Genomic DNA, 54,775 nt, shown 5'->3' on the forward strand with positions numbered 1-54,775 from the left:
ATGAATCCATCCTGCGTGGGCTGATGCTCACGATTTTCCTCACGATTGCCAGCATGGCCCTGGGAACGCTCCTGGGCCTGGGGCTGGCGATCATGAGGTCCTCGAGCATCAAACCGGTCGCCGCCACCGCGAATGCCTACATCACCCTGTTCCGCGGCACCCCGGTGCTGGTGCAGTTGATTTTCTGGTTCAACGTCGCGGCGCTGTACCCGAACCTGACCATCGGGATTCCGTTCACGAACATCGGCACCGCGATCGATGTGAACGCCTTGATGGCGCCGATCACCGCGGCCCTGGTGGGCCTGACGCTGAACGAGGCCGCCTACATGGCTGAGATCATCCGCGGCGGGTTCTCCTCGGTGGGCAAGGGCCAGATCGAGGCCGCCGACTCCCTGGGCATGAGCAGCTCCATGAAGATGCGCAAGGTCATCATCCCGCAGGCGATGCCCTCGATTATCCCGGCGACCGGTAACCAGGTCATCGGCATGTTCAAGGGAACATCCCTGGTCAGTGTGCTGGGCGTCGCCGAGCTGCTCCAAAGCGCCCAGCTCATCTTCGCCCGCACCTACGAGACCATCCCGCTGCTGATCGTCGCCAGCCTGTGGTACCTCGTGATGACCCTGCTGCTGAGCTACCCGCAGTCCAAGCTCGAGCAAAAATACTCCCGCACAACTTCCCGGCTCCCCCGGAAAGCGAAAAAAGTTGTGCTGACCGAACCGGAAGGTACCCTGCGATGAGCAACGACGGCACCATTCACGCCCGCGGAATCCGTAAGTCCTTCGGCCCCAAGACGGTCCTGAAGGACATCAACCTGGACATCGCCAGCGGAGAGATCTGCTGCATCATCGGCCCCAGCGGCTCCGGAAAGTCCACCGTCCTGCGGTGCATCAACGGCCTGGAGACCGTCGACACCGGCGTCCTGAAGGTCAATGGCGAGGACTTTGGCTACTACGAGACTGCGCACGCCTACCACGCGCACAGCCCCAAGAAGCTCGCTGAGCAGCGCACCAGGGTGGGCATGGTGTTCCAGCAGTTCAATCTGTTTCCGAACATGACCGCGCTGGAAAACGTCATGTCCGGGCCGGTGCTGGTCAAGGGCGCTGACAAGAAAGAGTCCGCCAAGCGGGCCCAGGAACTGCTGGCCAGCGTCGGCCTGGCCGGGTTCGGGGACTACTACCCCGCCCAGCTCTCCGGCGGACAGCAGCAGCGCGTCGCGATCGCCCGGTCCCTGGCCATGGACCCGGAGATCATCCTGTTTGATGAACCGACGTCGGCGCTGGACCCCGAAAAGGTCGGCGAGGTCCTGGCCGTCATGAAGGATTTGGCGAAGAAGGGCATGACCATGGTGGTGGTCACCCACGAAATGGGTTTCGCCCGCGAAGTGGCCGACTTGCTGATCTTCATGGATGACGGCTACGTGGTTGAACGCGGCGACGCCCGGGAAATCCTGTCCAACCCGAAGGAACCCCGGACGCAGGCCTTCCTGGAAATGGTGCTCTGAGCATGGACGGAAAACTCGCAGTCATTGGCCTGGGCAGCATCGGCAGCATGGCGTTGTGGCAGGCCTCCCGTTTGTCCGATTCAGTGGTCGGGTTCGAAGCCCAGGTTCCCGCCCACGGCCGCAGTGCCGTGGGCGGGGACACCCGGCTGTTCCGCATGATCTACCGCGGCAACCCGGACCTCTACCCCATCCTGGAACGCTCCCGCAGCCTTTGGGCCGAACTCGAAGCCGAAACCGGGCAGAACATCCTGACCCGCTGCGGCGGGCTCTCGATTGGCACCAAAGACGGCGCCTACCTCTCGGCCCTGCTGGTAACCACCCGGACCAACGGCGCCGAGCACGAAATCCTCAGCCGCGAGGCGATGGCCGAACGCTACCCGCAGCACAACCTCCGGCAAGACGACATCGCCGTCTATGACCCCAACGCCGGTGCCCTGCGCACCGACCGCGCCGTCACGGCGGCGGTCGCAGCAGCCCAGGCCAACGGGGCGACCATCCACACGAACACCCCCATCGATGGCATCACCGAAACCGCCGACGGCGTCGTCATCACCTCCGGGGAGAAGTCCTGGACGTTCGAGAACGTCATCGTCTCCTCCGGCGGCTGGTCCCAACGGCTCATGCCCGACTACCTGAAGGCGGCAACGCAGACGAAGCGGCTCTTCCTGACCTGGTTCGTCGCGAAAGACGCATCAGAGTTCTCGCCCGAGAGGTTCCCCGTCTTCAGCCGGATGTACGAGGACCGCTCCATGTATGGTGCACCCGCCGTTGACGGGGTGACCGTCAAGGCAACCCTGGACGGGCGCGGCGGACCAACACCGGACCCGAACGCCGTGCCCAGGGAACTGACCCCCGCCGAAATCGCGGAGACCACCGAAACAGTCACCGAGTTCCTCCCCGGACTGTTCCCCAACATCGTCCGCTCCGACACCTTCCCCGACCTCTACACCAAAGACGGCAACCCCCTCCTTGGCCGGTTCAGCGAGAACAGCAGGATCTACTGCGCCACCGGATTCTCCGGCGGCGGCTTCAAAAACGCCACCGGATATGGACAGATCGCGGCCCACGAGGCCCTCGGCAAGCAAACCTACGAGGGCCTGGGCTTCATACGCCCGGAGCGGTTCAAGACGAGCTAAACCCCTTCTGTCAGCAATAGAACAAGGTATGAAGCCATCGTTTCCACCACTACTGAAAGCGTGACATGAGCACTTCATTTGACCCCAGCACTCTTCACACCGACCTGTTCATCGACGGTGCCTGGCAAAAGGCCGCCAATGGCGCCACGTTCCCCGTTGAGAACCCGGCCACAAATGAAATGATTGCCCACGTCGCCGACGGCGGGCCCGAAGATGCAGCCCGGGCCATCGAGACCGCCGGGCGCGCGCAGGCGCAGTGGGCGAAGTCCACGCCGCGGGAGCGGGCCGACATCCTGCGCCGGGCCTTTGAGCTGGTCATTGCCAACACCGACCGGCTGGCCGCGATCATGACCGCGGAGATGGGCAAGCCGCTGGCCGAGGCCAAGGGCGAGGTGGCCTACGGCGCCGAAATGCTCCGCTGGTTCTCCGAAGAAGCGGTCCGCATCGGCGGGGACCAGACCACCTCCCTTGACGGCAACACCCAGATCATGATCACCAGGGAACCCGTCGGTCCCTGCGTGCTGGTCACGCCGTGGAACTTCCCGCTGGCGATGGGCGCCCGCAAGATCGCCCCGGCCGTGGCCGCGGGCTGCACCATGGTCTTCAAGCCCGCAGCACTGACACCGCTGACCTCCCTGGCCCTGGTGGACATCTTCCGGCAGGCCGGCCTTCCCGACGGCGTCCTGAACGTCGTCACCACCTCCAAGGCCGCCGGAGTGGTGGATCCATGGATGAGCAGTGGCATCGCGCGCAAGATCAGCTTCACCGGCTCCACCGGGGTCGGGAAGATCCTGCTGCGCCAGGCGGCCGAGAACGTCATGCGTTCCTCGATGGAGCTGGGCGGCAACGCCCCGTTCATCGTTCTGGCCGACGCGGACATCGAAAAGGCCGTCGACGGTGCCCTGAAGGCTAAGATGCGCAACATGGGCGAGGCCTGCACCGCCGCGAACCGCTTCTTCGTCCACCGTTCCGTCCTGGCCGAGTTCAGCGAGAAGTTCGCCAAGAAGATCTCTGAACTGCGGGTCGGCAACGGCGCCGTGGAAGGAACCGACGTCGGGCCCCTGATCGAGCAAAAGGGCCTGGACAAGGTCGAGGCCCTGGTCGCCGATGCGGTGTCCAAGGGCGCACGCGTCCTGACCGGCGGCAGCCGCCCCGAGGGCCCGGGCTACTTCTACACCCCCACCGTGCTCACCGACGTGCCCCTGACCGCCGACTTGATGAACACCGAGATCTTCGGACCCGTCGCGGCGATCACGGCGTTCGACAGCGAGGACGAGGTGCTCCGCCTGGCCAATGACACCGAATGGGGTCTGGTGGGCTACGTCTTCACCGAAAGCATGAACAAAGCCCTCCACTTCTCCGCAGAACTCGAAGTTGGCATGCTCGGGATCAACACCGGCATCGTTTCCAACCCGGCAGCACCCTTTGGCGGGGTCAAGCAGTCCGGGCTGGGACGCGAAGGCGGCAAGGTCGGCATCGAGGAATTCCTCGAGATCAAGTACACGGCAATAGCCGTCTAGTGAATATGTAGTCGGCGATGAGTGAAAAGAGGGGGATGTCAATGGCCCCGAAAGACCTGTTCACCCTGGAAGGAAGGCCCACCGCGCAGCTGATCGCCGATCAGCTGCGCGAACAGATAGTCCAGGGGACCTTCCGCCCGGGACAGCAGATCAACGAATCTGCCGTGGCCAGCCAGCTGAACCTCCTGTCCAGAGGCCCACTCAGGGAAGCAATGCAGCGCTTATGCCAGGAAGGGATCCTCATCAGCCGGCGTAACCGCGGAGTCTTCGTCCTGGAACTTAAAGCAGAGGACATCAGGGAGATTTACGCGGTCCGCGAAGCTGCGGAAATATCCGCGGCCAACAGCCTGCTGGATGGCAGGCCGGAGCAGCTCAAAGACACCTGTGAAGTGCTGAAGGTAGTCGTCCGCGATATGACGAAACAACTGGGCGTCACCGACTGGCAGGTCTTCGCACGGCTGGATATGCAGTTCCACACCTCCTTCATTGCTGGGACCGGAAATTCCCGTCTTGTAAGGATGTACGAGACCCTGGCAACCGAATCACGAATGTGCATCCCCAACCTGGCGGCTTCCTACCGAAGCGTTGACCTCCTGGTTCAGGAACACCAAAACATCCTGGATCTGCTGGAGGCAGGCGATAGGAAAGGGCTCCACGAGGCCATTAAGAGACACATGCAACACGCCGTTGAGGCCTTCACCGGAACACGACAGGACACCGCATGAGGAGTTCTCGGTACAGCCCGCGGCTTTAGAAATCCTGTATAATCGACAATCGACAACAGGAGGCGACCGCATGGAACCGAAGTTCGAGTGGCAAGCGCAGCGGACGACGACACCGGACGGCGTCTACAGCGTGCTGCGGACCGCCATTCTGGACGGAACTGTGCCGCCCGGCGGACAGCTGCGGGAAATGCATATCGCTGCAGATCTCGGGATCAGCCGGTCACCGCTGCGCGAGGCAATGACGAGGCTGGAGGAGGAAGGGCTGATCGTAAAGGTCCCCTTCCGCGGGTCCTTCGTGGTGGAGGTAAGCGCTCGGGAGGTGGCCGATATCGCATCCGTCCGACTGCTGGTCGAACCGTACGCTGCCCAGCTCTCTGCCGAAGCGCTGTGCGGACCCCAGCGGCCGCAGTTGGTGCAAACCATCGAGGAGCTCAACCGGGCAACGGAGAATAACGACATCCCGGCCAGCATCGACGCGCACCTTCGCTTCCACAGGCTCTTTTACGACTTTTCAGGGAATGGCGCGCTGCAAAACCTGTGGAATGGTTGGGAGAGCAAGCTGCGCCTCTACCTCGCTGTCGACCATCGCTCGTACCACGATCTGCACGACATTGCCGTAGAGCACGAGAGATTGGCTGCTTTTGCCCTGGATGGCGACACTGATGGGTTCCGGCAGGAGCTGGCCAACCACTTCCAGTCGGCGCTCCGCGGCTAACTGTTTTCCTCCATTAGTCGAGCGACGGCGCCATCAGCGCCAAACGATGACCCGATCCGCACGATGCCGCGTGGCTTCAATGAGCCGCGCGTTCGCTTCGTCGGATCCGTTCGCCCAGGCTTCAGCCGCAGGCCGGTCCATTCCAAAGAGCATATGCCGCTCCACAAGACGGGAGAGCCGCAGTTCCGCGGGAGTATCGATGAACCACACCTCGTCCAGCTGTGACCGCACCCGCTGCCACGCGGGGTCCTCGGCCAGCAGGTAGTTCCCTTCCGTGATGATGAGGGGTACCGAGGCCGGCACGGCTATGGAGGCAGCCACAGGCTCGTCGAGGGACCTCCGGAAGTCCGGTGCGTAAACAACGTCCTCGTCCCGCAGCGCCAGCCGCTGCAACAGCGAGAAATAACCGCCGACGTCGAACGTGTCCGGGGCGCCCTTGCGCCGCTTCAGCGGCGTACCGTCGATGATGGCGTTGCCCAGGTGGAAACCGTCCATGGGAACCACCAGCGCCGCCTGAGGGCCGAAGAAATCGGCGAGGAAGGCGGAGAATGTGGACTTTCCGGAGCCGGGGGCACCCGCTACGCCAAGGAGAATGCGGGAACCGTCGGAGATCCGGAGGCGCAGCTCTTCGACGGCCTGCCGGATGTCCGGGGAATCGAAGGCCCGGGACGCAGACGGATGGGCGGTGGGCTTAGTCATGCAATGAATCCTAGGCCAGGCCCGGCGGCGCGTCAGTCCAATGGAATGGTGACGGTCACTTCGGTGCCTGTTCCGGGTTCCGACGAGATGGCGACCGTTCCGCCGGCTTCCTGCACCTCTGTGGACATTGTCCGAAGTCCGTGGCGGCCGCCGTCGGCAGCCTCCGGAAACGAGCTGTTGCCGGAGCCGGTGTGGCCCGCTGAACGCTTGCCGAATCCCTTGCCGTTGTCGGCAACCGTCAGACGGATCCCGTGGAAGACGGCCGTGAGCCGGACCGTCACGTCAGTGGCATGGGCGTGCCTGAACGCGTTGTCGAGGGCTTCCTGCGCAGACCGGTACAGCAGAGTGGCGCAGCCCGCCGGGATCTCCAGGCCGTGGTGCGGTGTCTCCCAGTGGACGCAGGTGCCCTGGCGGCGCAGCGGGACTGTCAGGCGGTCGATGCAGCCAGCGAGTCCGAGCCTGTGAAAATCCGCAGACACAGGAGCCGCAGCCGTAGCCGCTGCTTCAGCCACACCGTCGAGAGTTGCTGAGCTTTTCATGCCGGCCCCGTCTCCTTGAATCCTAAATGCCTGAGTTCCGGGGATCTTTTCCCCGGGCTGTTGCATCTAAGGGTGGCGCGGGAGCATCAGGCTTAGCGCGGCATATCCTCAGGATCGGATCAGGATTTTTGCTGGAGAATCCCAAAGCCAGGATTACTGGGCGAACGTCCAGGGCTGGATCGCCTGCTGCGGATACGTGACCGCGTCCGCCGCATCGAGCACTTCGAGTGCTGTCATATGGGCCGCCGCGGCCACTTCGCGTATAGGTTTGCCGTGCGTCACGGCGGCTGCAACCGCAGTCTGGAGACTCACTGCGGCGGGCTCGTGCTCGGCGCTGGTGGTTTCCAGCGTGGCAACGGCCTCCTCCACTGCCCGGATGTCTTCATCGTCCATCAGTGCACTCCTACTCTCTGCTCCATTGCAGTAACTCCCGCGGCATCTCCGGGACGGGGTTCCGGTGAAGCGGCGTCATGCTGATAGAACAATAAGACAGACAGGTCTGTCTCGGCCAGTCCCGCGGTAGAGTATTTCCTTAATGAACGCACCTGAAGCAAGCGAGGGCACTTTGCTGCCCCAAGGGGTTCGTGCCGGCGAGAACGAACCCCTGCACCGGATAATGTCCGCTGCCTACGAGCTCTTCTCCCGCCGCGGGATCCGCGACGTCGGCATTAACGAGCTGATCGAGCGCTCCGGCGTGGCGAAATCCACGTTCTATCGGCACTTCCCGTCGAAGGATGCGCTGGTTCTTGCCTTCCTCGCCCTCCGCGACCAGGTGTGGACCGTGGACCTTATCGTTGCCGAAGCCCGGCGCAGGGGAGATACGCCTGAGGGGCGCCTCCTGGCCATCTTCGATGTGTTCGGCGACTGGTTCCAGCGTGACGACTTCGAGGCCTGCACGTTCATCAACGTCCTCCTTGAAATGGGCCCCGAGCATCCCCTGGGCGAAGCCAGCATCGGCTACCTGGCCCGAATCCGGGGCCACCTCCAGGCGTTGGCCGAAGAGGCCGGCTTGCGCGACACCGAGGAATTCGCCCGCTCTTGGCACATCCTGATGAAGGGCTCGATCATATCGGCCACGGAGGGGGACTTCCTTGCTTCCAAGCGTGCCCAGCAGATGGCCGGCTGGCTGATCGCGCACCACCGGAGCTGAGGCCGAGTTTCTGCTCACCCCTCCTTGCCCTTTCCTTTGCCTGGCCCATTATCTGAGCCCTTGCCACCGTCTTCGTCGCCAGGCGCAGGCGGCGACGGCAGGGGCGCCACGGTGAGCGGCGATGGGTGGACGGCGATGTTTTGAGCCGCAGCCGCAGCCGCGGCCGCTTCCGCGGTTTCGGCCGCCGCCTTCCCGGCCGCGGCCTGGGATGCGGCCTGGGCCGCTGCCGCCTTCTCTGCCGCAGCTTTGGACGCCGCCGCCTTTGCGGCAATCGCGGCGCGGAGATCTGCCCGGACCGGACCGCTTCAATCGCTTTCATGATGCTTTGATGGCGCTTGAAGGAGACCTTCCCGTCCGCTGCGGCGCGGGTGACCTGATCCACGAGTTCATCAAGGGTCCGCAGGCCGGTTGCGGGATCTGCGCTGGCGGCTGCAGTGCTGACGGCCAAGACCCGTGTCTGTAGTTCCTTGCCGGTCTGCGGGTCCAAATCGGGTGAAGCTGGACTGCAGCCTAGAAGAGCAGCAACCATGAAGCAGGCGGCCAGCGGCTTGGCGGCGCCGCCCAGCCTCCGGCCCTTGCGGTCCAGCGAATCCTTCAAAGTTCCCAACCCTTGTGCGACGGTGTCCGGCTGAGGATCTGCCGCAGCCGATACGGCGCCGTCCGGTAACGGCAGCCGAATAGATCATAAGCCTACTTAGCTTCAGTCGCAGACTCCACGGAAGACGAGGGGGCGGCGCGAGTTCTCGTCCAGGTGGCACAACAGCGCCTGCTCGGGGCAGCCGGGGTGGGCGGCGAGATGACGCAAAAGCCTTAGCCGGACCTCCGACTGGGGATCTGTGGCTGAAATGATGTCCAGGATGAGGTCAATGACCTGCTGGCGCAGCACAGTCCGGCCCCACGGGTCGGCTGGCCCGATGCAGGGCGGATAGAGGCTGACCGCTGGTTGGCAATTCCGAAGCCCCAGTCCTGGTTGCGGCTCGCTGTCCGGCACTTCGCGCTTCTGCCGGTCCGGGACGCTAGCGGTCATCACGGGCCCCCATGTCGCCGGCGCCGGCCGCTGCAGGAAGGCCTGGGAGTAACAGCTTCTTCATCGGGGCTCTCCTTCACGGGGCTTCGCTGCCGGACACCGCCCAGTATCCCGCCGCGCTCCTGTGAAAATCTCGGCGCGCAATCCCCGAACCTCAGGCATGGGGGCAGGAATGGGGGGTGCGGGAAGCAGGATAGTCCCCGCCCGGGGGAGCGCCAAAGTTTCCGTCAGGTAATCCCTGGCTTTTCCCAAGGAAGCAGCAGGAAGTGGCGGGATGTCGCCCGGACGTAGCCTTAACATGCGGTTGCCTCCGGCGTAATTTATTGATGTCGGATGCATCCCGGCCCGTCCGCTGCATGTAAAAACAGGGTCGGTCACAGACAGGAGGTAACAGCGATGGCTAACATTCTCCGCCGAGCCGGTGTTGAGTTCCCGGAGCCGTTCCGCCGGTTCCTGGAAGGAGATCTGGACTCCTGGCTCCGCGTGGAGGAATACCGTGAGGGCGGTAACTTGGTGGTCAAGGCCGAGGTCCCGGGAATCGACCCGGATAAGGACGTCGACATCACCTTGACGGGTAATCAGTTGGAGATCTCGGTTCGGCACGAGGAAAAAGCCGAGCACAGGGATAAAGACGGTTACCGTTCCGAATTCCGCTACGGCACCTTTGCCCGCACGGTGAGCCTGCCCGCTCCCGTAAGCCAGGAAGACGTCAGCGCCTCGTACACTGACGGGATCCTTGAAGTCCGCATCCCCATGCCCGAAGAACCCGCGGCCAGTGCCCGGAAGATCCGGGTCTCACGTGGTGGCGCGACGGCGCCCGCGCCCGGTTCCGCCGGCCCTGAGTAAACCTTTAGCGTAAACCCTCCAGCGAATCACTGCGTTATCGCGGAGCCCTCCGGCCCCGCGTTGGATAGAGCCGACCTGCACACGGCCGCCCGGCCGGCCGTGTGCATCCCGGTCGGCGAAAGGGACGCAGTGTTTCGGATCGGACACACGTTCGTGACGCGTATGGCGGGGTTGCTCGCCGTCATGACCCTTGCCGGCGGGCTGGCTGGCTGCGCTGTCTCTATGCCCAGAGACCCGGACGGCACCTTGGAACGGGTCTCTGGGGGAAACCTGCGGGTTGGTGTCACGGCCAACGGCAAGTGGGCCAGCCTCCGTGACGGACAGGAACCCCAAGGCGTCGAACCAGCCTTGGTGCGCTCCTTTGCCTCCTCCATCAGCGCCACGCCCGGATGGGTCACGGGAAGCGAACAGGAGCTTACCAAGGCGCTCAAGGAGGGTGAGCTGGACCTGGTGATCGGGGGTTTTGCCGCTGACACACCGTGGGTCACACACGCGGGAACCACGCGCCCGTATACCGAATCGAAGGACGCCTTTGGCAAAACCGTGAAGCATGTGTTCCTTGTGCCGCTGGGCGAGAACGCCTTTCTGTTGGCCCTTGACCGCTTTCTCCTGCAACAGAACGTGCTGGGGTGAGCCGCACGGAAACCGCCGCCAAGTTCGGCAACACGGAGCTGCCCCGGGAGCAAAAAGAAGCCCTGCAAAAGGCGATCAGGTTCGAGTGGATCACCCTTGCTTTTCTGACTGTTTCCACCGCTCTCGTCTTCTTGGTTCTGGGCAATTCCCAGGCCATGAAGGCCGCCTGGATCGAAGACCTCCTCTCGTTCCTGCCGCCTCTGGCCTTCCTGCTGGCCGCCCGGCTGATTCGTCGGCCCCCGACGCAGAAACATCCGTACGGCTATCACCGCTCGGTGGGGATTGCCCACCTTGTTGCCGCTGTGGCGCTGGTAGCCATGGGATCCTTCCTGGTCGTTGACTCCGGCGCCGGCCTGCTCAGCGCGGAGCACCCGACCATCGGCGGCATCGAGGTGTTCGGCCAGACCATCTGGCTGGGCTGGCTGATGATCGCGGCGATGTTGCTGACCGCGGCTCCTCCGGTGTATTTGGGGCGGGTCAAAATCAAGCTGGCCGAAAATCTCCACGACAAAGTGCTCTACGCTGACGCCGATATGAACAAGGCCGACTGGATGACCGCGGGCGCCGCGGCTATAGGTGTTTTCGGCATCGGCGTTGGCCTTTGGTGGGCTGACTCGTGGTGCCGGCCGGGGGAGCCGCGCCGTCCCTGGAAACCATGGAGGAAACACGCAAAGCCTGCGCCGGGCTCGACTGGAAGGTGCAGGACCTCTTCATCATTCCGGTTGCGGAGCTGCCGAAGGAATTCCTGCCCGGACTGCGGTCCCCGGGTGCGGAGTACTGAGCCTAGCCCTCGTAGTGGGTCTTTGCCGGCCCCTTCCCTAGTGAGTCGACGATCGCCGTCGCCACACTGTGGAGCTTGATGTTCCGCGTGCTGGAGGCGGCCTTCAGCAGCTGAAATGCCTCCTCCTGGCTGCACCGGTTCTGGGCCATGATGACCCCGACGGCGACGTCAATCACCGTTCGGGACTCCAGTGTTGCCTTGAGATTTGCGGCCGCCTCGCTGTAGTGGGCAAACCGCACGGCGAGGCGCAGTGCCATGGATGTCTGGGTGACAAAGTCCTCGGCGAGGTCCAGGACGCGTCCCTCGAACCTGCCGGGACGGTGGGAGTAGAGATTCAGGGCGGCGCGCGTCTCGCCCTCAAGCTGGAAGGGGATGGCCAGGATGGAACGTACGCCTTGGGCCAGCACCTTGCGGGAGTACTGGGGCCACAGCCCGTGCTCTTCAAGATCCGGGATATGGACAGTCTCCTGCTCGCGCGAGGCAGTCATGCATGGCCCGTCACCGAAGTCGTATTGGATCTCGTCCATGGCCTGGGCCTCGGGCGTGCTGCTTGCCACCGTGGCGGCTTTGCGGTGCCGCAGCAGTGTGATTCCGCACAGGACTTCGTCGCCGGGCTCGGAAAGGCTCCGGGCCGATACCCGGGCAAGCTCATGGAGGAATGCCTCCACATCCGAGCTTGCGAGCACCATCTCATTCAGGTGCTCCGTGATTGATGTTTCAGATTTTGCGGTCGACTCGCGGGCCACGATTCCCAGTACCGTTTCGCTCAGGTCAAGACGAGCCGGCGGGCGCAGCGCATACCACGGAAGGGGAGCGGGTAGCGGCAGCAAAGAGCCGGATCGAACAACTATCCAACGGCCTTCTGCTAAACCGTACCGAGAAATTATATACACCAGTTCGCAGGGCATTATGACTGCGCCGGCGCATCCTCCCGCCTAGGCTGGGGAAGAACGAACCCGAGGAGACCACCATGAGAATTGCTGTGACAGGCGGAAGCGGAAAACTGGGGCGCAGCGTTGTCCGCAGGCTGACGGAGGACGGCCATGCGGTCCTGAACCTGGACCGGACGGGCGAGAGAAGTCCGGCCCTGGCCATCGTGGACTTGCGGAACTATGGCCAGGTCCTGGATGTTGTCCTTGGCCTGGATGACCGGCACCAGGGCTTCGACGCGATCGTCCACCTTGCTGCCATTCCTGCGCCCGGACTTGTGCCGGATGCCGCCACGTTCGAAAACAACATGCTCTCCACATACAACGTGTTCCAGGCGGCCCGCCGGGCCGGCATCAAAAAGGTGGTGTACGCCTCCAGTGAGACGGTGCTGGGACTGCCGTTCGACGTCGATCCTCCCTACATCCCGGTGGACGAGGAGTACCCGGCACGGCCGGAAAGCACCTACTCGCTGGTGAAGCACCTGGAGGAGCAGATGGCCATCGAAATGACGCGGTGGGACCCGGAGCTCAGCATCACCGGCTTGCGCTTTTCCAACGTCATGGACCCCGAGGACTACGAGGATTTCCCCTCCTTCGATTCCGATGCCACGCTGCGTAAGTGGAACCTCTGGGGCTACATCGACGGCCGCGATGGTGCGCAGGCTGTGGCGCGCGCACTGGAGAACGGCAAGCCCGGGTTCGAGGCGTTCATCATCGCCAACGAGGACACGGTGATGAGCCGCTCCAGCGCCAGCCTTGCCGCGGAAGTGTTCCCCGGTGTTCGCGTGACCAAGGAGCTGGGGGAGCACGAGAGCATGCTCTCCATCGACAAGGCCAAGCGGCTCCTCGGATTCGCGCCGGAGCACAGCTGGCGCAACTACCACTCCAACCGCACCACGCCCACGGAAGACTGACGGAACGCGGAACAGAATCCAGACTGGTGACCCCTGGGCGCAACACGCCAGCAGCTCGCGCGCTTCCGAGACTTCAGAAGCGCGCGAGCTACTGCGTAGTTGGGTGGGGTCGCCCGGTCAGTGGTTCTCGGCCTGCGCCGGGTGGGAGACCGAGGCTACAGGCACGGATGCCTTGCTGGAAGACTTGGGCTCCTGGGCTTTCTCGACGGCGGCGGGCGGGGTTGTCTTCCACTTGAACCGCTTGCCGATGGTAGATCCGCTGCCGCCGCTGCGGTTCTTGTTGAAGATGTCGAAGCCGACTGCGAGCAGGAGCACCAGGCCCTTGATGAGCTGCTGGTAGTCGGTTCCAAGGCCGAGGATGGACATGCCGTTGTTGAGGACGCCCATGATCAGGCCGCCCACCATGGCTCCTGCCACAGTGCCGATGCCGCCCTGGACCGCTGCCCCGCCGATGAAGGCCGCGGCGATGGAGTCCAGCTCGAAGCCCGTGCCGCCGGCGGGCTGGGCAGAGTTCAGGCGTGCCGTGAAGACCAGGCCGGCCAGCGCGGCGAGGACGCCCATGTTCACGAAGAGCCGGAACGTCACGGCCTTGGTCTTGATGCCGGAGAGTTCGGCTGCGTGCAGGTTCCCGCCGATGGCGTAGGTGTGCCGGCCGAAGATGCTGTTGCTCATCAGGGCGGAGTAGGCGATGACCAGGACTGCGAGGACGATGAGGACGATCGGGGTACCGCGGTAGCTCGCCAGCAGGAACGTGATGCTGAGCATCAGCAAGGCGATGAATGCTGTCTTGATGGCGAACCAGGCCATGGGTTCGTTTTCGAGGTTGAACCTGCGGCGGACCCGGCGCTCCTTGATGGCCTGGAAGAGGATGGCTGCGGTACCTCCCACGCCGAGGATCACGGTGAGCCACTCGAGCATGGAGGTGCCGCCCGAAATGTCGGGGAGGAAGCCGCCGCCCAGGGCGCGCAGCTCGTCAGGGAACGGCGTGATCTGTTGGTTCTTCAGGGTGATGAGGGTCAGCCCGCGGAAGATGAGCATCCCGGCGAGGGTGACGATGAACGCGGGTATCCCGACATAGGCGATCCAGTACCCCTGCCAGGCGCCCACGAGTGCGCCGACGAGCAGGCAAGCGGGGATCGCGATCCACCAGGCCCATCCCCAGTGGACGATCATCACACCCGACACAGCGCCGATGAAGCCCGCGATGGAGCCGACGGACAGGTCGATGTGCCCGGCGATGATGACCATGACCATGCCGATTGCCAGGATCAGGATGTAGCTGTTCTGGACCACGAGGTTGGTGACGTTCTGGGGCTGCAGCAGGATGCCGTCGGTGAGGACCTGGAACAGGATGACAATGAGGATCAGGGCGACGAAGATGCCGACCTGGCGGAGGCGGCTTGCCAGGAAGCCGAGGGATTCTCGTAGGGCGGACATGTCCGTTATTCCTTCTCTTGGGTCATGTAGTGCATGAGTGTTTCCTGGGAGGCCTCTGCGATGGGGACCTCGCCGGTGACGTGGCCTGCGGACAGGGTGTAGATCCGGTCGCAGATGCCCAGGAGCTCCGGGAGCTCGGACGAGATCACGATAACGGCTTTCCCTTGGGCGGCCAGTTCGGCGATGATCGTGTAGATCTCAAACTTGGCGCCGACATCGCTGCCGCGGGTGGGCTCGTCGAGGATCAGCACATCGGGGTCCGAGAACATCCATTTGCTCAGGACCACCTTTTGCTGGTTGCCGCCGGAGAGTTTTCCGGTGATGGCCGCGACCGAGGGTGCCTTGATGTTCATGCTCTTCCGGTAGCGGTTAGCCACCGTGGTTTCTTCGTTCTTGTCCACCCAGCCGCGTTTGGCGAGCTTCCCGAGGGCGGCCATGGAGATGTTCCGCTGGATGTCCTCGATGAGGTTCAGGCCGTAGTGCTTGCGGTCTTCGGTGGCGTAGGCGATGCCGTGCCTGATGGCTTCGGGCACGGTGGAGGTGTTGATCTCCCGGCCGTACTTGAAGACCTTGCCTGAGACGGCGTGTCCGTATGTCCGGCCGAACACGCTCATGGCCAGTTCGGTGCGCCCGGCGCCCATGAGCCCGGCCAGTCCTACGACTTCACCCTTGCGGACGTTGAGGCTGGCGTTGTGGACCACAGTGCGGGTGTGGTCCTGCGGGTGCTGGACGGTCCAGTCTTCGATGCGGAGGACTTCCTCGCCGATCGATGGGGTGCGTTCGGGGTACAGGCTGTCGAGGTCCCGGCCCACCATGCCGCGGATGATCCGCTCCTGAGTGATCTGGCCCTGGTCAACGCGCAGGGTCTCGATGGATTTGCCGTCGCGGATGATGGTGACGGCGTCGGCCACCTTGCGGATTTCGTTGAGCTTGTGGCTGATGATGATGCTCGTCACGCCTTGGCCCTTCAAATGCAGGATGAGATCCAGGAGGTGGTCGGAGTCCTCATCGTTCAGCGCCGCGGTCGGCTCGTCCAGGATGAGCAGCTTGACTTCCTTCGAGAGGGCCTTGGCGATCTCCACCAGCTGCTGCTTGCCGACGCTGATGTGCTGGATCGGCGTCACAGGGTTTTCGCTGAGTCCCACCCGGGCAAGCAGCTTGGCCGCCTCAAGGTTGGTCTGGCGCCAGTTCACCCAGCCGCGGGAGGCCAGTTCGTTGCCCAGGAAGATGTTCTCCGCGATCGACAGGTACGGGCTCAGGGCCAGCTCCTGATGGATGATCACGATCCCGCGCTTCTCGCTGTCGGTGATGCTGGAGAACTCGCACGGTTCGTTCTCGAAGAGGATGTCCCCCTCGAAGGTGTTGTGGGCGTACACGCCGGAGAGCACTTTCATCAGGGTGGATTTGCCGGCTCCGTTTTCGCCGCAGATCGCATGGACCTCGCCGCGGTTCACGTCCAGGGTGACGTCCTGGAGGGCCTTGACGCCGGGGAAGGTCTTGGTGATTCCCCGCATTTGAAGGATGGGTACGTTCATGGTGCTTTCCCGCTGGCTGGTGGGGTGCCGGGACCTGCGGGTGCAGGGCCCGGGGACGGCGCGGCCCGGCCGGATGCCGGGCCGCGCCCTTCACGGCGCCTACTTGATGTCGGCGTCTGTGTAGTAGCCGGAGTCGATGAGTTCCTGCTTGTAGTTGTCCTTGGTGATGATCACGGACTCAAGCAGGTAGGCCGGGACTACCTTGACCTTGTTGTTGTAGGTCTTGGTGTCATTGGTTTCGGGCTGCTGGCCCTTCAGGACTGCATCGACCATCTTCACTGCCTGCTCGCCGAGCTTGCGGGTGTCCTTGAAGATCGTGGAGTACTGTTCCCCGGCGATGATGGACTTCACCGAGCCCTTCTCTGCATCCTGGCCCGTCACGATCGGAAGGCTGCCCTTGGAGTAGCCGCCGGTGCTGGTCAGCGCGGAGATGATGCCGATGGACAGGCCATCGTAAGGCGACAGCACGCCGTCGAGCTTCTTGCCGGAACTGTAGGCGGAGGTGAGGATGTCCTCCATGCGCTTCTGCGCCACCGGTGCCTGCCAGCGGAGGATGGCGGCCTGCTCGAACTTGGTCTGGCCGCTGGGCACCTTTAGGGTGCCGGCGTCCATGAACGGCTTCAGCGTGTCCATGGCTCCGGTCCAGAAAAAGTTCGCGTTGTTGTCGTCCGGGCTGCCTGCGAACAGTTCCACGTTAAACGGGCCCTTGCCGTCCACCTTCTTTCCGCCCGCATCCAGAAGACCCAGGCCCGTCAGAAGGGAGGTGGCCTGCTGGACGCCCACGGTGTAGTTGTCAAAGGTCGTGTAGAAGTCCACGTTAGGCGTGCCGTTGATCAGCCGGTCGTAGGCGATGACCTTGACGTTCTGCTCCTTGGCCTTGGCCAGGACATCGGTCAGCGTGGTGCCGTCGATCGCGGCGATAATCAGGGCCTTGGCGCCCTTGGTGAGCATGTTCTCAATCTGGGACACCTGCGTGGGGATGTCGTCGTTGGCGAACTGCAGATCCGTCTTGTATCCGAGTTCCTTCAGAGACTTTTCGACATTGCCGCCGTCGGCAATCCACCGCTCGGACGTCTGTGTCGGCATCGAAATGCCCACGAGGGAGCCGGCAGCATCGGTGCTGGCGGCAGGTGCCGTGGAGCCGGGCCGGCTGCCGCAGCCGGTGGCCCCGACCGTCACGGCCAGGACCACGGCGAGGGCTCCCAGGAGTTTTTTGAAACGCACGATCTTCTCCTTCCGCGGCTGACTCGGGCCGCGAATTGCTGCTGAGCCGGGAGGCATCTGCGCCTTCCGACGGGACCGGCATTGGGCTCCGGTCGGCTGCGCGATCCTGAGGCCCGTACACCAGTGGGCTTTGCGGTCGGGGCGGCGTCTGTGCCGCCCCTTTCAATTCCTTGAAGCTGCTGCTCAATTTCTTGAGCCTGTTGTCACTCTTGTGAGCGCTAACAATTACGAGAATAGCTCACACGTTATTGTGGGTCAACTCACATGTTTACCAGAGTGTGCGGGGGTTTTGCCTCTTCGGTGTGGCGGGCGAAACCGCCGGGCAGTGTTGCTGCCCGGCGGCGGAGTGAGGGGTTGGCGCCCGCGGGGCCCTAGCCGCGCCGCTGCAGTCCCGGAACGCCGTCCTCGATGCCGAAGGTTGCCTTCGTGCTGACCGGCGAACCCGCTGCGGTTACGTACTCCAGCACCCGGTAGTCAGCAGTCAGGGAGTCCTTGGTAATCCTGGTCCGGACGTATCCCCGCTGGTCGTTGTAGAACTTCAGATGCGGATTCCACGCCATGGTCGGATCCTTGACTGATCCGGTTCCGTTCCCGTTGGACGTGATGGAGGTGCATACCAGTTCCGAACCCACCACTGGCGCGTCCGGATCCTTGAAGTCCACCTTGACGTCGCTGGCCCAGTTACGGTGGACGTCGCCGGTAAGTACGACGGCGTTGCGCACCTTGGCGTCCACCCAGCCTTGCGTGATCCGGCGGCGTGAGGCGGCATAGCCGTCCCAGCCGTCCATTGACATGTCATCGATGTCCGCCGCCTTGTTGCGGTCGCGCTCGGCGAAGAAGACCTGCTGGCCCAGGATGTCCCAGCGTGCCGTGGACTTCCGGAACCCGTCCAGCAGCCACTGCTCCTGCGCGGCGCCCGTGATGGTCCTGTTCTCCGCCAGGCGCCCGCCGACGTTTTTCCGCCAGCCGTCCCCAGCCAGCTGGTCATCGCGGTACTGGCGGGTGTCCATCATGTGGAAGTTTGCCAGCTGGCCCCACTGGACCGAGCGGTAGATTTTCATGTCGGGGCCCGACGGAACAGACGGTGCACGCAGCGGCATGTTCTCGTAGTAGGCCTTGAAGGCGGCGGCCCTACGGGTGCGGAAGTTGGCGGCCGAGTCGTTAAGCTGTGCGGGGTCCGCATTCTCCGGCACCTCGTCCGCCCAGTTGTTGTCCACTTCATGGTCATCCCAGACCACCAGCCAGGGTGCCGCGGCGTGGGCCGCCTGGAGGTCGGCGTCGGCCTTGTACTGCGCGTGGCGCTGGCGGTAGTTCTCCAGTGTCACAGTCTCCGGGCCCTCATGGTCGCGGACGTTTCCGCCGCCCGCCACGTAGGAGTCTTTCTTGTATTCGTACTGGTAGTCGCCCAGGTGGAGGACCAGATCCGGCTGGTCTTCCGCGAGGCGGCGGTAGGCGGTGAAAAAGCCGTGCTCGTATTGCGCGCAGCTGGCGAAGGACATGGCCAGCGCCGCCGGCGTCTCATACCAGGCCGGGCTGGTCAGTGTGCGGCCAACAGGGCTGATGTGGCGGCCCGCGCGGAAGCGGTAGAAATACTCGCGGCCCGGCTTCAACCCGCGCAGTTCGACGTGCACCGAGTGGGCACTCTCAGGAACCGCCCGCTCCACGCCACGCTGGACCACCCATTTCATGGCGGGGTCCTCGGCGACTTCCCATGCCACGCCAACGGTGCGCGACGGCATGCCGCCAAGGCCGTCCTCTGCCAGCGGGCTCAGGGCGAGGCGGGTCCAGATGACAAAGCCGTCAGGCCACGGGTCGCCGGAGGCGATGCCAAGGGTGAACGGATCGCCCGGGAGGCTTGCCTCCGAGTTCCGCTGGTCGGCGACGGCAGTACCCGGCAGGGCGATGACCAGGCTGGCACCCAGGCCGGCGGTGATGAGAGATCTGCGCGAAATGTCCATGGCACGAACGTAGCCACTCCGTTTTGACAGCCGACGTCACGCGCGTGAACCCCACGTGAACGCGCGTGACCCTGGCTACTGGGAAGGCTGCGGAACCTCGCAGGCCATCTTGGGGTTGACCCCCATATAATTCAGCGGCCCCGCGGCGATGGTGATCGCCACAGTCCCGGCCTCGGTGCACGAGTCCGGCGAACCGCCGAAATATCCTCGCTGGAATGCGGCGAAGACGCCGATGATGAGCCAGATGATCACTAGCGTTCCGACGATCCTCATGGAATCCTCCGTAGCCCCGTTGCCACTCCAGTGTGTGTCCAATTATCCACCGCGGGGGCCTTCCGGGACAGGGCTCCCGGACGCGTCCGGGCTGCGTCGGAGTCAGCTGGGCTCTGTTGTTTCCACCGGGGTTTCTTCGACGTCAGGAGTGTCCTCGGCCGTGGCAACCGACGTTTCTCCGCGCGCCGAATTGTCCTTGGCCTCGGTCCCCTCCTCCGGCTCAAACGTGTTGGGCTCGCCGGCGCCGAGCCCAACGCCGTTTTCCGAACCTGGAACGGTGCCGCCGGTTTCAGTGTTTTCGGTGCTCATGTCGTCTCCTGATCCTCGTGTGGCTGGAAAAACCACGGTAACAGCGGCAGGCCGGCTTCGTAAGGGCCTAGGCACGCCCCGGTGTCCGGTCACGCAGGAGATAATCTTCAACACAGAAATCGCTTCATTCCATCGGCGCACAGGCGGGATTCCACGTGGCAGACGAATCAGCAGGCAAGGCGGGGTGGTGGCGGGTATTCCATGACAAGTTCGTGGTCGAGGAACGCTACGTGGACGCGGGAGCGCGCAAGGCGCTGTATGTCACCGCAGTTGTCCTCGCCGCAGCGGGTGCCCTCGTCTTCTTCCTGACGCTGACGGATGTGCTTCAGCAGGACGGCCTGGCCGCCGCCGATGAGTCTGCCCGTAGATGGCTGCTCACCACGCGCTCGGAAGCGCTGACGGTTGGCATGATCATCCTGGCGGTTGTCTTCGGTCCCGTAGCGCTGCCGATCATTGTGCTGGTGGTCACTCTGGTATGGGGAATCCTGGCCAAACACGCCTGGCGGCCTGTCCTGCTTGCGGCAGCAATGGTGACGGGCGTTGTACTCGCCCAACTCATCGGGCATGCCGTCGAACGCGCCCGTCCACCCGTCGATCTCATGCTGTTCGGAGCCGACCATACATTCTCCTTTCCGTCCGGGCACGTGCTCGGCGCCTCGGACTTCCTGCTCGTAACCGCTTTCCTGGTCTTTTCCCGCCACCGGCGCCCGGCAGTCACCGTCGTCGGTTTTGTCTTCGCGGTCATTGGTGTGATCTTGGCTGCCCTCAGCAGGCTCTACCTGGGCTACCACTGGGTGAGCGACGCTGTGGCCTCGGTGTCCCTGTCCCTCGTGGTGCTCGGGGCCGTGATTGCCGTGGACACGTGGCGGACCGCCAGGGTGCCCGGCGAAGCGGTGACAGGTGAATTATCCAAGGCTGATTCCCCGGCGGACTAAGGCCGGCTTCACCAGCGCCGGCGATTGCGGAGGCCGCCGGCCGGTGCCAGAGTGGGGCATGGCCACTGAAGACGATGTCCGCCGGATCTGCCTCACCCTGCCGGGAGTCACTGAGCGCAGCAGCTGGAACCAGCCCGCCTGGTTCGCAAAATCACTGATGGCCCGTATGTGGGACGAGGGCGTGCTGACGGTCAAGACCGGGGAACGCGAGGCATTGGCCGGCACCGATCCAGATACCTATTTCTGGACGCCGCACCATGAGCGGTCGCCACAGTTGGTCCTGGTCCGGCTTTCACGGCTCGACGGCGGCGAACTCGCCGAACTGCTGGAAGAATCCTTCCTGTTGGCCGGTGGGCGGATGTGAGGCCGGGGCGTCGCAGCGGGGACTAGCCTTCCGGCTGCCGGGAGTTGCGTGCACGGGCGCGTTCAAGCTGCCGGCGGAGCCTGGCGTTGTCCACCTCGAGTTCCAGTACTTTCGCCACTCCTGCCAGGTTGAGCCCTTCATCCAAGAGCTCACCGATCCGACGGAGTACCGCCAGGTCTGAGTCGCTGTATTGCCGCGTTCCCCCGGAGGTCCGTCCCGGCGTCAGCAATCCGCGCCGCTCGTACAGCCGGATGTTTTGTTGCCCCGTTCCGAGCAGATCGGCCACCACGGAAATTGCGTAAAGGCCCCTGCCCTCGTCTTGATCTGCCACGGTGTTTCCTCGGTTGAGAATAATTTGGACTTCCTCTTGCACCAGTTTGACACCAGTGCTATAAAAAATCTATATCCACCACCATAGATGAAGGTGGGTTACCGTGACATTACATATGTGCTTAAGGAGTGGGAAATGATGCTCATCCGTACCGACCCGTTCCGTGAGCTGGACAGGCTCACCCAACAGGTCTTCGGAACCGCGGCCCGCCCGGCCGCTATGCCGATGGATGCCTGGCAGGAGGACGGGGAGTTCGTGGTGGCCTTTGATCTTCCAGGCGTACTGCCCGAGAAGGTGGACCTCAACGTGGAGCGGAACGTCCTTACCGTCAGGGCAGAACGCCAGGACCCCACGCAGCCCAATGTGGAGCTGGTGGTGGCCGAGCGGCCACGCGGAGTTTTCAGCCGCCAACTGATCCTCGCAGACACTCTCGACACGGAGAACATCAAGGCGAGCTACGACGCCGGCGTGCTGACGCTTCGAATCCCCGTGGCGGAACAGGCCAAGCCTCGCAAGATTGAAATCGAGCGCAAGGGCGAACTCCACGAGATCGGAACCTAGGTCGGACGGCGCTTGGCAAGGCAATCACGTCGCTTGGCAGGCAATCACGTGATGCTGCCGGGGAGGCTTCCGGCTTCAAGGGTGCCGGCTCCATGCGGCCGGCACCAGGCCGGAGGCCGTTCCTGGTCCTTGACGGGCCAGCTGGTCCGCCGCTGAGCCAGCGCCTCCTGCGGATTCACCAGGGGAGGGACAATGCCGGGCAATTTTCCCGATCACTACGCGGCCCTGCATGTGCCGCGGACGGCGACACAGCGGGAAATAGCGCGCGCCTACCGGTCCCTTCTGCGAACGCACCACCCGGACTTGGCCAATCCCACAGCAGCACCCGCCGAACTGCAGCTCATCATGCAGGCCTTCGCGGTGCTCCGTGACCCGAAACAGCGCCGCGCATACGACCGCGCGGTTCTGAGGAACGAGCGCGACGTTCTGAGGAACGAACGCGACATTGTCAGGAACGAACAAGGGGCTGCTGCGGCCGGTCCCCGGGACGGCCAGTCCAAAGACCATTCCCGCGAGGTTCCCGTGCGGCACATCCGCCATGAGGATCCACCCCTGCGCGCAACGCCCGTCAGGTGGGAAAGCGGGCCCTGGGCCACCATCCGTTTCGACCCCGGAGGAAAGCGAAGACGATGAGCGATTGGCGCCGATACGACTCCCACCTGATCCCTGCCTTTCATGAGCGGTTTGAAGAACGCTGGGGCAAGAACACCGCGCCCTTCCTGGATCCGGAGGCACATGAAGAGCCGCTTCCGCGCGCGCAGTGGATCAACCCGGCCACCGGGGCTGCGCTCGCCGTGGTGCCCATCTGGGCCGATGACGACCGCCAGCACCGATCGTTCGGGGTCTTCTACCTGCCGCCGGGAGGGGATATCTGGGTGCTCCGCCCGGGCTTCACGGGCTACCTGGAACCGGGTGAGGACAGTTCCGAACATCTGCTGGCCCTGAGGAACGACGCCTTCAAGAAGGCCGTCGCCCACGCGAAGGATTTCCTGTTCGGCCCAGCGGTGATGCACTAGGCGCCTGGGCGTGCGCACTATCCGGTGCACGCCGCCGTCGTGCTGCCCGTGTCATCCTGCTCTCGCCAGGTGGCTCGGCCTGTGACATTCTGGAAGGCATCGCAAGTGCCGACGGAAGAGAGGGCCATGTTCTCGCCAAGGGGTTCGTTTTACAGCTTCAGCGTCAGCGATGCGGCGCGGGCAGTGATCCAAGGGGAGGGCCTGCTGTCCTGAGCGTTTCAGGCAAACTGTTCTTCTGCCCATTCCGAACAAAACAGAGGTCCGACCATGCATGCCTCCGCCAAAGAGTTGGCCGCGAAGATTCCGCCGGGCTTCACCCTTGGAGTAGCCACCGCCGCATTCCAGATTGAGGGCGCCGTTGACGTGGACGGCCGGGGGAAGGCAGGCTGGGACGTCTTCGCAGCCAAGCCCGGCGCCATTGTGGACGGCCACAGCCCGGCCGTGGCGTGCGACCACTATCACCGGATGCCGCAGGACGTGGCGCTCATGAAGGAGCTGGGCGTCGACTCGTACCGGTTTTCGCTCTCCTGGCCCCGGATCCAGCCAGGAGGCAGCGGACCCGTGAACAGGGCCGGCCTGGACTTCTACGACCGGCTGCTCGACGAACTCCTGGCGAACGGCATATCTCCCATGGTGACCCTGTACCACTGGGACACGCCGCTGCAGCTGGACGAGGCGGGCGGATGGCTCAACAGGGACACTGCCTACCGCTTGGCAGAATTCGCCGCCATTGCCGCAGCAGCCTATGGGGATCGCGTGGCCCGCTGGGTTACCATCAACGAACCCGCCACGGTCACCACGAACGGTTATGCGTTGGGCCTGCACTCACCGGGGAAGGCAGACTTCGCGAACGGGCTGCCCTCGGTCCACCACCAGCTGCTTGGTCACGGTCTGGCGGTCCAAGCGCTGCGGGCGGCCAAAGTGCCGGGGGAGATCGGCATGTCGAATGTGTACTCCCCAATGGTGCCGAACTCCGCCAACCCACTGGACAGGCTGAGCGCCGGCGCCATGGACGTGGCCCAGAACCGCCTCTACGCCGACCCCGTCCTTGCCGGGAAGTATCCCGACCTTGTCCGCCTCGGGAAGTTCTTTTCGTCCTTTGAGCATCCCGACGAGGACATGGCCATCATTTCGCAGCCACTGGATTTCTATGGGCTCAACTACTACATGCCCACAAGAGTGGCGGCCGGCGGGGGCGACAGTCCTGTGCCGGCGGCCATGGCGGAAGCCATCGGGGACGATCTCAGCGCCACCACACCGGGCGCGCCGCTGCATATCGAACCTTGGCCGGACACCGAGACCACGGCCTACGGGTGGCCCGTCAAGCCTGCCTACATGGCCGTCGCCCTCAAGGAGATGGCCGAGCGGTATCCGAACCTTCCGCCGGTCATCATCACCGAGGGCGGGGCCAGCTTCGAGGACATCATCGTCCGTGACAAGTCCACGAACCGCAGCTTCATCCCTGACGAACGCCGCCTGCGGTACCTGTCGGACCACCTCGGCACCGCGCTCCGTGCCACGGCCCCCGGCGGTGAGGCCGAGTCGGTGGATCTTCGCGGCTACTATGTGTGGTCCCTGCTGGACAATTTTGAGTGGTCCGGCGGCTACAACCAGCCGTTCGGGCTGGTGCACGTGAACTTCGAGACGCTCGAGCGGACGCCCAAGGCGTCCTACTACTGGTTCCAGGAACTCCTGGAGGAACGGACGTTGGTCGCTGCCGCAGGAGTCGCCGTCGCCGCTGCCGTTGAAGGCGCCGTTCCCGAGGGCGCCGTCGGGGAGGGCGGTGTCCCGGAGGGCGTCGTTCCCGACGGCGCGGAACGCGCAGTGTCCGACGGCGAGGCGTCGCCTTTGGGGAGCTGACCTTCCGGTTCAGCTCAGATCAGTTCTAGTTCCTTGAGCTTCCGTGCAATGCCGGCGCCGTCGGGCGAGTAGATCCAAGGTACGGAGGAGGCGCTGTGGTCTCCGTTTTCCGAATGCCCGCCGGCAAGGACCGACTCGCTGACGGAGAGCTGCCGGATGGCGATTGCGGCCACCTTGTCCGAATGTTCCCGGGTAAAGGCGGAGTAGATCTGCTCGTCATGCTGGCCGTTGTCCCCGATGAGCAGCCAGCGCATGTTCGGGAATTCAGCGGCGAGGCGCTCCAGGTTTTGGCGCTTGTGGTCCTGGCCGCTGCGGAACCACCGGTCCTGGGTGAGTCCCCAGTCCGTGAGCACGAGCGCGCCAGAGGGATACATGTTGCGCGAGAGGAACCTGCCAAGGGTCGGGGCGGCGTTCCATGGCCCGGTGGACAGGTAAATCACTGGGGCATCGGGGTGTTCCACCGTCAGCCGGTCCAGCAGCACCGCCATACCCGGAGTGGCCATCCGTGCCCGCTCACTCAACACGAACGTGTTCCACAGGGCAAGGAAGGGCCTTGGCAGAGCCGTGACCATGACTGTGTCGTCAATGTCAGAGACGATGCCGAACGTTGTCTCCGGACCGATGACGAAAATGCTGGCCTCTGCCGGTTCGGTGCCTTCGGACCGCAGCACAGCCGTGTGCCAGCCCGGGGAAAGGGAGACCTGGACATCAATGTCGATGAGCCCGCCCCGGTCCGCCCGGACCTTCGTCACGGTGCCGCCGATCTCAATTTCCACCTCGGACCCCGGGACGGGAACGCTGGTGAACGCGCGCCAGCCCCGGATGTTCTGGGTCCCGTTTTTTGCCGCGTGGTCGGCCCGGCTGCCGGGGGCGGGCTTGCTGGCCAGCACCACCCTGCCCAGGATCCGGACCCACTCGGTGGAACCGTAGCCCTGGTAAGCGATGGTTTTAGGTTCGAACTTCCAACGCCTGGCCAGCTTCAGCCGGGCGTTGTTGATCGCGTTGGAGAGCCGGTGGGCCAGGCGGAAAACCTGAGTACCGGACAAAGAAGATTCCTGTGACGCCATGTCCATGCCTTCACTCTGCCACAGGCCACGGTCCCGCGGGCCGTTACCTGCCTCTGTTACCTGGCCCGGCCGGTTTCGCCCTTCCAGCGGCAGTCAGCCGTCCCCCAGCAGCCACCGCAAAGTGTCGGCGTTCCGCACCGCGTTGCCGCCGCCGTCGTTATTGAAATAGGCGTATACATCCTTGCCCGCGCCGCGCCACTCACGGATCCGGTCCGCCCACCACCGCAGGTCCTCGTCGGAGTACGAGCCGCCGTACAGGTGCTCGTGGTCCGGACCGTGCAGCCTGACATAGACGAAGGGAGCCGTGGCTCTCAGGATGCACGGCAGGTTGGCCCCGCTCATCACGCAGTAGGCCGCGGCGTGGCGCTCCAGCAGGCGGTAGACGTCCGGGTGGTCCCAACTTGGGTGGCGGAACTCGACGCTCACCCGGATCCAGGTGGGCAGGGCAGCGAGGAAGTAATCCAGCCGGCCGTCGTCGCGCGCCAGGTCCGGCGGGAGCTGGACCAGCAGGACGGCGCGCTTGTCGCCAAGTTCGTGCCAGCACCGGGAAATCCTCTCGATCCAGACTTCCGGGCCGTAGAGTTTCTTGCCGTGAGTGAGGCCGCGCGGGGCCTTGACGGACAGGGCGAAACCGTCGGGAAGCCGCCGCCGCCAGCTCGCAAAGGACGTGTCCCGCGGCCAGCGGTAGAAGCTGGCGTTCAGCTCCACCGTGCTGAATCTCGCGACATAATGCTGCAGCCTGTCGCGTGCGGGAAGCCCCGGAGGGTAGATCACGTTTTCCCAGTGGTCGTAACTCCACCCCGAGGTGCCGATATGCACGGACATGTGATTACTCGAAGTGCGTGCTCAGGCGTCCTCCGCCGGCCGACTCCACGATCGCGGCAGCCACATCGCGGAGTTTCGTGTTGCGGCTGCTGGAGGCGGACTTGATCAGCCCGATGGCCTCTTCCTGGCTGCAGCGGTTCTGCGCGATGATGATGCCCACCGCGGTATCGATGATGGTGCGTGACTCCATCGCCGCTTTCAGGTTCGAGGCCGCGTCGCTGTGCTGGGCTATCCGGATGGCGAGGCGCAGGCCCTTCGAGGCCTGGCGGACGTAGCTGACGGCGCGCTCCACGGCATCCTCGTCGAAGGCATTGGGCATGTCGGAATACAGGTTGAGACCGGCACGGGCGCTGCCCTTGGGCAGGTCGAACGGCACAGCAAGAACGGAGCGGATGCCGGCTTTGAGGACAGTTTGGTTGTATTCGGGAAATGTGGTGTCCAGTTCAAAATCAGGAACGTGGACCATGATGCCTTCCCGGCACGACCGGAGGCAGGGCCCGTCCTTGAATTGGTACTGGATTTCGTCAACCGCGCGCGCCTCGTCGCTGCTGCTGGCCACCGTGCCGGCACTGCGGTTTCGCAGGAGCGTGATGCCGCAATACAGCTGGCCGTGGCCTCCAGACAATTGTTCGGCCGAGTAGCGGGCCAGCTCGTTGAGGAAATCTTCGACGTCTTGGGTGTCCAGCAGGAGGTCCTGGACGTATCCCGTCACGTCAGTCTCGTTCAGACGACTATCCAAAGGAGGCTCCTGTTCTGCCCTGTCCACCGGTGTGGCTGGCCGGATGGACATGTCCAAAAGTCATGGTTCGTGGCAGTTGCACCGCCCACACTTCAGGCTACACCCGGGTTGCTCTCGTGCGGACGTTCCAGCTGTGGCACTGTAAGGGCATGGTACGCATCGAGGATTATGCGGTAGTGGGTGACCTGCACACAGCGGCCCTGATCAGCACTGAAGGTTCCATTGATTGGCTGTGCCTGCCGCGCTTCGATTCGCCGGCCTGCTTTAATGCCTTGCTGGACACGCCCGAGTCCGGACGCTGGAGGCTTGCTCCGGCGGGCGCGGCGGAGTGCACCAGCCGGCGCTACCGCAGACATACCCTGATCCTGGAAACGGAATGGGAGACGGACGATGGGGCCGTCCGGGTGATCGACTTCATGCCTCCCCGTGACCAAGTGGCGGACATCGTACGGATTGTCGTTGGCCTTCACGGCCAAGTCAGGATGCGGGGCGAGCTGGCCCTGCGTTTCGACTATGGCCACATCATGCCCTGGGTGCGCCGCGACAGCCGCGGACTGCACGCGATCGCCGGGCCGGATTCCGCCTACCTGGCGACGAACGCGCCGCTCCGGGGGGAACACATGCACACGGTCAGTGACTTCACTGTGAAGGCCGGTGAACGCGTGCCCTTTGTACTGACGTGGGCGCCCAGCCATGTCCGCCGGCCGCGGTCCGTGGACGCCGAAGTTGTCCTGGAGTCCACCGAGAAGTTTTGGCTGGACTGGTCCGGGCAGGGCAAGGTAACAGGGCCGTACAAGGACGCGGTGGAGCGCTCGCTCATCACGCTCAAGGCCCTCACGTATGCCCCCACCGGCGGCATCGTGGCCGCCGTGACCACGTCCCTGCCCGAACAGCTGGGTGGACCGCGGAACTGGGACTACCGTTACTGCTGGCTCCGTGACGCCACCCTGACGCTGCAGTCGCTGCTGGCCGTCGGTTATACCGCGGAGGCCGCCGCGTGGCGGGACTGGCTGCTGCGGGCCGTCGCGGGCGATCCCGCGGACCTGCAAATCATGTACGGCATCCACGGCGAGCGCCGGCTGCCCGAGATGGAGCTCCCGTGGCTGGCGGGCTACGAGGACTCGTCCCCGGTGCGGATCGGCAACGGCGCGGCCGGACAGCTGCAACTGGACGTCTGGGGCGAGGTGCTGGATTGCCTGTCGCTTACCCGTAATTCCCTGCTCACCCATCCGGACGAGGCCTGGGACGTCCAGGTTGCGCTGATGGAGTACCTGGAAGGTGTCTGGAACCGGCCGGACAACGGGCTCTGGGAAATGCGCGGACCGAGGCGCCATTTCACGCACTCGAAGGTCATGGCCTGGGTTGCTGCGGACCGGATGGTCAAGGGCGTACGGGATTCCGGGTTGCCGGGGCCCGCGGCCCGTTGGGAGGCGCTGCGGGACACGATCCGGAAGGAAGTCATGACCCAGGGCTTTGACGCTGACCGCAACACCTTCACCCAGTCCTATGGCCGCCCCGAACTGGATGCCAGCCTGCTTCTCATCCCGCGTGTGGGGTTCCTGCCGCCTGACGATCCGCGCGTGATCGGCACCATCGACGCCATTCAGCGCGAGCTGACAGAGGACGGTTTTCTGCTCCGGTACCGGCCTGAAATCAGTGACGACGGCCTCCCCGGTGGCGAGGGCGTCTTCCTGGCCTGCTCCTTCTGGCTGGTGGAAGCGCTCCTCGGCGCAGGCCGCCACCGGCCGGCGACCGAACTGTTTGAGCGCCTCCTGGCGCTGCGCAACGACGTGGGCCTGCTGAGCGAGGAGTGGGGAGTCCAGAGTGGCCGGCACCTGGGAAACACGCCGCAGGCCTTCAGCCATTTCGCCCTGGTGACCAGCGCCCTGGAACTGCAACAGCACGGGACAGGGCGCAGCAACAAGCCTCTCCGGGCAGGAACTGCGTCGTAGCTACCGCTACTTGCCCGAGGTCTCTTCATTCGCCAGAGCAGTAAGTATACTTACTAAGACCTGTCCGACTGGTGAAGGAGGAGGAGTGCTGGGATGTCTGGATACTTCGAGCTGGTGGATGCCCCTGACGGGGGTTACCGGATCCGGCTGCTGGACGGCGCTGGCGCGCTGATGGCAGTGTCTGTCACCTTCCCCACCAAGCGGGCGGCCGTGGCCGGCGTTGCCCGTGCCCGGGAAATTGCCGGGATGGGGCTGATCCGCGACAACAGCCGGGATGCTGTGGAGCGGTCGGCACTTCTTTCCCCTGAATCCTCCGAGGCGGAACGCTGAGGCCGGGGGTGCTGAACCGCCGTGCCGCAGGCTCGCGCCGGAAGGGAGTCCTGTTTGACGTCGACGGGACCCTGGTCGACTCCGCCTACCTCCATACGCTCGCCTGGTGGCAGGCGTTCCGCCAGTCCGGCTTCGACGTGCCGATGGCCCGGATACACCGCTGTGTGGGGATGGGCGGCGCGCGGCTGGTGGACCACCTGCTGCCGGAAGGGCGTGACAAGTCAGTCGATGAGGATGTCCTCGCTGCCCACTCGGGAATATTCGGCACCTACTGGCCGGCCCTGAGGCCGTTGGAAGGTGCGCGGGATCTGTTGGTGCAGTGCCGTGAAAGCGGGTTGGCGGTGGCACTTGCTTCCTCGGCCAGGGAGCAGGATCTCAAAGCCCTCCGCGCGAGCCTGGCCGCCGATTCCTTCATCGATGCGGCGACGAGCGCCGCGGATGCCAAGGAGAGCAAGCCTGAGCCGGATATACTCGTCGCGGCATTGCGTGCCGTTGGTATCGAAGCCCCGGACTCCGTCTATGTGGGTGATGCCGTGTGGGATGTCTATGCCGCGGCCAGGCTCGGCATCCCCACCATCGGGGTGACCTGCGGCGGCACGAGTGAGGCGGAACTGCTGGAGGCGGGGGCCGTCGAGGTGTACTCCGGGCCCCGCGAACTGCTGGATGGCCTGAGGGACAGTGCCATCGGGAAGCTTCTTGCCGGCTAAGGCAGCCTCACAAGGCGGTTGATCCGGCGGCGGCCTCCCCGGATGCCGGGCGTTCTGATGCCGGCTCATCGGCATAGTCGCCCTTGTTCCACGTCACCGTCACAGCAACCGATCCGTCGTCGTTCCTGGTAACTTGCGTAACCACCTCCGGAACCTTGGCTCCCATGGCGAGGATCCTCGCGCGGTATGTGGTGACCAGCTCCTCAAGGCTGGACTCGGTCCACTCGCCGGGACGCATCCGGGTAGAAATCTCCACGGGTTCGGGCTGGTACAGCGTCATCATGATGCCTTTCCTTGGGGGCGCGGACAGTTCCTACGCTAGGAGCCTTCGCTGGCTGAAACAAGGGAAAAGCGAAGCGGGCTTACCTTTTACCCTGGGGTGCCGGAATGCTACCTTGGCTGTGCGGCACAATTGATAAGCATGCTGATCTTCGCTGCGGGCAGGATGGCCCCTGCTGTTCGGAAGTACTCGTTTTGCGGCTGAAGGAAGGGACCCATGAAGGCACTGACCTGGCAAGGCAAACGCTCGGTGAGCGTGAAAGAAGTTCCTGATCCCGTGATCCAGGAGCCCACGGACGCCATCATCAGGATCACGTCCACCGCAATCTGCGGTTCGGATCTCCACCTCTATGAGGTGCTGGGACCCTACATGCACAAGGGCGACGTTCTGGGCCATGAGCCCATGGGCATCGTGGAGGAGGTGGGCGGCGCCGTCACCTCACTCACCAAGGGCGACCGCGTGGTGGTTCCGTTCAACATCGCATGCGGGCGCTGCTACATGTGCAGCCAGGGGCTGCAGTCACAGTGTGAGACGACCCAGGTAAAGGAAAAGGGTACAGGGGCCGCGTTGTTCGGCTATTCGGAACTGTACGGCTCTGTACCGGGGGGCCAGGCGGAATACCTGCGGGTCCCGTTTGCGGACTATGGCCCGGTCAAAGTCGGCCAGGAGCTCCCGGATGACCGCTACCTGTTTCTGTCCGACATCCTTCCCACCGCCTGGCAGGCCGTGAAGTACGCGGATGCTCCGGACGGCGGGACCCTCGCCGTTTTCGGGCTCGGGCCAGTCGGACAGTTCTCGGCGAGGGTCGGGAACCATCTGGGCCTGCGGGTCATTGGGGTGGATCCTGTGCCGGAGCGCCGCGAGATGGCAGCCCGCCATGGCATTGACGTTCTGGACTACTCCAAGGGCATCGCCGATGAACTGCGGGAACGGACCGGTGGCCGCGGGCCTGATGCAGTGGTGGATGCCGTCGGCATGGAAGCCCACGGTTCTCCCGTGACAGGGTTCGCGCACCAGGCGTTGGGTCTCCTGCCGGACAAGTTGGCGCAGAAGGCCATGGAAACCGCCGGTGTGGACCGGCTCGCGGCCCTGCACGCCGCGATCGACGCCGTCCGCCGTGGCGGAACCGTGTCCCTGAGCGGCGTGTACGGAGGCATGGCCAGCCCCATGCCGCTGCTCACCATGTTCGACAAGCAGATCCAGCTTCGGATGGGTCAGTGCAACGTCCGCCGCTGGACGCATGAGCTGCTTCCGCTGGTGGAGGACGACGCCGATCCGCTGGGTGTCATGGATCTGGTCACCCACCGTGCGGGGCTGGCCGAGGCGCCCGCGCTGTATGAGAAGTTCCAGAAGAAAGAGGACGGCTGTATCAAGGTCGTCCTGCAGCCTTAGGGCACCGGAAGTCTCCGGGCTTCAGCAGAGGGGTCCGGAATTGCGGCTGGCGGGGGACTAGTTCTCCCGCCAGTCGTTGCTTGTGATGTGGGAGCCTGCCTGCGGGCCCATCTGGAGCATCCCGCCGTCGACAGCCCACGATGCCCCCGTCACGTAGCTCGACGCCGGGGACGCGAGAAACGCGATCACGGCGGCGACCTCCCGGGCGTCGCCCGGCCGCCCCAGCGGAACACCGGGCCGGTCCTTGGTGGCGGGGTCCTCATCGGTCTGGCCCGTCATGGGAGTGGCAATTTCGCCCGGCGCCACGGAATTGGCGGTGATGCCGAATTCCGCAAGCTCCAGTGCAATGGTCTTGATCAGGCCGCCGAGGCCGTGCTTGGAGGCGTCATAGGCCGAGGAGCCCACCCGCGGCTGTGTCTCGTGGACGCTGGTGACGGCCACGATGCGGCCGCCCCGTCCGGCGTCGACCATCCGCCTGGCGGCCGCCTGGATGCAGAGGAAGGCGCCGTTCAGGTTGGTGTCCATGGTGTTCGACCAGGTCTCGTAGTTCAGCTCGAGGAATTTTTTGCCGTCACCGGTACCGGAATTGTTGACGAATACGTCCACGCCGCCCAGCTCCCCGGCAAGCCCGTCGATGACGCCGGCGCAGCCCAGCAGGTCAGTGGTGTCCAGCTGCCTGACCACGGCATTGCGGCCGGCGGCGCGGACCTCGTCCGCGGTTTTTTCGGCGCCGTCCTGGTCCGAGTGCCAGGTAATGCCGACGTCGAGTCCGGCTTTCGCGAGGGCCACTGCCGTGGCCCGGCCAATTCCAGAATCGCTGCCCGTGACAATGGCGGTGCGCGGGGAGAACTCCATGGTGTCTGTCCCTTCCTTCTCGGCTGCCCTTCGTGGCAGGCCTTGTTGGCGGCTATATTGGTGGCGGCTAATTGGCTGGCGGCTATATGGAGGCGCGGGTCAGGCGGCGGCGTCGACGACGCAGAAACGGTTCCCGTCAGGGTCTTCCAGGACGATGAAATCGGGGTCCTCCGGATAGAGATCCCAGTCCACCTGCGATGCCCCCAGTCCCAGGAGCCGCTCCACCTCGCCCGCCTGGTTGTCGGCATAGAGGTCCAGATGGATGCGCGGGTGTTGCTGCACGGGCGTTTCGCTGAGCATGAGGGCGAGCCTGGCGCCTTCGCCTTTCTGCGGTATCAGGACCACCCAGGTTTCATCGCCCTCCTCCCGGGGGACATAGCCGAGGGCATCACACCAGAAGGCGGTGGCACGGGCGACGTCGTTGACTCCGAGGACAGTTGTTCCGATCGTCAGCATGGTCTCATGCTTGCGTGAGGCTGTTCGTGACGCAAGGGGCGCGGTCAGCACAAGCTGTTCAATGTCTGTTCGGCGACGTCCATCATTTCCAGGACCAGTGGGTTGCTTCCCTCCAGGAAGGGCGCCGGCGGATAGGTGAGGGCCACGGTCACCTGCCGGGTTCCGTCCGCGCTGGTCATCGAGACGGTGCCGTAGCCCAGGAGGTCTCCCGGATGGCCGTAGGCGAAGCCGTTGGTGCAGGTGTCGTTCCAGATCCACAGGCCGAGACCATAGAAGCCGGCGGTGTTTGATGTCTGCATCTCTTTCAGCGTGGCGGGCTTCAGGAGCTTTCCCTGCATGAGGGCTGCATAAAACGTGTTCATGTCCTGCACCGTGGATACCATGCCCGCGGACGGGGATTCTATGAGAATTGCCGGGGACGTCACGTCCACGCGTTGGTCCTCAATGACCAGATAGCCGTGGGCCATGGCTTCCGGCACGGTTCTGGCGCCGATCATGTAAGTCCCGGTCATCCCCAGCGGGACGGTGATCTGCTCAGTGATGACGTCACCGATCGGCTGTCTCCTGAGCCTCTCCACCAGCAGCGCCAACGCCACGTAATCCGATGCCGAATAAGCGAACCCCTGGGCGAGCCTTTTCTCCCACGTCGTCCTCCCGGCCCATGCAAGCCGCTGGGCCAGGCTGAGCCTGGTGTTGATCACTTCCTTCAACGGCTTGGACTGGATCAATGTCGCCGCATAATCCGGCATCCCGGACGAATGGCTGAGCAGATCCCGCACGGTGACGGGAAATGGCGGATTCACCGTGCGGGCAAGGTCCGGCAGGTGATCACTGACAGTGTCGTCGAGGCGAAGCCTGCCCTCCTCCACCAGCTTCAGGACGGTGACGGCCACCATGGACTTCGTCACGCTGGCGACCTGAACGGGATCGGAGAGCTGCACCGGCTCCTTGGTCTTGAGGCTCCTGACACCGATCGCGCGGGACCATTCTTCGCCCTTGTTCTTCACGTGCATCAGAACGGCCGGCGCCCCATCGTCGATCATCGTCCGGCCGAACAGTTCAAGGTCCCGGAAAGCGCCGGCGGAAGTTGATGGCTTCTCAGGCGGATCCGGCGCGGCAGTGCAGCCGCCGAGGGAGGCGGCCAGTGCGGCAGCGGACATGGCCGCAACGCACCGCAGGATGGAGACCGGAAGCCTGAACCCTGGCATGCCATCAGTTCCTTCAGCAGGTGCCGGCGCTGGACTCATCACAGGGAGGCCAGCCTGCCGGCACCACACATGTTCCTCGCGAGCCCTGAGAAGGTCAAGGGCCGGCTGCCGGTGCCTGCGTGGCCGGAAAGGCTCGAGATCCGGGTGGGGCAGGGGCGCGGCCGGCTAGGTCAGGCGGATCTGGCGGTTGACGTCCTTGTAGAGCAGGTAGCGGAAGTTCCCGGGGCCACCGGCGTAGCAGGCCTGCGGGCAGAACGCGCGCAGCCACATGAAGTCCCCGGCTTCCACCTCCACCCAGTCGTCGTTCAGGCGGTACACCGCCTTGCCCTCGAGGACGAAGAGCCCGTGCTCCATGACGTGGGTTTCTGCGAACGGAATGGACGCACCCGGCTTGAACGTCACGATGTTGACGTGCATGTCGTGTGCGAGGTCGTCCGGGTCCACGAAACGGGTGGTGGCCCACGCGCCCTCGGTGCCGGGCATGGGCCGCGGCTCGACGTCCTGGTCGCGGGTCACAAAGGACTTGGCCGTGTAGCCTTCCAGCGGTTCGTAGGCCTTGCGGACCCACTGGAAGCTGGCGATGCCGTCGGAGGAGTTGCTGACGGACCAGTCGGCGCCGGCCGCGAGGTAGGCGTAGCCGCCCTCCTCAAGGTGGTGGATTTCGCCGTCAAGGTTCAGGTCCAGCTTGCCTTTGGTGAGGAAGATGACGCCTTCGACGCCGGCCTCCGCCTCGGGCTTTTGGGATCCGCCGCCGGGAGCCACCTCAACGATGAGCTGGGAGAACGTGGTGGCGAAGCCGGCGATGGGCCGGGCGATGATCCAGGCGCGGGTATTGGTCCAGCCGGGGAGGTTGGAGGTGACGATGTCCCGCAGCACGCCCTTGGGAATGACGGTGTAGGCCTCCTTGACCACGGCCCGGTCGGTCAGGAGCTGGGTCTGCGGCGGCAGGCCGCCCTCAGGGAAGAAGTAGTTGCTCATGAGTGTGCTCCTTGCGGTGTAGACGAGAGGGGGGAGGTATGTGCGGCGAGCCGCGGATGGGCCAGGCCAGGAAGTTGGGGCAGTCCGACGCCGGCAAGCGCCAGGACTTCTTCGGCACCTACCGCTCCACATTGGACGCCGCGCAGCACGAACGCCGCCAGTGCACGGGCCGTGGCGGGCTCGTCCATGACCCCGCCCGCGGTCTGCTCGACGTAGTTGCGGAGGCGTGCCGCTGCCGCCGGAAGCCCCTGGCGGTAGAACGCATATGTTGCCGCGAACCGGCTGGGCAGCTGGGCCGGGTGCAGGTCCCAGCCCTGGTAGTAGCCGCGCTCGAGGGACCGCCGCACCAGCCGGCCGTGCAGCCGCCAGGCGTTTTCCACGTTGTCGCCAACGGGAATGATGTTGGTGGAGCCGTCCGAGAGCCGGATGCCGGTCCCTGCCACGGCCAGCTGCATGACCTCCTTGGCGAAGTCCGCCACCGGGTGCTCCATGGACTGGTACTCGGCCGAAATTTGCAGCGAGGCCGAATAGTCGTAGGTGCCGTAGTGCAGCCCGCTGATCCTGCCGGGAACAGCGGAGGGAAGCTGGGCGACGGGCGCGGTGCCGTCCGGGCCGAGGATGAGCTGGGGCGTCTCCACCTGCACCTCGAACCGGAGCCGGCCGGCGGGGAGCGAGTGGACTTCCTCCAGCCGGGAGACCGCATAGTCCATCGCCTGGACCTGGGCCACGGTGGTGACCTTGGGCAGGGTGAGGACCAGCCCCTCGGGCAGCTCGCCCGCCGCAGCCAGGCCGGACACGAAGAGGTCCAATGTGCGCAGGCCGCGGGCGCGGGTGGGTGCCTCGAAGCATTTGAAACGAATCCCGATGAAGGGCGGCGCCGACCCGGCCGCAACTGCGGCGGCCACAGCGGAAGCCGCAGCAACAGCGGCGGCGTCCTCGGCGTCGTCGCCCCTGTCCCCAAAGCCGTCCTCGAAGTCGAGGCGCAGATCCTCGATCGGTTCGCTGCCGAGTTTGGCCTCCACCCGCGACGCCACGGCCTCGGCAAGCTCCGCGTCCTGGCCCAACAGCGCGCCCAGGTGCGGGAGCCCGCCGTGGGCGGCCGCCGTCGACAGCGCCTGGGCGCCCCAGTCGGCCGCGAACGACGGCGTGAACCGGTCCGCCGGGATGTACACCGTGTGAACGGGCTGGCGGGAGCCGTCGTCGCCCGGGTAGTTCTGCTCCAGCAACCGGTCGGTGGCCGCCAGCTGGGAGTCGATCCGGGCGAGGTCGGCCGCGCCTAGTGATGGTTCGGGTACTGCCATGCCTCAGCCCACCAGTTCGTAGGCCGGCGTGGTGAGGAAGTCCGTGTAGTCCTCTGAAAGGCAGATGTCCGCGATCAGGCTGCTGGCGGGCTGGTAGTAGCGCTCGAAGGCCTCCTCGCCCACCTCGCCGCGCAGCTTCTCGGTCTCCTCGGCCAGGATCTTCGTGACCAGCTCGCGCGTGACCGTGTTGCCGGTGTCGGCCAGGACCACCTTGTTGCGGATCTGCTGCCACACCTGTGAGCGGGAGATCTCCGCTGTCGCAGCATCCTCCATGAGGTTGTGGATGGCCACCGCGCCGTTGCCCGAAATCCACACCGCCGTGTAGGCGACGGCGACATAGAGGTTCAGGCGCAGCCCGGCCTCCGTGACCTGGCCGTCGGCCGAGGCGATGTCCAGCAGCTGGCCGGCGGTCACGGAGACGTCCGGGCGCTGCTTGTCCAGCTGGTTCGGGCGCTCGCCGAGGACGGCGTCAAACACCTCACGGCAGATGGGAACGAGGTCCGGGTGGGCCACCCAGGAGCCGTCGAAGCCGTCGTTCGCCTCGCGGGTCTTGTCCGCGCGGACCTTCTCGAAGGCCTGCGCCGTGACTTCGGGTTCGCGGCGGTTGGGGATGACGGCCGCCATGCCGCCCATCGCGAAGGCCCCGCGGTGGTGGCAGGTCTTGACCAGGAGCTCCGTGTACGCGCGCATGAAAGGCGCCGTCATGGCCACAGTGGCACGGTCCGGCAGGACGAAGCTGGCACCGGCGTCGCGGAAGTACTTGATGATGCTGAACAGGTAGTCCCAGCGGCCGGCGTTCAGGCCGGAGGCGTGGTCGCGGAGTTCGTAGAGGATCTCGTCCATTTCGAACGCAGCCGGGATGGTCTCGATCAGCACGGTTGCGCGGATGGTCCCCTGGTTGAGGCCGAGGAAGTCCTGCGCGAAGACGAACACGTCGTTCCACAGGCGGGCCTCGAGGTGGCTCTCCATCTTGGGCAGGTAGTAGTACGGGCCGTGGCCGTTGAGCACCAGCTGCTTGGCGATGTGGAAGAAGTGCAGGCCGAAGTCCACGAGGGCACCGACGGCGGGTTCGCCGTCGATCAGCAGGTGCCGTTCCTCCATGTGCCACCCGCGCGGGCGGGCCACGACGACGGCGAGCGGGGCATCGGTGCGGAGCCGGTACTCCTTGCCTTCCGGGGAGGTGTAGCTCAGGGTCCCGGTGGCAGCATCACGCAGGTTCAGGATGGCGTCGATGACGTTGGCCCACGTGGGGGTGCTGGCGTCCTCGAGGTCGGCAAGCCATACCTTCGCACCGGAGTTCAGCGCGTTGATGGCCATCTTGGCGGGCGAGGCGGGGCCCGTCATCTCGACCCGGCGGTCCTGCAAGGCGGCCGGTGCCGGCGCAACCTTCCAGTCGCCGTCGCGCACGTCCTGGGTGTCCGGCAGGAAATCGAGGCTGCCGGTCCGGGCCACGTGCTCGCGCTTGGCGGCCCGGGCCTCGAGGAGGTCGGCGCGGGTGCCGGCGAAGCGCTTGTGGAGCTCTTCGACGAACGCCAGGGCCTTCGGGGTGAGAATCTCCTCTGCCCGCTCGATCGGCCGGGGGTCTGTGACTGTGATAGCCATTGTTGGTCCTTTCCAGGGCTGCTAATCAGGCGTCGGCGAAGGCTGCTGTGGGGGCGGCAGCAGGTGCTGCTGCTTCCATTGTGTCCTCGATTGCCGCCGGTGAGGTGTGGACACCGGCTGCTGCGTGGGCCGCGGCGGCCACTGCGGCCGCGACGTCTCCGGCCACGTGGGGGTCGAACACGCTGGGGATGATGTAGCTGGCGTTGAGCTCATCGTCGGCAACGCGGTTGGCGATGGCATCGGCGGCGGCCACCAGCATCTCGGGGGTGATGTCGGAGGCACCGGCGTCCAGCAGCCCGCGGAAGAAGCCGGGGAAGGCCAGCACGTTGTTGATCTGGTTGGGAAAGTCGCTGCGCCCCGTGGCGACGACGGCGGCATGGCGGGAGGCGACGGCGGGGTCGATTTCCGGCGTCGGGTTGGCCATGGCGAAGACAATCGCGTCCTTGGCCATCGAGGCAACCTGCTCCTCGCCGATCACGTGCGGTGCGCTGACGCCGATAAACACATCGGCGTCGCGGAGGGCCTCGTGCAGGGTGCCGGAGAATCCCTCCTCGTTGGTATTGGCGGCGATCCAACTGCGGTGCTCGTCGTTGTATTGCTCGCCTGAGTGGATGGCACCGGAACGGCCGGCGGCCACGATGTGCCTCGCGCCCTGGGCCTTGAGCAGCTGGATGATTGCCGAGCCGGCGGCGCCCACGCCGGAGACGACGATCCGCACCTCGTCGAGCTTCTTACCGACGACGCGCAGCGCATTGGCGAGGGCGGCGAGCGTGACGATGGCCGTGCCGTGCTGGTCGTCGTGGAAGACCGGGATGTCGAGTTCGTCGCGGAGCCGGTTTTCGATCTCGAAGCAGCGGGGGGCCGCGATGTCCTCGAGGTTGACGCCGCCGTAGACCGGGGCGAGGGCCTTGACGATCCTGATGATCTCTTCGGTGTCCTGCGTGTCCAGGCAGACCGGCCAGGCGTCGACGTTGGCGAACTGCTTGAACAGCGCAGCCTTGCCTTCCATCACGGGAAGCGCGGCGGCCGGGCCGATGTTGCCCAGGCCAAGAACGGCCGAACCGTCAGTGACCACGGCGATCGTGTTCCGCTTGACGGTGAGGTTCCGGGCGGCGTCGGGGTTTTCCGCAATGGCGAGGCAGACGCGGGCGACGCCGGGGGTGTAAGCGCGGGAGAGGTCGTCGCGGTTACGCAGGGCCACCTTGGGAACCACTTCGAGCTTGCCGCCCAGGTGCATCAGGAAGGTGCGGTCCGAGACGTTCCGGACCTTGACGCCGTCGAGGGCGTTAAGGGCGTCCTTGACCCGGTTGGCGTGGTCGTCGTCGGTGGTGTTGCAGGTGACGTCCACAACCAGGGTCTCGTGGTGGGACTCGGTGACGTCCAGGGCCGTGATGGCCGCACCGGCGGCGCCCACGGCCGCCGCGAGTTCGCTGGTGGCGGTGAAGCTGGACGGCGCCTCGACGCGCAGGGTGATCGAATTTCCGGGGCTCGGGTTCGCCATTGAGTGTCCTCCTGGTTGGGCCCATCGCTGGGCTTGGCTGTCGCCACTGAATGTTTTCGTATTATGGATATTATTATCTACTTTATGGAAATACAAGCCCCTTTGGTCTCTGTTCGGTGCATCGGTTGCCTGCATCGACGCGGACCCGGCCGTACTGTATGTTGGGATTTCTAAGCAGTTCTTTTCACAATGCGGATAAGAGTTGTCGCAATCTACACCTGCAGGAGACGACGGAATGGCCGAGAAAGCCGCGGGAGGCGTGCAGTCCGTTGAGCGCGTCTTCGAACTTTTGGAACTCATCACGGAAGCCGGGGGAGACGTCACGCTCAGCGAGCTCTCGTCCTCCACTGACCTGCCCCTGCCCACCATTCATCGCCTCCTCCGCACGTTGGTCACCTTGGGCTACGTCCGCCAGTTGCCGAACCGCCGCTATGCCCTGGGACCCCGGCTGATCCGCCTCGGCGAGGGCGCCAACAAGCAGCTTGGGGCCCTCGCGCGGCCACAGCTCAAGTCCCTCGTGGACCGGCTCGGTGAGACATCCAACATGGCCGTGCTCGATTCGGACATGGTCATCTACGTTGCCCAGGTCCCTTCGCTCCACTCGATGCGCATGTTCACCGAGGTGGGCCGCCGCGCGCATACCCACGACACCGGCGTGGGCAAGGCCATCCTCGCGCAGCTTGACGACGAGGCCGTCCGCGGGATTGTGTCCCGGACCGGCATGCCGACGCCCACGCCCAAGAGCATTGGCGACATCGACGCCCTGCTGGCGGACCTGAAGCTCATCCGCGAGCGCGGGTACTCCATCGACGAGGAGGAGCAGGAACTCGGTGTCCGCTGCTTCGCCATGGCAGTGCCGAACGCGCCCACCCCAACGGCCATTTCCGTGTCCGGGCCGGTGTCGCGGGTGGACAAGTCCTTTGCCGATCGCGCCGTGCCGCTGCTCCGCGAAGCGGCCCAGGCGATCTCGAACGAGTTCAACCAAAACTGACCCCCGCCGTCGTTCTTCCACTACAACCTCCCACTGCAGCGCGAACCAGCAGGTAATGCCCCCAAATCTCGGATTTGAGGGCATTACCTGCTGGTTCGCGCTTTGGTGGGTCAGTGCTCGGACGCGGAGGAGGCCTGGATGGGGACTTCCTTGCCGTCGCAGTCAATCAGCTTGCCGCCCTCGAAGCGGTCGCCGTCGGCCAGGCACTGCAGGTCCTCCTCCCGGACCACGCGCCCGGTGCCGGCAACAAAGACCGACTGATTCTCCGAGTTGCCTGCCTTGAGGTGGTTGAAGAGCAGGTTCAGCAGGATGGCCATGACAGCCGCCGAGCTGATGCCCGAGTGGAAGATGGTGCCGAACCAGGACGGGAACTGGTCGTAGAACGCCGGGGCGGCAATCGGGATCATGCCGAACCCGATGGACGCCGCCACGATGATCAGGTTCATGTTGTTCTTGTACTCCACTTTGGCCAGTGTCCGGATGCCGCTGGCGGCAACGGTTCCAAAGAGTACGACGCCGGCACCGCCCAGGACGGGGGTCGGCACCGCTGCAACCACACGGCCAAGCACCGGCAGCAGGCCCAGAATGACCAGGATGAGGCCGCCGGCGCTCACCACGAAGCGGCTCTTGACGCCGGTGATGGCCACCAGGCCCACGTTCTGGGCGAAGGCGCTCTGCGTGAAGGAGTTGAACAGCGGGGAGACGGCGCTGGAGAGCATGTCCGCCCGCAGGCCGTCGCCGATGCGCTTGGAGTCCACCTTGGTGCCCACGATCTCGCCCACGGCAATGATGTCCGCTGACGTTTCGGTGAGGGTCACGAGGATGACGATCAGCATGGAGATGATGGCGGCGACCTCGAACGTGGGTGCGCCAAAGGCGAACGGGGTGGGAAAGGCGACGATTTCGCCCTGGCCCACCTTGGAAAAATCAGCCATGCCGAAGATGAAGGCGATGACCGTGCCCAGAACCATGGCCAGCAGGATGGAGAGGCGGGAGATTGCTGCGCTGCCCACCTTGCTGAGCAGGAGGACGATTGCCATGGTGGCGGCGGCCAGGCCGATGTTGGCCATGCTGCCGTAGTTGGGTGCCTTGCTGTTGCCGCCCATGGCCCAGTTGGCCGCAACCGGCATCAGCGTCAGGCCGATGGTGGTGATGACCGTTCCGGTGACCACCGGCGGGAAGAACCGGATGATCTTGGAAAACAGCGGCGTGATCAGCAGGCCGATCAGCGAGGCCGCAATCACCGAGCCGAAGACCGCCTGGATGCCGCCGCCGCCATGGACGATCGCAACCATCGTGGAGACGCCCGCGAAGGAGACGCCCTGGACCAGCGGGAGCTGGGACCCGAAGAACCGGATGCCGACGGTCTGAAGGATGGTGGCCAGGCCGCCGACGAAGAGGCAGGCGGCGATCAGCAGGCCGATGTCCTGTGATGACATGCCGGCGGCCGCACCAATGATCAGCGGCGGGGCAATGATGCCTCCGTACATGGTGAGGACGTGCTGGAACCCGTAGGCAAACGTGGCCCCAAGGGACAGTCTCTGGTCTTCGGGGCGGGCTGCCGCTGTGCGGGCTTTTTTCTTGGTGTTCATGGCAGACTTTCTTGGTTCATGGCAGACGCCTTCGTCTGGCTAACAATGTCTGGCTAACAGGGTGTTCTGATTGCTGGGCCGGTGCGGAGCCTGGACCGGCAGGGTGCCCGCGCCGGGAGCCATCCCTGAGGGGATGGAAACTCCCGGCGCGGATGTGTAAGAGGGTGCGGCGTCTAGCAGAAGCCGGCGATGCCGGACCAGGCGATCTCCGCCGGGGCAGCGTCTTCGCGCTGGACCGTGGCCTCGATCAGGCCGTAGGGCCGGTCGGCAGCGAAGAAGACCTCATTGGGGTTGTCCAGACCGAAGGGCGAAAGGTCCACCAGGAAGTGGTGCTTGTTGGGCATCGAGAACTTGATCTCATCGATCTCGTTGTGCGCCTCAAGGACCTTGGCCCCCATGTCGAACAGGGTCTGCTGCAGGGCGTGGGAGTACTTCTCCGTGAATCCTTCGAGCAGCAGGCCCTTGATGTCCTCATAGCTCTTGTTGAAATCAAACGTGCTGAAGTCCGTGCCCGCTTTGAACCGCCAGCGTGCGGAGACGTCGGTGGCGAGGATGCGGTCGGTGGTCTCCGGCAGGGTGGTGTATTTGTCCTTCGGGTACCCCACGAAGCCGGATTGCGTTGACTTCAGGACGGTCAGGTCCTTGAGCCCGGAAATGAGGTGGGTCTGCGTCCCGTCCTTTACAAGAACGGCGGTGCGCACCTCCTGGCCGTTACGGACAAAGGAGTGGTCGTGCCCCGCGCCGTGGGCCTGGATGCGGTCCCAGCTGTAGGATTCGGCTTCCCAGCGCCCGCCGGTGACCCAATCGAAGCTTGAAGTGAAGTGCTCGCCAAGGCGCAGCAGGAACGTCTCCGGTGAGCCAATGCCATTCTTGGCGAAGGCGTAGATGGTGTTCTTCTGGGTGTCCGTGGCCACGACGTGGCTGTTGTCACCCTCGAGGTGGGCGGCGGCGAAGTCGCCACGGAGCTGTGAGGTGACATTCAGGTCTTCAATTTCGTGGCGGTCAGTGTCCCGGGTGATTTTGACGACGCGGACTTCAGCCTTGCCGTACTGGTTCTGGCCGAGGATGATCTTGCTGCTCATTGGTCTGTTCCCAACTTCCGTGAGGTGGAACCGAGGTTCCATCATTGAAATTAAGCGCGCGTTTCAGGCGCGTTTCCGATGGCGCCGACCCAACAAAAAAGAGCCGGCATCCAGTGATGCCAGCTCATTACGACCCTGCCTGCTGCTCCCAGGTTACGTGACCCACGCCACGAATTGCTTACAAGCGTAGCCCAGCCACTCCGGTGGCGTACATCACTTTCTGAAATTTTTGATTGTGACCGTCCGTCCGCAAGGCCTCTTGACGGTCAGCTGCCGTCGTCCTAGACTTTTCGTATAGCAAAAGAATTATTCCGAAATGCGGAAAAGCTCATTCGGAAGCAGCTTAGGAAAAGGAGGATCAGATGTCCCCGCAGGACCAGTACCCGGCCACCCCGTCCATTGCACCGGCCCAGCCAGCCGCGCCTTCAGTCCAGGAGTTCTACCTCCCCCGAGGCGGCGGAGCGGATCCGGATTTCTATCTTCCCGCGGACCGTACACACGCGCCGGGCCGGATCTCCCGCTGGATCCATCGGCTTCCGGTCTTCGGCAGGCGGCCGTAAGCAGGCGCTAGGCGCCACCCGAACCGCCGCACGACGCGCAAAGGGTCTGGCGACACCGGTATTCAGGTGTCGCCAGACCCTTTGCGCGTCGCCAGACCATTTGCGCGTCAGGCCCCTGGGTGCCCCGGCCACTCCTTGCCCGCCCATGGGTCGTAGTCGGCGATGAGCTCCTCCTGCGGCGGACGCTCCGCCTCGGGGACGTGCTGCAGGTTCACCCGCACCCTGTACCAGAGCGAGCTCGACCCGCGCATACCGTCGATCAGAACATCGGCGGGGTGCAGGGCAGGGACCACGTCCGCATGCCGGGACTTCCACTCGTCGAGGGCCGTGAGTGCCTCGGGCTTGGTCTTGGTGCGCGCCACCTCGATGAGCGGCATCACTGACTGCCGGCGGCCGGAGCTGTCGCCACTGCGCGGCGGCTTGTCGGCGGGACCGAGGTCAGCAGCCAAGGCGAGAAGCCCGTCAAGCGTGCCGACCGCGTCGTTGATGCCGGCATGAGGATCTCCCAGATCTGTGAAGCGCTCCGGCACTGTCCGCACCGTGAACTGTTCCGGCCGGGCGGAGCGGACTTCGTGCCATGCGAGCGGGGTCGAGACCCTGGCATCGGGCAGGGGCCGGACCGAGTATGCCGATGCCACGGTGCGGTCCTTCGCATTCTGGTTAAAGTCAACGAACACACTCTCGCCGCGCTCCTCCTTCCACCACCGCGCGGTGGCCAGGCCGGGAGCGCGGTTTTCGACTTCCCGGGCAAGGGTCTCGGCAGCGAGCCGCACGTCACGGTACGACCACTGCGGCGCGATGCGAACGAGAATATGCAGTCCCCGTGACCCGCTCGTCTTTGGCCACCCCACGAGTCCCACGTCGTCGAGGACCTCCTGAGCGACGTACGCGACGTCGACGATCTGGGACCAGTCGACCCCCGGCATTGGATCGAGGTCGACCCGGAGCTCGTCGGGGTGCTCGAGGTCCTCGGCGCGCACCGGATGCGGGTTAAGATCGAGGCAGCCAAGATTCACCACCCATGCCAGGCCCGCGGCGTCGCGGATGACGGCTTCCTCCGCCGACGTCCCGGACGCGTAGTGCAGCGTGGCCGTGTCGATAAAGTCGGGGTGGTTTTCGGGCACGCGCTTCTGGAAGAACGGCTCAGAGTCGATGCCCTTCGGAAAGCGCTTGAGCACCATTGGCCTGCCGCCCGCCCCACGCAGAGCGCCATCCGCGACGGCCAGGTAGTAGCGCACCAGGTCGAGCTTCGTCAGCCCGGGCTCGGGGAACACCACCTTGTCCGGGCTCGAGATGCGCACCTCGGTGCCGGCAATGGTGAGGATCTCGGCCGGCGTCTTCGACGGATTCATGCCGCCACGCTAGCAGCAGGCCCACACCATTTCGATGGTTCCCTGCCCACTAGGTGGTTTGAGCCATCGTGTGTGCAGGGAACCATCGAAACGGCGGAGGTCAGCCGGCGACCAGTCTCCGCGCCGCCGCTGAATGCTCTGCGATGAGCCGGCCGAGATCCAGTCCGGGAATCTGTCCGTCCACCACCCGCCACCGGCCGCCCACCATCACCCGGTCCGCGCGGTCCGCGGCGCACAGCAGCAGGGCCGCGACGGGGTCGTGGCTGCCGGAGAACCGCAGGTCATCCAGCCTGAAGAGCACCAGGTCCGCCTGCATCCCGGGAGCCAGCTGGCCGAGGTCGTTTCGCCCGAGCACTGCCGCCGATCCGCGCGTGGCCCAGCCCAGCGCCCGCTCGACGGGCACCTGCGCGCCGTAGCGCAGCCGCTGCAGGTACAGCGCCTGCCGCGCCTCGAGGATCATGTTGGAGGCATCGTTCGACGCCGATCCGTCCACTCCCAGCCCCACGGGGGCTCCCGCGTCCTCGAGTTCCAGGACGCGTGCGACGCCGGATGCCAGCCGCATGTTGGAGGTCGGGCAATGCGCGACTGCTGTGCCTGCGGCCCCCAGCCGGGCGATCTCGGCATCGCTGAAATGGATCCCGTGCCCCAGCCATGTCCGCTTGGTCAGCCAGCCCACGCTGTCCAGGTAGTCCACGGTGCGCAGCCCGAACATCTTCCGGCAGAACTCCTCTTCGTCCAGGGTCTCGGCCAGGTGAGTGTGCAGCCGGACATCCAGCCGTTCGGCCATCAGTGCGCTCTCGGCCATGATTTCCTTCGTGACCGAAAACGGCGAGCACGGTGCCAGCGCTATCTGGATCACGGCACCTTCGCCACGTTCGTGGTACTGCCCGACCAGGCGCTCGCTGTCGGCCAGGATCACTTCCGGCGCCTGTACCGTCGACTGCGGCGGCAGGCCGCCGTCGTTCTCTCCCAGGCTCATGGAGCCGCGGGTGAGGGTTGCCCGCATTCCCAGCCTGCGGACCGCCCCGACTTCAATGTCGATGGCGTCTTCCATGCCTGCCGGGAACAGGTAGTGGTGGTCGGCTGCCGTGGTGCAGCCGGAGAGCAGAAGCTCGGCGAGGGCCACCGTCGCTGCGAGTTCGAGATCCCGCGGTGTGAGCCGCGCCCACACCGGGTAGAGGTTCTGCAGCCACGGGAACAACGGGGCGTTGGCTACCGGCCCCCACGCCCGGGTCAGCGTTTGGTAAAAGTGGTGATGCGTGTTGATCAGGCCAGGCAGGAGCACGTGGCCGCCGGCGTCGAAGATCTCTTCGCAGGGCGCGGACGGGTGTTCGCCTGCGCCAAGCACCTCGGTGATCCTGCCTTCGCAAACCACCACGCCGCCCGAGGCGTCAAGGGTGTTGGCGGAGAAGGCGGCGAGCGGATTGCGGATCCAGAGCCGGGATCCGGGGTGCGTGGGCGTAACGGGGTGCGAATCTGCTTGGGTCATGGTGGGTTCCTGTCTGAGCGTGCCGATGCAATGCCAGCTCAGTGGTGCCCTGTCTGCTGATCCAGGGGCCCGCCGGCAGTGCGGCGGTAGGGCCAGCGTAGGGTCGCCAATCCGGTACGTCAACGCACCTGATTGTGACCACCGATGGCCAGAGCGGCCGTGACAATTCGGAAACCCGGATTTCACATCACGAAATTAACTTTTCAAAAACTATGGCGCAGGCCACACTCCGATGCTAATCTCGATGTTGCCAAAGGCGGGCACCCGGAGACCGGGAAGCTATCTACCAGGCGCAACTAAACCTTCAAAGCACATGCTGAAGCCTGGTATCCGTCGCAACTGGTATTTGATCCCGCCACGGGGTACCGGCTTCCACTCCAAGGGAGCGCATCATGAGTACCACCGTCACGGCCGAAAAATTCCTGGCCAGGTCCATCGAGCTTGCAACCGCGAACGTCCTCAACAGCGGAGGGCCGTTCGGCGCGGTCATTGTCACCGCCGACGGCCAGGCGTTCGACGGCGTTAACCGCGTCACCGCCACCAACGATCCCACCGCCCACGCCGAGGTCACGGCAATCCGCCGGGCCTGCAGTGAGCTCGGGACCTTCGACCTTCGCGGAGCCACCCTCTACAGCAGCTGTGAGCCCTGCCCCATGTGCCTGGCCTCGGCTTTGTGGGCACGCATCGACCGCGTGATTTTCGCGGCGGACCGTCACGACGCCGCCTCCGTCGGCTTCGATGACGCCGTTTTCTACGAGTACTTCGACAACGCCGACCGGGACGCCCTTATGCCGGTCGCCAAACTGGGGCTCGAAGGCACGTCCCCGGCCATTCTCGAGCCGTTCACCACGTGGAACACGCTCGATTCCAGGATCGACTACTAGAGGCTGTGGTTCCAATGACCATCCTTGACACAACCCCCGACGGCCCCGAGACCCCGGCCAGGCACGCCACCCCCAAGCCGGCCCGGCAGCCCGCACAGTCCGGAACGGATCCCAGGAACCGGCCCCCGGCGTCGAACGCCTTCCTGGACCGCTTCTTTCACATCACCAAACGCGGCTCAACCCTGGCACGCGAACTGCGCGGCGGGCTGGTCACGTTCTTCACCATGGCTTACATCGTCATCCTCAACCCCCTGATCCTGGGCGGCTTCAGCGCAGACAACGCACCAACAGATGTGGCCGGCGGCTGGCTGTCCGCTGCACAGGTCGGGGCGGTCACCGGGCTTACAGCCGGCGTCATGACCATCCTCTTCGGGCTGATCGCCAACCTGCCCTTCGGGCTCGCCGCCGGACTCGGCATCAACTCCTTCCTCGCCGTCGCCGTCATCCAGGAGGTCACCTGGGCCGAGGCCATGGGGCTCGTGGTCATCAACGGCGTGCTGATCGTGCTGTTCGGCGTCACCGGCGCGCGGACCGCGATTTTCCGGGCGGTACCGAAGGAGCTCAAGGCAGCGATCACCGTGGGCATCGGCCTGTTCATCGCCTTCATCGGCTTCGTGGACTCCGGCTTTGTCCGCTCCACCGCGGGCGGGCCTCCGGTCCAGCTGGGGGATAACGGCTCCATTACCTCCGTGCCCACCCTGGTGTTCATCGTGGGCCTGCTCGCCATGGGCATCCTCGTCGCCCGCAAGGTGCAGGGCGGGCTGCTGATCGGCATCGTGGCCACCACGGTGCTGGCCGCCGTCGTCGAAGCCGTGTTCCACATCGGTCCGGCCACCAAGGACAACCCCGGCGGCTGGCACCTGAACACGCCGGTCCTTTCAGGCCAGCTGGTTTCGGCGCCGGACCTGGGCCTGGTTGGCCAGTTCGACCTCTTCGGTGCCTTCGGCAGGATCGGTGCGCTCGCGGCCACCATGCTCGTCTTCACCCTGGTGTTCACCAACTTCTTCGACGCCATGGGCACCATGACGGGGCTCGCCAAGAGTGCCGGCGTAGCCCACAAGGACGGGACCTTCCCGCGGCTCAAGTCGGCCTTCATCGTGGAAGGCGTCGGCGCAGTGGCCGGAGGTGCGACCTCCGGGTCCTCCAACACCGTGTACATCGACTCAGCGGCGGGCATCGGGGAAGGCGCCCGCACTGGTCTGGCCTCGGTGGTCACCGGCATCCTGTTCCTCGGCTCCATGTTCCTCACCCCGCTCACCAGTGTGGTGCCGCTGGAAGTGGCCGCGGCGGCGCTGGTTGTGGTGGGCGCGATGATGATGGCGCAGATCCGCGAGATCAAGTTCACCAAGTTCGCCGTAGCGCTGCCCGCGTTCCTGACGATCGTCACCATGCCACTGAGCTACTCGATCGCCAACGGCATCGGCGTGGGCTTCGTGTCCTGGGTGGTAATCGGGGCGGCCTCCGGCAAGGCGAAGAAGATCCATCCGCTGATGTGGGTGGTGACCGCGGGATTCCTGGTCTACTTCGCCCGGGGACCGGTCAGCGCGCTGCTCGGCGCGTAGGGGCCGGCATAGACCGGACCGGGACAGGCAGATGGGGCCTGTCCCGGTCCACCCACAGCCCACCCGCCGTGAATCAGCCCACCCGCCGTGAATCCGTCCACCCGCCCTTCCGCCCAGCCGCAAGCCCACTGATGCCCCGTCGCCGGTGATGCTTCCCCCGGCCACTGATAGGAACGAGAATATGGAAAATACCGCAGCCCAGGAAAAGGGAGTGCTGCCATGCTGGATCTGATGCCGTCCCTCGCCGGGTGGTTGCCGGCGGCCTCGGGACAACGATGCGCTGTTGCCACCGTGGTGGGAACCAGCGGCTCCGTGCCGCGCCCCATGGGCACCTCGATGATGGTGTCTGAGTCAGGCGAGGTCCTCGGCAGCCTCTCCGGCGGGTGCGTGGAGGGGGCGGTCGTTGAGGCCGCGCTGGATGCAATGCGCGACGGCGGCACGCGGCTTGAGCTGTTCGGTTACAGTTCGGCGGACGCTTTCGCGGTCGGCCTCACCTGCGGGGGCCAGCTTGAGGTCCACATTGAACCCCTGGACGCGCTGGGCGGGCCCCACCTTGGCGAACTGCTGCAGTGGCAGGAGCCGGAGAGCCCCTTGGCACTCATCCGCAGGGTGGACCGCAACGGGAGCGGCGCCGTCGTCATTCTGGATCCGTCCACGTTCAAGGCGGCGGAATCCGCCGGGCTGGCAGCACTCCTCGGCCTTAACGGCCCGCACGGTGGCCCGCCAAACGGCGCGGATGCCAGCGCCGCCGGCCGCGCATTGGGGGCGGCCGGAGCGCAACTGGACCCCTTGCTGCGCGCAGGACGCACCGGCCTGGTCCGGCTCGCACCCGCCGGAGGCTGCTTCACGGCGACACCCGGCCGGGAGGGCTCAGGCATCCCACAGCCGGAGCCCGTCACGCTCCTGGTGGAAAGCCGGCTGCCGGCGCCGCGGATGCTGGTGGTTGGCGCCAACGACTTCGGGGCGGCCTTGGTGCCGGCGGCGAAGCTGCTCGGGTACCGCGTGACACTCGTGGACGCACGCCCTGCCTTTGCCTCCCAGGACCGTTTTGAGGCCGCCGATGACGTTGTGGCGGAGTGGCCCCACCGGTACCTCGCGGCCGAAGCAGCCGCTGGAAGAATCGACCCGCGTACGGCCATCTGCGTCCTCACCCACGATCCCAAGTTCGACATTCCGCTGCTGGAAAAGGCGCTCGCACTTGACGTTGCCTTCGTCGGAGCGATGGGCTCGCGGCGCAGCCACCGGCAGCGCGTGGACGAACTTCTGGCCTCGGGCGTAACGCCGGAACACCTGGCCCGCCTCCATTCCCCGATCGGGCTCGACCTGGGAGCCGTCACACCGGCGGAGGTCGCCGTCTCGATCATGGCCGAGCTGATAGCCGCGCGCACCATCACCGGCTGCACTGTCACTGCCTCCGGCGGGGCGGCCACGTATGCCCCGCTGCGGGACGGCGCCGGCCCCATCCACCACCTCAGCGCAGACATTCCCACAGGAGGCACCTCCACAGCAGGCACCTCCATAGACGGCACCTCCAGAGAAGGACACGAGACGCCATGGACATGAACACGATCGAGGCCGTGGTCCCCACGACGGACCCCGCCGAATGGCGCGCCGGCGACGCCTGGCTCGCAGGCGGCACCGTGCTGTTCTCCTACGGCAGCTACGCGTTCGGTGCCGAGCCGCTCCGGCGGCTGCTGGACCTTGGCTCGGCGGACTGGCCGGCCATCACCGTGACGGAAAACGGAATCGAGCTGGCTGCCACGTGCACAGTCGCGGAGCTTTATGCCCTTCCGGACTCGGCGCAGGTAGCCGGCAGAGCCGGTGTGTGGCCCGGCCTTGACCTCATCCGCCCCTGCTGCGATTCCTTTGTGGCCTCCTTCAAGGTGTGGAACATGTCCACAGTGGGCGGCAACCTCTGCACCTCCCTGCCGGCAGGGCCCATGATCTCGCTCTGCGCCGGCCTCGACGGCACAGCCGGCATCCTCGGCCCGGGCGGCTCCAGCAGGGAGCTGCCCGTGACGGACCTGGTGACCGGGGACGGGCAGAACGCCCTGGCGCCCGGCGAGCTGCTCCGCAGCATCCGGCTCCCCGCCGCTGCACTGACCGCACGCGTGGCATTCCGCCGCCTCTCACTCAGCAACCTCGGCCGTTCCGGGGTGCTGCTCATTGGAAGGCACGAGGCCGGTGGGCAGCTGACACTCACGGTCACCGCTGCAACGAAACGGCCAGTACAGCTGCGCTTCGCCCATGTGCCGGACGCCACCGAACTCAGCCACGGGCTGGACGAAGCCATCCCGGACACCCTGTACCACGACGACATCCACGGGCTCCCCGAGTGGCGCCGGGACATGACCTACCGGCTGGCCGAGGAGATCCGCGGCGAACTTGCCGCGCCGGAGGGCGCCCGGCCCGGGGCGGTCTCCGGCGACTTCTGGCCGCCGGAACGGCACGCCCCCCGCACACCGCCCGCCAGCACACCGCCCGTCCCGAAGAAAGACGCCTGAGTATGACCATCGACATCAACGGAGTACCCGCCGGCGCGGCGCCGCGCCCGGGCCAGTGCCTGCGCACCTTCCTGCGCGAGCAGGGCAACCTGGGCGTCAAAAAGGGCTGCGACGGCGGCGACTGCGGAGCATGCACGGTGCACGTGGACGGCACACCCGTGCACAGCTGCATCTATCCGGCAGTGCGCGCCGAAGGCCACGCCGTGACCACCATCGAGGGTCTGGCCGCCACCGTGAATGAAGGCACCGGGAATGCCGGCAGCGCGGGGAGTGCCGCCCTGCACCCGATGCAGCAGCAGTTCCTGGACCGGCAGGGCTTCCAGTGCGGCTTCTGCACTGCCGGCATGGTCATGACCGCCGCGACTTTCGACGAATCCCAGAAGGAGAACCTGCCCCGGAACCTCAAAGGCAACCTTTGCCGGTGCACGGGCTACCGCGCCATCGGGGACGCCATCTGCGGGCGCGAGGGGCATCCTGACCCGCAGGGCCCGGGATCCGGCGTCGCCGGGAAAGGCCAGTCGGAGCCGACGCCGGGGCAGCTCGGGGACGATGTGCCCGCTCCGGCCAGCCGCGCCGTGGTTACCGGCCAGGCCCGCTACACGCTGGATGTGCCGGCAGATGAACTTCAGGGATTGCTGCACCTGAAGCTGCTGCGCTCGCCGCACGCGCACGCCCGGGTGCTCTCGATCGACAAGGCCGCGGCCCTGGCGGTTCCGGGAGTGGTGGCCGTCTTCACCCATGAGGATGCGCCGGCCCAGCTGTTCTCCAGTGCCCAGCACGAGCTTTACACGGACGACCCCGATGACACCCGCCTGCTGGACGACGTGGTGCGGTTCCGCGGGCAGCGGGTTGCCGCCGTAGTGGCCGAATCGGTGGCGGCAGCGGAAGCGGGCGTCCGGGCGCTGGACGTGAGGTACCAGGAACTGCCGGCCGTGTTCACACCCCAGGACGCCATCCTGCCCGGAGCGCCGGCGCTCCACGGTGACAAGGACGGCACCGCGGCGAGGATCTCCCGGCCCAAGGAGAACGTGGTGGCCGAACTGCATTCCGAACTCGGCAGCGTGGAGGCCGGATTCGCGGAGGCCGACGTCATCCACGAGCAGACCTACCGGACGCAGCGTGTGCAGCACGTGGCCCTCGAAACACACTCCTCCATCGCCTCCGTGGACGACGACGGGCGGCTGCACATCCGCACGTCGAGCCAGGTGCCGTTCCTGGTGCGGCGCACGCTTTGCCGCCTCTTTTCGCTGCCCGAGGAGCAGGTCCATGTGGTGGCAGGCCGTGTGGGCGGCGGGTTCGGCGGCAAGCAGGAGGTGCTCACAGAGGATATCGTGGCGCTCGCGGCCCTGAAACTGAAACGGCCGGTGCAGCTCGAGTTCACCAGGACCGAGCAGTTCACGGCCAGTACCACCCGGCACCCCTTCACCATCCGGCTCAAGGCCGGCGCCGCGAACGACGGCCGGCTCACTGCACTGCAGCTGGACGTGCTCACCAACACCGGCGCCTACGGAAACCATGCCCCGGGTGTCATGTTCCACGGCTGCGGAGAATCCCTGGCCGTGTACAAGTGCGCGAACAAGAAGGTCGATGCCCAGGCTGTGTACACCAACACCGTTCCCGCCGGTGCATTCCGCGGCTACGGCCTGAGCCAAATGATCTTCGCCATTGAATCCGGGATCGACGAACTAGCCACAGGCATCGGGATGGACCCGCTCGAATTCCGCCGCCGCAACATGGTCCGCGAGGGGGACGACATGCTCTCCACGCACTCCGAGCCGGAAGAGGACGTCCACTACGGCAGCTACGGGCTGGAGCAGTGCACGCGGCTGGTGCAGGACGCCCTGGAACGTGGCCGTGACCGGTACCGCGCAGCCGGGCTGGACGACCTGGGGCCGGACTGGGTCACCGGCGAGGGCACTGCGCTGTCCATGATCGACACCGTCCCGCCGCGCGGACACTTCGCCCATGTGAAGCTCAGGCTCCTGCCGGACGGGACGTACGCCGCCGACGTCGGGACGGCCGAATTCGGCAACGGCACCACCACGGTCCACGCCCAGCTCGCGGCCTCCGCACTGTCCACGTCGGCGGCGCACGTGGCCGTCCGGCAGGCGGACACGGACCTCATCGAGCACGACACGGGCGCGTTCGGTTCTGCCGGAACGGTGGTGGCCGGCAAGGCGACGCTCGCCGCGGCAGAGGAACTGGCGGTAAGGATCCGTGCGTTCGCCGCCGGGGTCCGCCAGGTCCAGGCGTCGGGCTGCGTGCTCGACGGCGACGCCGTGGTCTGCGGGGGAACGCGCGTGCCGCTGTCGGAACTCGCGTACGAGGCCGCGGAGGCCGGCGTCGAGCTGGTCGCCGAAGGCCGCTGGGGCGGCACGCCGAGGTCCGTCGCGTTCAACGTCCACGGTTTCCGGGTTGCCGTCAACACCGGGACCGGGGAGCTGCGGATCCTGCAAAGCGTGCAGGCCGCAGACGCCGGCGTCGTGGTGAATCCGCGGCAGTGCCGCGGCCAGATCGAAGGCGGCATCGCCCAGGCGCTGGGCGCCGCGCTGTACGAGGAAGTCAGGGTGGACGACGGCGGCCGCGTCACCACGGACATCCTCCGCCAGTACCACATCCCGTCCTTCGCGGACGTGCCGCGCAGCGAG

Annotated in this window: 55 protein-coding genes and 1 pseudogene (1 of these 56 cut by a window edge); 29 read left to right on the forward strand and 27 right to left on the reverse strand. The window is 65.3% G+C overall.

All coding sequences use genetic code 11. From position 1 onward, the window contains the following. The 6 genes from ACIP90_RS20630 to ACIP90_RS20655 form a co-directional block, all read left to right on the forward strand. Window positions 1-737 (forward strand): amino acid ABC transporter permease (locus ACIP90_RS20630; protein ID WP_400581580.1); only part of this gene is annotated, 737 nt, incomplete at its 5' end. Continuing rightward, window positions 734-1,501 carry an amino acid ABC transporter ATP-binding protein gene (locus ACIP90_RS20635; protein WP_400581581.1) on the forward strand — a complete coding sequence of 256 codons (768 nt, stop codon included), beginning with the start codon at window positions 734-736 and terminating at the stop codon, window positions 1,499-1,501. The genes ACIP90_RS20630 and ACIP90_RS20635, both read left to right, overlap by 4 nt. Before the next feature lie 2 nt (window positions 1,502-1,503). After that, window positions 1,504-2,637, forward strand: a complete 1,134-nt coding sequence (locus ACIP90_RS20640) for an FAD-dependent oxidoreductase (RefSeq protein WP_400581582.1) — start codon at window positions 1,504-1,506, stop codon at window positions 2,635-2,637. Between the two features lie 65 nt (window positions 2,638-2,702). Then, on the forward strand, window positions 2,703-4,157 hold the full coding sequence (locus ACIP90_RS20645) for an NAD-dependent succinate-semialdehyde dehydrogenase (RefSeq protein WP_400581583.1): 1,455 nt from the start codon (window positions 2,703-2,705) through the stop codon (window positions 4,155-4,157). A 41-nt stretch (window positions 4,158-4,198) separates the two neighbouring features. Continuing rightward, a complete protein-coding gene (locus ACIP90_RS20650; protein ID WP_400581584.1) occupies window positions 4,199-4,882 on the forward strand; it encodes a GntR family transcriptional regulator in 684 nt (227 codons plus the stop codon). 70 nt (window positions 4,883-4,952) lie between these two features. After that, complete coding sequence (locus ACIP90_RS20655; protein ID WP_400581585.1) at window positions 4,953-5,597, forward strand: GntR family transcriptional regulator; 645 nt, start codon at window positions 4,953-4,955, stop codon at window positions 5,595-5,597. A 33-nt stretch (window positions 5,598-5,630) separates the two neighbouring features. Here the strand turns inward: ACIP90_RS20655 and ACIP90_RS20660 are convergent, their stop codons facing one another. The 3 genes from ACIP90_RS20660 to ACIP90_RS20670 all read right to left on the reverse strand — a co-directional run bounded on the left by ACIP90_RS20660 (window position 5,631) and on the right by ACIP90_RS20670 (window position 7,228). After that, window positions 5,631-6,296: a nucleoside/nucleotide kinase family protein gene (locus ACIP90_RS20660; RefSeq protein WP_400581586.1), complete on the reverse strand. Its 666-nt coding sequence runs from the start codon at window positions 6,294-6,296 to the stop codon at window positions 5,631-5,633. A gap of 32 nt (window positions 6,297-6,328) precedes the next feature. Further along, window positions 6,329-6,835, reverse strand: coding sequence for a sensor histidine kinase (locus tag ACIP90_RS20665; protein ID WP_400581587.1), 507 nt, complete (start codon window positions 6,833-6,835; stop codon window positions 6,329-6,331). A 153-nt stretch (window positions 6,836-6,988) separates the two neighbouring features. Beyond that, window positions 6,989-7,228, reverse strand: a complete 240-nt coding sequence (locus ACIP90_RS20670; protein WP_400581588.1) for a hypothetical protein — start codon at window positions 7,226-7,228, stop codon at window positions 6,989-6,991. 142 nt (window positions 7,229-7,370) lie between these two features. Between ACIP90_RS20670 and ACIP90_RS20675 the strand changes: the two genes are divergently transcribed. Further along, the gene (locus ACIP90_RS20675) at window positions 7,371-7,985 is read left to right on the forward strand and encodes a TetR/AcrR family transcriptional regulator (RefSeq protein ID WP_400581589.1); all 615 of its coding nucleotides are present in this window, start codon (window positions 7,371-7,373) and stop codon (window positions 7,983-7,985) included. 700 nt (window positions 7,986-8,685) lie between these two features. On the opposite strand, the gene ACIP90_RS20680 is transcribed toward ACIP90_RS20675, so the two are convergent. After that, window positions 8,686-9,012 carry a hypothetical protein gene (locus tag ACIP90_RS20680; RefSeq protein ID WP_400581590.1) on the reverse strand — a complete coding sequence of 109 codons (327 nt, stop codon included), beginning with the start codon at window positions 9,010-9,012 and terminating at the stop codon, window positions 8,686-8,688. 396 nt (window positions 9,013-9,408) lie between these two features. Between ACIP90_RS20680 and ACIP90_RS20685 the strand changes: the two genes are divergently transcribed. The 4 genes and pseudogenes from ACIP90_RS20685 (at window position 9,409) to ACIP90_RS20700 (ending at window position 11,272) form a co-directional block, all read left to right on the forward strand. Next, on the forward strand, window positions 9,409-9,858 hold the full coding sequence (locus tag ACIP90_RS20685; RefSeq protein WP_400581591.1) for an Hsp20/alpha crystallin family protein: 450 nt from the start codon (window positions 9,409-9,411) through the stop codon (window positions 9,856-9,858). A gap of 129 nt (window positions 9,859-9,987) precedes the next feature. After that, window positions 9,988-10,491 (forward strand): ABC transporter substrate-binding protein, encoded by a 504-nt coding sequence (locus ACIP90_RS20690; protein WP_400581593.1) that lies wholly within the window; start codon window positions 9,988-9,990, stop codon window positions 10,489-10,491. After that, window positions 10,488-11,045, forward strand: a pseudogene (locus ACIP90_RS20695) (cation transporter); the annotation flags it as partial. The gene ACIP90_RS20690 and the pseudogene ACIP90_RS20695, both read left to right, overlap by 4 nt. A 101-nt stretch (window positions 11,046-11,146) precedes the next feature. Beyond that, window positions 11,147-11,272 (forward strand): hypothetical protein, encoded by a 126-nt coding sequence (locus tag ACIP90_RS20700; protein ID WP_400581646.1) that lies wholly within the window; start codon window positions 11,147-11,149, stop codon window positions 11,270-11,272. Window positions 11,273-11,274: 2 nt separating this feature from the next. On the opposite strand, the gene ACIP90_RS20705 is transcribed toward ACIP90_RS20700, so the two are convergent. Further along, the gene (locus ACIP90_RS20705; protein ID WP_400581595.1) at window positions 11,275-12,018 is read right to left on the reverse strand and encodes a GAF and ANTAR domain-containing protein; all 744 of its coding nucleotides are present in this window, start codon (window positions 12,016-12,018) and stop codon (window positions 11,275-11,277) included. A 224-nt stretch (window positions 12,019-12,242) separates the two neighbouring features. Between ACIP90_RS20705 and ACIP90_RS20710 the strand changes: the two genes are divergently transcribed. Beyond that, a complete protein-coding gene (locus tag ACIP90_RS20710) occupies window positions 12,243-13,115 on the forward strand; it encodes an NAD-dependent epimerase/dehydratase family protein (RefSeq protein ID WP_400581596.1) in 873 nt (290 codons plus the stop codon). A 117-nt stretch (window positions 13,116-13,232) separates the two neighbouring features. Here the strand turns inward: ACIP90_RS20710 and mmsB are convergent, their stop codons facing one another. The 6 genes from mmsB to ACIP90_RS20740 all read right to left on the reverse strand — a co-directional run bounded on the left by mmsB (window position 13,233) and on the right by ACIP90_RS20740 (window position 19,851). After that, on the reverse strand, window positions 13,233-14,552 hold the full coding sequence (mmsB, locus tag ACIP90_RS20715) for a multiple monosaccharide ABC transporter permease (RefSeq protein WP_400581597.1): 1,320 nt from the start codon (window positions 14,550-14,552) through the stop codon (window positions 13,233-13,235). A 5-nt stretch (window positions 14,553-14,557) separates the two neighbouring features. Then, window positions 14,558-16,087 (reverse strand): multiple monosaccharide ABC transporter ATP-binding protein, encoded by a 1,530-nt coding sequence (mmsA, locus tag ACIP90_RS20720; RefSeq protein ID WP_400581598.1) that lies wholly within the window; start codon window positions 16,085-16,087, stop codon window positions 14,558-14,560. Between the two features lie 99 nt (window positions 16,088-16,186). Beyond that, window positions 16,187-17,311, reverse strand: coding sequence for a multiple monosaccharide ABC transporter substrate-binding protein (gene chvE, locus ACIP90_RS20725; protein ID WP_400581599.1), 1,125 nt, complete (start codon window positions 17,309-17,311; stop codon window positions 16,187-16,189). A 371-nt stretch (window positions 17,312-17,682) separates the two neighbouring features. Next, window positions 17,683-19,269 carry an alkaline phosphatase D family protein gene (locus tag ACIP90_RS20730; protein WP_400581600.1) on the reverse strand — a complete coding sequence of 529 codons (1,587 nt, stop codon included), beginning with the start codon at window positions 19,267-19,269 and terminating at the stop codon, window positions 17,683-17,685. Between the two features lie 75 nt (window positions 19,270-19,344). Next, window positions 19,345-19,542 carry a hypothetical protein gene (locus tag ACIP90_RS20735; protein ID WP_400581601.1) on the reverse strand — a complete coding sequence of 66 codons (198 nt, stop codon included), beginning with the start codon at window positions 19,540-19,542 and terminating at the stop codon, window positions 19,345-19,347. A 102-nt stretch (window positions 19,543-19,644) separates the two neighbouring features. Then, window positions 19,645-19,851: a hypothetical protein gene (locus ACIP90_RS20740; protein ID WP_400581603.1), complete on the reverse strand. Its 207-nt coding sequence runs from the start codon at window positions 19,849-19,851 to the stop codon at window positions 19,645-19,647. A gap of 155 nt (window positions 19,852-20,006) precedes the next feature. On the opposite strand from ACIP90_RS20740, the gene ACIP90_RS20745 reads away from it, so the two are divergent. Then, complete coding sequence (locus ACIP90_RS20745; protein WP_400581604.1) at window positions 20,007-20,786, forward strand: phosphatase PAP2 family protein; 780 nt, start codon at window positions 20,007-20,009, stop codon at window positions 20,784-20,786. 58 nt (window positions 20,787-20,844) lie between these two features. Beyond that, complete coding sequence (locus ACIP90_RS20750) at window positions 20,845-21,150, forward strand: MmcQ/YjbR family DNA-binding protein (protein ID WP_400581605.1); 306 nt, start codon at window positions 20,845-20,847, stop codon at window positions 21,148-21,150. A gap of 22 nt (window positions 21,151-21,172) precedes the next feature. Here ACIP90_RS20750 and ACIP90_RS20755 read toward each other — a convergent pair whose 3' ends face one another. Then, window positions 21,173-21,481, reverse strand: a complete 309-nt coding sequence (locus tag ACIP90_RS20755) for a MerR family transcriptional regulator (protein ID WP_400581606.1) — start codon at window positions 21,479-21,481, stop codon at window positions 21,173-21,175. Between the two features lie 138 nt (window positions 21,482-21,619). Here ACIP90_RS20755 and ACIP90_RS20760 point away from each other — a divergent pair, with 138 nt between their 5' ends. The 4 genes from ACIP90_RS20760 to ACIP90_RS20775 all read left to right on the forward strand — a co-directional run bounded on the left by ACIP90_RS20760 (window position 21,620) and on the right by ACIP90_RS20775 (window position 24,918). After that, window positions 21,620-22,042 carry an Hsp20/alpha crystallin family protein gene (locus tag ACIP90_RS20760; RefSeq protein WP_400581644.1) on the forward strand — a complete coding sequence of 141 codons (423 nt, stop codon included), beginning with the start codon at window positions 21,620-21,622 and terminating at the stop codon, window positions 22,040-22,042. 192 nt (window positions 22,043-22,234) lie between these two features. Beyond that, a complete protein-coding gene (locus ACIP90_RS20765; protein ID WP_400581607.1) occupies window positions 22,235-22,675 on the forward strand; it encodes a J domain-containing protein in 441 nt (146 codons plus the stop codon). Then, the gene (locus ACIP90_RS20770; RefSeq protein ID WP_400581608.1) at window positions 22,672-23,058 is read left to right on the forward strand and encodes a hypothetical protein; all 387 of its coding nucleotides are present in this window, start codon (window positions 22,672-22,674) and stop codon (window positions 23,056-23,058) included. Before ACIP90_RS20765 ends, ACIP90_RS20770 begins: the two co-directional genes overlap by 4 nt. 267 nt (window positions 23,059-23,325) lie before the next feature. Next, window positions 23,326-24,918 carry a GH1 family beta-glucosidase gene (locus ACIP90_RS20775; RefSeq protein ID WP_400581609.1) on the forward strand — a complete coding sequence of 531 codons (1,593 nt, stop codon included), beginning with the start codon at window positions 23,326-23,328 and terminating at the stop codon, window positions 24,916-24,918. Between the two features lie 14 nt (window positions 24,919-24,932). Here ACIP90_RS20775 and ACIP90_RS20780 read toward each other — a convergent pair whose 3' ends face one another. The 3 genes from ACIP90_RS20780 to ACIP90_RS20790 form a co-directional block, all read right to left on the reverse strand. Then, entirely contained in the window at window positions 24,933-25,991 is a 1,059-nt protein-coding gene (locus ACIP90_RS20780) for an App1 family protein (protein WP_400581610.1), read from the reverse strand. Window positions 25,992-26,078: 87 nt separating this feature from the next. Beyond that, window positions 26,079-26,810: a DUF72 domain-containing protein gene (locus ACIP90_RS20785; protein WP_400581611.1), complete on the reverse strand. Its 732-nt coding sequence runs from the start codon at window positions 26,808-26,810 to the stop codon at window positions 26,079-26,081. Between the two features lie 4 nt (window positions 26,811-26,814). Continuing rightward, on the reverse strand, window positions 26,815-27,549 hold the full coding sequence (locus ACIP90_RS20790; protein WP_400581612.1) for a GAF and ANTAR domain-containing protein: 735 nt from the start codon (window positions 27,547-27,549) through the stop codon (window positions 26,815-26,817). Window positions 27,550-27,698: 149 nt separating this feature from the next. On the opposite strand from ACIP90_RS20790, the gene ACIP90_RS20795 reads away from it, so the two are divergent. The 3 genes from ACIP90_RS20795 to ACIP90_RS20805 all read left to right on the forward strand — a co-directional run bounded on the left by ACIP90_RS20795 (window position 27,699) and on the right by ACIP90_RS20805 (window position 30,538). Next, a complete protein-coding gene (locus ACIP90_RS20795) occupies window positions 27,699-29,501 on the forward strand; it encodes a glycoside hydrolase family 15 protein (RefSeq protein ID WP_400581613.1) in 1,803 nt (600 codons plus the stop codon). A 93-nt stretch (window positions 29,502-29,594) separates the two neighbouring features. Further along, window positions 29,595-29,831, forward strand: a complete 237-nt coding sequence (locus tag ACIP90_RS20800; protein ID WP_400581615.1) for a DUF1508 domain-containing protein — start codon at window positions 29,595-29,597, stop codon at window positions 29,829-29,831. A gap of 11 nt (window positions 29,832-29,842) precedes the next feature. Next, entirely contained in the window at window positions 29,843-30,538 is a 696-nt protein-coding gene (locus ACIP90_RS20805; protein WP_400581645.1) for an HAD family hydrolase, read from the forward strand. A gap of 7 nt (window positions 30,539-30,545) precedes the next feature. On the opposite strand, the gene ACIP90_RS20810 is transcribed toward ACIP90_RS20805, so the two are convergent. After that, entirely contained in the window at window positions 30,546-30,821 is a 276-nt protein-coding gene (locus ACIP90_RS20810) for a hypothetical protein (protein ID WP_400581616.1), read from the reverse strand. A 213-nt stretch (window positions 30,822-31,034) separates the two neighbouring features. On the opposite strand from ACIP90_RS20810, the gene ACIP90_RS20815 reads away from it, so the two are divergent. Continuing rightward, the gene (locus ACIP90_RS20815; protein ID WP_400581617.1) at window positions 31,035-32,210 is read left to right on the forward strand and encodes a zinc-dependent alcohol dehydrogenase; all 1,176 of its coding nucleotides are present in this window, start codon (window positions 31,035-31,037) and stop codon (window positions 32,208-32,210) included. A gap of 57 nt (window positions 32,211-32,267) precedes the next feature. Here ACIP90_RS20815 and ACIP90_RS20820 read toward each other — a convergent pair whose 3' ends face one another. From ACIP90_RS20820 to ACIP90_RS20850, 7 genes are all read right to left on the reverse strand, one after another. Continuing rightward, window positions 32,268-33,065, reverse strand: a complete 798-nt coding sequence (locus tag ACIP90_RS20820; RefSeq protein ID WP_400581618.1) for an SDR family oxidoreductase — start codon at window positions 33,063-33,065, stop codon at window positions 32,268-32,270. A 99-nt stretch (window positions 33,066-33,164) separates the two neighbouring features. Beyond that, window positions 33,165-33,521, reverse strand: coding sequence for a VOC family protein (locus tag ACIP90_RS20825; protein ID WP_400581619.1), 357 nt, complete (start codon window positions 33,519-33,521; stop codon window positions 33,165-33,167). A gap of 44 nt (window positions 33,522-33,565) precedes the next feature. Further along, window positions 33,566-34,729, reverse strand: coding sequence for a serine hydrolase domain-containing protein (locus ACIP90_RS20830; protein ID WP_400581621.1), 1,164 nt, complete (start codon window positions 34,727-34,729; stop codon window positions 33,566-33,568). Between the two features lie 165 nt (window positions 34,730-34,894). Next, window positions 34,895-35,707 carry a bifunctional allantoicase/(S)-ureidoglycine aminohydrolase gene (locus tag ACIP90_RS20835; RefSeq protein WP_400581622.1) on the reverse strand — a complete coding sequence of 271 codons (813 nt, stop codon included), beginning with the start codon at window positions 35,705-35,707 and terminating at the stop codon, window positions 34,895-34,897. Further along, on the reverse strand, window positions 35,704-37,008 hold the full coding sequence (locus ACIP90_RS20840; RefSeq protein ID WP_400581623.1) for a DUF6986 family protein: 1,305 nt from the start codon (window positions 37,006-37,008) through the stop codon (window positions 35,704-35,706). The genes ACIP90_RS20835 and ACIP90_RS20840 overlap by 4 nt, the downstream gene beginning before the upstream one ends. A 3-nt stretch (window positions 37,009-37,011) precedes the next feature. Beyond that, entirely contained in the window at window positions 37,012-38,610 is a 1,599-nt protein-coding gene (gene aceB / locus ACIP90_RS20845; protein ID WP_400581625.1) for a malate synthase A, read from the reverse strand. 25 nt (window positions 38,611-38,635) lie between these two features. Next, complete coding sequence (locus ACIP90_RS20850; protein WP_400581627.1) at window positions 38,636-40,111, reverse strand: NAD-dependent malic enzyme; 1,476 nt, start codon at window positions 40,109-40,111, stop codon at window positions 38,636-38,638. A 235-nt stretch (window positions 40,112-40,346) separates the two neighbouring features. On the opposite strand from ACIP90_RS20850, the gene ACIP90_RS20855 reads away from it, so the two are divergent. After that, complete coding sequence (locus ACIP90_RS20855) at window positions 40,347-41,102, forward strand: IclR family transcriptional regulator (protein WP_400581628.1); 756 nt, start codon at window positions 40,347-40,349, stop codon at window positions 41,100-41,102. A gap of 110 nt (window positions 41,103-41,212) precedes the next feature. Here the strand turns inward: ACIP90_RS20855 and ACIP90_RS20860 are convergent, their stop codons facing one another. Continuing rightward, window positions 41,213-42,694 carry a nucleobase:cation symporter-2 family protein gene (locus ACIP90_RS20860; RefSeq protein WP_400581629.1) on the reverse strand — a complete coding sequence of 494 codons (1,482 nt, stop codon included), beginning with the start codon at window positions 42,692-42,694 and terminating at the stop codon, window positions 41,213-41,215. Between the two features lie 173 nt (window positions 42,695-42,867). Continuing rightward, complete coding sequence (pucL, locus tag ACIP90_RS20865) at window positions 42,868-43,776, reverse strand: factor-independent urate hydroxylase (protein ID WP_400581630.1); 909 nt, start codon at window positions 43,774-43,776, stop codon at window positions 42,868-42,870. A 362-nt stretch (window positions 43,777-44,138) separates the two neighbouring features. On the opposite strand from pucL, the gene ACIP90_RS20870 reads away from it, so the two are divergent. Then, on the forward strand, window positions 44,139-44,336 hold the full coding sequence (locus ACIP90_RS20870; protein ID WP_400581631.1) for a hypothetical protein: 198 nt from the start codon (window positions 44,139-44,141) through the stop codon (window positions 44,334-44,336). A 107-nt stretch (window positions 44,337-44,443) separates the two neighbouring features. Here the strand turns inward: ACIP90_RS20870 and ligD are convergent, their stop codons facing one another. After that, window positions 44,444-45,688 (reverse strand): non-homologous end-joining DNA ligase, encoded by a 1,245-nt coding sequence (gene ligD / locus ACIP90_RS20875; RefSeq protein WP_400581632.1) that lies wholly within the window; start codon window positions 45,686-45,688, stop codon window positions 44,444-44,446. A 100-nt stretch (window positions 45,689-45,788) separates the two neighbouring features. Then, window positions 45,789-47,177: an 8-oxoguanine deaminase gene (locus tag ACIP90_RS20880; protein ID WP_400581633.1), complete on the reverse strand. Its 1,389-nt coding sequence runs from the start codon at window positions 47,175-47,177 to the stop codon at window positions 45,789-45,791. Between the two features lie 392 nt (window positions 47,178-47,569). Here ACIP90_RS20880 and ACIP90_RS20885 point away from each other — a divergent pair, with 392 nt between their 5' ends. From ACIP90_RS20885 to ACIP90_RS20905, 5 genes are all read left to right on the forward strand, one after another. Next, window positions 47,570-48,061 (forward strand): nucleoside deaminase, encoded by a 492-nt coding sequence (locus ACIP90_RS20885; protein WP_400581634.1) that lies wholly within the window; start codon window positions 47,570-47,572, stop codon window positions 48,059-48,061. A gap of 14 nt (window positions 48,062-48,075) precedes the next feature. Continuing rightward, complete coding sequence (locus ACIP90_RS20890; RefSeq protein WP_400581635.1) at window positions 48,076-49,623, forward strand: NCS2 family permease; 1,548 nt, start codon at window positions 48,076-48,078, stop codon at window positions 49,621-49,623. 219 nt (window positions 49,624-49,842) lie between these two features. Then, complete coding sequence (locus tag ACIP90_RS20895) at window positions 49,843-51,186, forward strand: XdhC family protein (protein WP_400581636.1); 1,344 nt, start codon at window positions 49,843-49,845, stop codon at window positions 51,184-51,186. After that, the gene (locus ACIP90_RS20900) at window positions 51,177-52,127 is read left to right on the forward strand and encodes an FAD binding domain-containing protein (RefSeq protein WP_400581637.1); all 951 of its coding nucleotides are present in this window, start codon (window positions 51,177-51,179) and stop codon (window positions 52,125-52,127) included. The genes ACIP90_RS20895 and ACIP90_RS20900 overlap by 10 nt, the downstream gene beginning before the upstream one ends. A gap of 2 nt (window positions 52,128-52,129) precedes the next feature. Next, window positions 52,130-54,775: the 5' portion of a molybdopterin-dependent oxidoreductase gene (locus tag ACIP90_RS20905; protein ID WP_400581638.1), read on the forward strand. The gene runs 225 nt beyond the window's last position; the window shows 2,646 of its 2,871 coding nt (coding positions 1-2,646); its start codon is at window positions 52,130-52,132; the stop codon falls past the right edge of the window.

This window comes from Arthrobacter sp. NPDC093139 (assembly GCF_044754165.1).
GTDB lineage: Bacteria > Actinomycetota > Actinomycetes > Actinomycetales > Micrococcaceae > Arthrobacter.

What these genes read in the sequence shown, in the direction of transcription:
- ACIP90_RS20635 (WP_400581581.1), top strand. Translation starts at nt 734, where the DNA reads ATGAGCAACGACGGCACCATTCACGCCCGCGGAATCCGTAAGTCCTTC.
- ACIP90_RS20640 (WP_400581582.1), top strand. Translation starts at nt 1,504, where the DNA reads ATGGACGGAAAACTCGCAGTCATTGGCCTGGGCAGCATCGGCAGCATG.
- ACIP90_RS20645 (WP_400581583.1), top strand. Translation starts at nt 2,703, where the DNA reads ATGAGCACTTCATTTGACCCCAGCACTCTTCACACCGACCTGTTCATC.
- ACIP90_RS20650 (WP_400581584.1), top strand. Translation starts at nt 4,199, where the DNA reads ATGGCCCCGAAAGACCTGTTCACCCTGGAAGGAAGGCCCACCGCGCAG.
- ACIP90_RS20655 (WP_400581585.1), top strand. Translation starts at nt 4,953, where the DNA reads ATGGAACCGAAGTTCGAGTGGCAAGCGCAGCGGACGACGACACCGGAC.
- ACIP90_RS20660 (WP_400581586.1), bottom strand. Translation starts at nt 6,296, where the DNA reads ATGACTAAGCCCACCGCCCATCCGTCTGCGTCCCGGGCCTTCGATTCC.
- ACIP90_RS20665 (WP_400581587.1), bottom strand. Translation starts at nt 6,835, where the DNA reads ATGAAAAGCTCAGCAACTCTCGACGGTGTGGCTGAAGCAGCGGCTACG.
- ACIP90_RS20670 (WP_400581588.1), bottom strand. Translation starts at nt 7,228, where the DNA reads ATGGACGATGAAGACATCCGGGCAGTGGAGGAGGCCGTTGCCACGCTG.
- ACIP90_RS20675 (WP_400581589.1), top strand. Translation starts at nt 7,371, where the DNA reads ATGAACGCACCTGAAGCAAGCGAGGGCACTTTGCTGCCCCAAGGGGTT.
- ACIP90_RS20680 (WP_400581590.1), bottom strand. Translation starts at nt 9,012, where the DNA reads ATGACCGCTAGCGTCCCGGACCGGCAGAAGCGCGAAGTGCCGGACAGC.
- ACIP90_RS20685 (WP_400581591.1), top strand. Translation starts at nt 9,409, where the DNA reads ATGGCTAACATTCTCCGCCGAGCCGGTGTTGAGTTCCCGGAGCCGTTC.
- ACIP90_RS20700 (WP_400581646.1), top strand. Translation starts at nt 11,147, where the DNA reads ATGGAGGAAACACGCAAAGCCTGCGCCGGGCTCGACTGGAAGGTGCAG.
- ACIP90_RS20710 (WP_400581596.1), top strand. Translation starts at nt 12,243, where the DNA reads ATGAGAATTGCTGTGACAGGCGGAAGCGGAAAACTGGGGCGCAGCGTT.
- mmsB (WP_400581597.1), bottom strand. Translation starts at nt 14,552, where the DNA reads ATGTCCGCCCTACGAGAATCCCTCGGCTTCCTGGCAAGCCGCCTCCGC.
- mmsA (WP_400581598.1), bottom strand. Translation starts at nt 16,087, where the DNA reads ATGAACGTACCCATCCTTCAAATGCGGGGAATCACCAAGACCTTCCCC.
- ACIP90_RS20730 (WP_400581600.1), bottom strand. Translation starts at nt 19,269, where the DNA reads ATGGACATTTCGCGCAGATCTCTCATCACCGCCGGCCTGGGTGCCAGC.
- ACIP90_RS20735 (WP_400581601.1), bottom strand. Translation starts at nt 19,542, where the DNA reads ATGAGGATCGTCGGAACGCTAGTGATCATCTGGCTCATCATCGGCGTC.
- ACIP90_RS20740 (WP_400581603.1), bottom strand. Translation starts at nt 19,851, where the DNA reads ATGAGCACCGAAAACACTGAAACCGGCGGCACCGTTCCAGGTTCGGAA.
- ACIP90_RS20750 (WP_400581605.1), top strand. Translation starts at nt 20,845, where the DNA reads ATGGCCACTGAAGACGATGTCCGCCGGATCTGCCTCACCCTGCCGGGA.
- ACIP90_RS20760 (WP_400581644.1), top strand. Translation starts at nt 21,620, where the DNA reads ATGCTCATCCGTACCGACCCGTTCCGTGAGCTGGACAGGCTCACCCAA.
- ACIP90_RS20765 (WP_400581607.1), top strand. Translation starts at nt 22,235, where the DNA reads ATGCCGGGCAATTTTCCCGATCACTACGCGGCCCTGCATGTGCCGCGG.
- ACIP90_RS20770 (WP_400581608.1), top strand. Translation starts at nt 22,672, where the DNA reads ATGAGCGATTGGCGCCGATACGACTCCCACCTGATCCCTGCCTTTCAT.
- ACIP90_RS20775 (WP_400581609.1), top strand. Translation starts at nt 23,326, where the DNA reads ATGCATGCCTCCGCCAAAGAGTTGGCCGCGAAGATTCCGCCGGGCTTC.
- ACIP90_RS20780 (WP_400581610.1), bottom strand. Translation starts at nt 25,991, where the DNA reads ATGGACATGGCGTCACAGGAATCTTCTTTGTCCGGTACTCAGGTTTTC.
- ACIP90_RS20785 (WP_400581611.1), bottom strand. Translation starts at nt 26,810, where the DNA reads ATGTCCGTGCATATCGGCACCTCGGGGTGGAGTTACGACCACTGGGAA.
- ACIP90_RS20795 (WP_400581613.1), top strand. Translation starts at nt 27,699, where the DNA reads ATGGTACGCATCGAGGATTATGCGGTAGTGGGTGACCTGCACACAGCG.
- ACIP90_RS20800 (WP_400581615.1), top strand. Translation starts at nt 29,595, where the DNA reads ATGTCTGGATACTTCGAGCTGGTGGATGCCCCTGACGGGGGTTACCGG.
- ACIP90_RS20810 (WP_400581616.1), bottom strand. Translation starts at nt 30,821, where the DNA reads ATGATGACGCTGTACCAGCCCGAACCCGTGGAGATTTCTACCCGGATG.
- ACIP90_RS20815 (WP_400581617.1), top strand. Translation starts at nt 31,035, where the DNA reads ATGAAGGCACTGACCTGGCAAGGCAAACGCTCGGTGAGCGTGAAAGAA.
- ACIP90_RS20820 (WP_400581618.1), bottom strand. Translation starts at nt 33,065, where the DNA reads ATGGAGTTCTCCCCGCGCACCGCCATTGTCACGGGCAGCGATTCTGGA.
- ACIP90_RS20825 (WP_400581619.1), bottom strand. Translation starts at nt 33,521, where the DNA reads ATGCTGACGATCGGAACAACTGTCCTCGGAGTCAACGACGTCGCCCGT.
- ACIP90_RS20830 (WP_400581621.1), bottom strand. Translation starts at nt 34,729, where the DNA reads ATGCCAGGGTTCAGGCTTCCGGTCTCCATCCTGCGGTGCGTTGCGGCC.
- ACIP90_RS20835 (WP_400581622.1), bottom strand. Translation starts at nt 35,707, where the DNA reads ATGAGCAACTACTTCTTCCCTGAGGGCGGCCTGCCGCCGCAGACCCAG.
- ACIP90_RS20840 (WP_400581623.1), bottom strand. Translation starts at nt 37,008, where the DNA reads ATGGCAGTACCCGAACCATCACTAGGCGCGGCCGACCTCGCCCGGATC.
- aceB (WP_400581625.1), bottom strand. Translation starts at nt 38,610, where the DNA reads ATGGCTATCACAGTCACAGACCCCCGGCCGATCGAGCGGGCAGAGGAG.
- ACIP90_RS20850 (WP_400581627.1), bottom strand. Translation starts at nt 40,111, where the DNA reads ATGGCGAACCCGAGCCCCGGAAATTCGATCACCCTGCGCGTCGAGGCG.
- ACIP90_RS20855 (WP_400581628.1), top strand. Translation starts at nt 40,347, where the DNA reads ATGGCCGAGAAAGCCGCGGGAGGCGTGCAGTCCGTTGAGCGCGTCTTC.
- ACIP90_RS20860 (WP_400581629.1), bottom strand. Translation starts at nt 42,694, where the DNA reads ATGAACACCAAGAAAAAAGCCCGCACAGCGGCAGCCCGCCCCGAAGAC.
- pucL (WP_400581630.1), bottom strand. Translation starts at nt 43,776, where the DNA reads ATGAGCAGCAAGATCATCCTCGGCCAGAACCAGTACGGCAAGGCTGAA.
- ACIP90_RS20870 (WP_400581631.1), top strand. Translation starts at nt 44,139, where the DNA reads ATGTCCCCGCAGGACCAGTACCCGGCCACCCCGTCCATTGCACCGGCC.
- ligD (WP_400581632.1), bottom strand. Translation starts at nt 45,688, where the DNA reads ATGAATCCGTCGAAGACGCCGGCCGAGATCCTCACCATTGCCGGCACC.
- ACIP90_RS20880 (WP_400581633.1), bottom strand. Translation starts at nt 47,177, where the DNA reads ATGACCCAAGCAGATTCGCACCCCGTTACGCCCACGCACCCCGGATCC.
- ACIP90_RS20885 (WP_400581634.1), top strand. Translation starts at nt 47,570, where the DNA reads ATGAGTACCACCGTCACGGCCGAAAAATTCCTGGCCAGGTCCATCGAG.
- ACIP90_RS20890 (WP_400581635.1), top strand. Translation starts at nt 48,076, where the DNA reads ATGACCATCCTTGACACAACCCCCGACGGCCCCGAGACCCCGGCCAGG.
- ACIP90_RS20895 (WP_400581636.1), top strand. Translation starts at nt 49,843, where the DNA reads ATGCTGGATCTGATGCCGTCCCTCGCCGGGTGGTTGCCGGCGGCCTCG.
- ACIP90_RS20900 (WP_400581637.1), top strand. Translation starts at nt 51,177, where the DNA reads ATGGACATGAACACGATCGAGGCCGTGGTCCCCACGACGGACCCCGCC.